The sequence below is a fragment of the Pseudomonas reinekei genome (genome assembly GCF_001945365.1).
In the GTDB taxonomy this organism is placed as follows: Bacteria; Pseudomonadota; Gammaproteobacteria; order Pseudomonadales; family Pseudomonadaceae; genus Aquipseudomonas; species Aquipseudomonas reinekei.
On sequence record NZ_MSTQ01000014.1, the window covers coordinates 114,570 to 161,679 of the forward strand.

Genomic DNA, 47,110 nt, shown 5'->3' on the forward strand with positions numbered 1-47,110 from the left:
GGTCGGCCAATTCCGCATCTGACCAGCAACACCCCACTGCAGGAGCCGGCTTGCTGGCGATAGCGCCCTCGAGGACGCCATCGCCAGCAAGCCGGCTCCTACGGTCTATCCCAGTACGGCACCTCGCCAAAGCACTCGACAAAGTAGTCAATCACCGTCCTGACCTTCACCGACAAGCGTCGGCTGCCGGGCCAGAGCACGGCGATCTGCTGTGGCTCCAGGCTGTTGGAGACCTGATAGCTCCCCAGTACCGGTACCAGCGTGCCGTTGCGTACCGACTCACCAATCAACCATGACGGAAACATCACCAGACCCAACCCCTGTTCGGCGGCTTGCGTCAGGGTGTCAGCGTGGTTGCCGGTGAGCGGTCCTTTCACCGAATAGGGTACCCACGGCTGGGTGTCCTTGCGGAAAAACCAGCGCTGCAGGCCAGACACGCCTTTGTAGGCCAGGCACTGGTGCCTGGTGAGTTCGTCGGGATGTTCGGGCGTGCCGTGGCGTTTCAGGTAAGCCGGGCTCGCCGCGACCTGAAAGCGCTGCGGTGCCAGAACCCGCGCCTGCAGGCTGGAGTCGCGCAACGGGCCGATGCGAAACAGCAGGTCGGCGCCTTCCTGCAAAGGGGCGACGTAGCTGTCGGTCTGCTGGATATCCAGTTGCAACTTCGGATAACGCGCCCACAGTTGCCCCAGCCATGGTGTCAGGTGCCGCTGGCCGAAAACCACCGGCGCGTTGATACGCACCAGCCCGCTCGGCTCGCTTTGTTGTTCCAGTAACGCCTGCTCGGCTTCCTCCAGTTGCACCAGCACCCGTCGCGCGTGATCGCCCAGCACCCGGCCCGCTTCGGTGGGCGTAACGGCGCGGGTGTGGCGGTAGAGCAATTGCTGGCTGAGGGCCTGCTCCATCAATTGGATCTGCCGGGAAATCGAAGAGGGCGCCACCCCTTCGCGACGGGCGACCTCAGAAAAACTGCCGTGATCGAGTACCGAAACAAACAGCCGAAGCGCCTTGAATCCCAGTTCGTTGAAGCCGTGCATGGTCAATCCTGCTGTGCGAGTTTCGCAAAAGTGTTGTCCGGATCCTCCCATTTATCGCACAGCTATGCCAGACGATAATGCGCGCCATCGTTCCTTTACGCAGGTGTTGACTATGCAGGCTTCTGTTGATGATGTGAGTAGCGCAGCGGCGCCGGTCACCCGTTCCGGGCTACGGCTGTTGCTGCTGCCATTGGTGATTCTGGCCGGTATGGGCCTTTCGGTGGAGGCCGGTCTGCTCGGGCCTTTGGGCGTTCAGGTGGGTCACTTGTGGGCGACCTTGAGCATTTTTGGCGTGGGCTCGGCGATTCTGTTTTTCCTGCTCTTGCTCAGCGGCCCGCGAAAGGGCCCGGCCTTTAGTGAGCTGCCGCGCTGGCAATTGATCGGTGGTTTTCTCGGGCCGATCTATGTGGTGGTGCTGACGCTGGCCACCCCGCACATCGGTATCGCGATGACCATGATCGCGATTCTGTCCGGGCAGGTCGGCAAGAGTGTCTTGATCGACCATTTCGGCTGGTTCGGCGCCACACGCAAAAAGGTGAACGGTGAACGTTGGCTGGCCTTGCTGCTGATTGTCGCGGCACTTGTCCTGATTGCTCGGGGGTAATGATGAGTCTGATTATTTTGTTGGCGGTGGTGGTGGCTGCCGGTGCGGTGTTGAGTGTGCAGGCGGCGATCAATGGGCGCCTGGGTGAAACGGTGGGTGTGCTGCGCAGCAGTTTGCTGACCTTCGTGGTGGGCACGGTGTTGACCGGGTTGCTGATTGTGTTTTTTGAGCCGGCGCAGGCGATGAGTCTGCTGGATGTGCCGAAGTGGCAACTCAGCGGAGCGCTGTTTGGGGTCGTCTACATGATGGTCATGGTTGGCGCGGTGCCGCGAGTGGGGGCTGCGGTGGCGACGGTAGCGGTGATTGTCGGTCAGTTGGGGATGGGAATGTTGATCGATAATTTTGGCTGGTTGGGGAATCCAGCGATTGAGTTGTCCTGGAGTCGGGTGGTGGCGATGGTGCTTTTGGGGTTGGCTTTGGTGTTCATGTATCGCAGCAATAGTCGATCGGTTGGTTGATGTTATGGTCGGTTGGTCCGACAGATGCGCCGACCCGCACACAGGTCCGGCCGCAACTCCTACACTGTTTGAACGGGTGCTTCCTCAAGCCCCGACGACCACTGCCAAGGAGTCAGCGCCATGACCGATGAACGTACCTGCGACTGTCCGAAATGCAACTGCAAGCTTGGCGAGCATCCGATCGTGCGTCACGGCAAGCACTATTGCTGTGAGGCCTGCGCCAAGCACCACGAACACGGCGAAGCATGCAGCCATAAAGGCTGCAAGTGCGCTCACTGACAACGGCTGACCGCGCCCCGGAACGTGGAGCCTAGTCGCGCTCCACTTCCAGTTTCAGGCTATCATCGCCCAGCCGCTCACTGTGGCGAACGGTGCCGGTCAGGCGGCGTCCTTCGACCCTCAGCACCACGGTTTTCGCCTGATCCAGGTCTTCGGGCAACGGTGCCGGAATGCGCACGGCGAATCGGCTCAGGTCATGTTCGAGTTGTTCCAGGCCGACCCGGCATTCAGCGCTCTTGGTGATGCGGCCGAACAGCGTATCCAGTCCATAGTCCAGATGCGCAGGTTGGCTGATGGTTGTGCTTGCCATGTTCTGTCCCCCGTACCCGCCGAATTTCAGTTCGCCGGCCGCCATTTGACGTTCTCCACCCCGAATTTCTCCGCCATCGGCTTGCTGGTCTTCTGCACTTTTTCGCGGCCAAAGCGCGGGATTCGTCCGACGCCTGCGTCGCAGCTCGCCCAATGCCAGGCCTCGGCGTTGTCCATCTTATCCAGACGGATAATGAACGACTTGGGGGCGCCATGAAGGGTGTATTCGATGACGAAAAGTTTTGCGTTGTTCATAAAGCCTTAGATCCTCCCTGTGTACTTAGAGGGATCGCGCGCCACTCGGAAAATTCATTCGAATTGTCGGACGGTGACGATCGCTGGCGGTGAGTGGGTGGCCTCGTTACCATGAAGCCTTCGCCAACCCCAATGATCATTGACCATGGCCCTCGCTGCCCCGCCAGACCTGACCGATACCGATGTGCCGGTGCAACCGCTGGCGCGTTCTTATCCGCGCGGGTTGTTCATCGAGCCCCATGAGCATGCCTGGGGGCAGTTGCTGTATGCGATGAGCGGGGTGATGTGGGTGGAAACGCCCCATGAAGCATTGGTCGTGCCGCCGCAGCGGGCGGTGTGGTTGCCGCCTGGGATACCCCACGGGATTCGGGTGGTGTCGGACCTGCAAATGCGCAACATCTACCTGCGACCATCCCTGGCGGCAACGCTGGATGACCGTGTGCAGGTGATTGAAGTCGGTGGTTTGCTGCGCGAACTGATCGTTGGCCTGGTGGAGCAGGGCGATGATGGCGCCCCCGAATATTACGAGGCCCTGGTGGGACTGGCGCTGCTGGAGCTGAAGCGGGCGAGGCGCTCGTTGTTGAAAATCCCCCTGCCGGACGATTCCGACCGGCGTCTGATGAACCTGTGCCAGGCGGTGATGGCTGCGCCTTCGCTGGATATTTCGTTTGAACAACACGCGCAAAGCGCCGGTGCCAGCGTGCGCACGCTGGCACGGTTGTTCAAGGACGGTTTGGGCATGGGCTTTGCCGAATGGCGGCGACAGGTGCAATTGGCCACGGCGGTGGCCGAGTTGATTCAGGGCGTGCCCGTCAGTGCCATTGCGCGGCAATTGGGTTATTCGCCGAGCAGTTTCAGCGACATGTTTCGTCGGGCGCTGGGGGTTGCGCCGTCACAGTTTTCGGCGAGCCAGTCTCGGGACCCGTCCTGACGAAAATCCTGTAGCCGCGCGTTTTGGCAGAAATTCAGAAGCGCTTGGCCGATGCGGGTCGACGCTGCTCTTTAGACTTTGGCCATACCTCAACGGCCCACGGAGTCTGCCATGAGCTACCTCATTTCACTGGTTATCGGTCTGGGTGTCGGCCTGCTTTACGGCGCTCTGGATTTTCGTTCGCCCGCGCCGCCGGCCATCGCGCTGGTCGGATTGCTCGGCATGCTGGCCGGCGAAAAGATCTGGCCGATGGGCCGACAGCTGGTGGCTGGCTGGATCTCCTGAAAACGCTTCGCCTATTTGATGGATACCTTCATGAAAGCATTACAGTTCGACAAAACCGGTGACCTTTCGGCCCTGCGCTATGTTGAGGTTGCGACCCCTGTTCCGGGTGCCGATGAGGTGTTGGTGGAGATCAAGGCTGCCGGCCTCAATCCCTCCGATGTAAAGAACGTGCTGGGGCGCTTTCCCTACACGACGCTGCCGCGGATTCCCGGTCGTGATTTCGCCGGGATCGTCGTTGAAGGCCCGCAGGCGCTGCTCGGTCAGCAGGTCTGGGGCACCGGGCGGGAGCTGGGTTTCTTTGCCGATGGCTCCCATGCGCAGTTCGTCAAACTGCCGGCCAATGGTGTGGCACTCAAACCGACTCACTTGAGTTTCGCACAGGCCGCCAGTCTCGGCGTGCCGTACACCACCGCGTGGGATGCACTGGAGCGCAGCCTGGTGACCGCGCAAACCCGCTTGCTGGTGATCGGTGGCGGGGCGGTGGGCAGTGCAGCGCTGGCGTTGGCCAAGGTGCGGGGTGCCCAGGTGCTGGCGGCGGCGCGGCGACCGGAGCAGGTCAAGGAATTGCAGGCCCAGGGTTATCAAACCCTGCAACTGGACAAGCCCGAGGATCTGGGCGCGCAGGTGAATGCTGTATTCACCGGTGGCGCCGACGTGATTTTCGACACCACCGGTTTCTGGCTGCCGGCATCGGTGGCGGCGTTGGCCACGTTCGGGCGGATCGCAATCATCGCCGCACCGGTGGATGGCATGGTGCAGTTGCCGGCATTGGCGCTTTATCGCAAGGGTGGCTCGGTGGTGGGTATCAATTCGTTGCTGTATGGCGTGCAGGCTTGTGCGGCGATGCTTGATCAGTTCGGCAAATTTTTTGATGAGGATTTGTTGCCGCTGCCTTCGGGGTTGTTTGAATCGCCGCTGTCCGAGGGGCTTGAACGATATGCAGAGGTGAATCAGGGGGCTGGGGACAAGGTGATTTTGTTGCCTTGATGGCAGCCTGTCCGTTTCCTCGGTAACGCCGAGTCCTGTTGGCAAACGCCTGGCGATGCTGATGTGCCAGGCGTGGCGCTGCTGACCGAACAGACTACGCACCCCCGTATTGCTGCCCGCGCCCCGTCAGCCAGCCAACATTCCGTAAATGCATCCACCTCCCAAAACCTGCACGAAACCAGCACGTTCCCCCCCACCTATCACCAAAGAACTAGCACTATTTGATAGGTAGCTCATTACCGACCTTCGACTACTGTGTCTCAGGAGTGAAACGGTTCCTGGGTACTTGCAGTTCTGACAGCACATAACGGTTCAACCGTCTTTGCTGCTTGCCCTTCATGGATTGAAGTGGTTTGGCCACGAAAGGAGTACCCCGTGGAAGCAAGGTTTGGTGTCGCCCTCATTTCGCGTTTTTCCCCACTTTCCCTTGCTGTGCAACTGAGCGTCGCCGGGCTGCTATTCGGCGGAGTGAGCACACCCGCGCTGGCGACCTGCTCTACGGTGGGTTCCACCGTGACCTGCACCGGCGTGCCGTCGCTGCCGCTGTTTCTCAATAATTTCTCCAGTGCCACTAACGGCTTGACGGTCAACGTCAACTCCGGGGCGCAGATGAACGCGACCCTCGGCGGCCATGTCATGGACCTGACCGGGGTGAATATCTCCCTGAACAACTCCGGCACCCTCGACCCGGCGTTGCTCGGCCTGGTGTCGGTGTTGAGCGGTGGCGCGTTCATTGGCACCGGTGCCACCAGTACCGTCAGCATTCTCAATAACGCCAGCGGGATTATTCGCGGTATCGGGATGCTGCTCGGGCTCAACCTGACCAGCATCGGCGGTCTGGCGATTGGCGTGAACAACGCCGCTGCGGGCACCACCAGTATCACCAACAACGGCACCATCACCTCGACCGGGCTTTCGGTCGGTGGCATCACCTTGGCTGACACCCCGGTAATCGGGGTTTACGGCGGCTCGCAGGTCAACATGAGCAACAGCAGCACCGGCGTCATCAACGGCCGGATCGCGTTCGAGACGTCGGCGGCGGGCAACACCTTCACCAACGCCGGCGCCATCACGGGCGGGGTGTCGATGGGCGCAAACAGTACCAACACCTTCACCGCCGTGACGGGATCCTCCGTGCAAGTCGGTGACGGTATTCAGGTGTCGGTGGGCCTGGGCGGCCTGATCGGCATCAACCTGACCTTCGCCCCGACCGGTACAGTCGACGGCGGCGCGGGCGGCACCAACAGCCTGATCCTGCAAAACCCGATCGGTGTCGGCGGCGGCACCAGCGGGACTGGAACGGCGTCGAGCGCCACCTACGTCAACTTCAACAACCTGACCCTCAACAGCGGCACCTGGACGTTACAGGGGCCACTGGTCAGCGGCTCGACCACGCTGAACGGGGGTATCGCCCGCTTCAATAACAACGCCACGTTCGGCAGCGGAGTGATCACCTCCAACGGAGGTGTTCTCGAGGCAAGCAACGCCGGGCTGAACATCAGTAACCTGATTTCGCTCGGTGCCGGCGGTCTCACGGTGCAAGGCACCAACGCCACCACGCTGAGCGGGGTGATTTCCGGCAGCGGTGGGCTGACCAAGATTGGTTCCAGTCAGTTGAACCTCAGTGCAGCCAACACCTATCTGGGCAATACCACGCTCAATGGAGGCACGGTACAGGTCAGCAACAATCAGGCCTTCAGTACCGGCACCCTCAACGTGACGGGCGCAACCACCCTGAGCGCACCGGGCACCATCAGCCTGAACAATGCGATCAGCCTCGGCGGGACCTTGACGGCTGGCGGTACGGGAGCACTGACCCTCGGCGGCTTGATCAGCGGCAGCAGTGGCCTTACCAAAACCGGCACCGGCAGCCTGACCCTCAGTGGCGCCAACAGCGGTTACACCGGTACCACAACCTTGAGCGCCGGCAGCTTGCTGGTGACCAACAACGACTCGCTTGGCAGCGGCGCGCTGACCACTGCCGCGGGCACCAGTCTGGACAGCACCGCCAATGTGACGCTGGCCAATAACATTGGCATGACCGGCGCGCTCAATGTGCTCGGCAGCAATGCCCTGACCCTCGGTGGCGTGCTGTCGGGCACGGGCGGGATCACCAAATCCGGCAGCGCGAGCCTCACGCTGACCGGCAACAACACCAACAGCGGTAACACGTTGCTCAATGCCGGCAGCCTGTTCGTCGGCAGCAACACTGCGCTCGGCACAGGCGCGTTGAGCGCGGCAGCGGGCACCACGCTGGATGCGACCGCCGCCGTGACGTTGGCCAACGCCGTCGCGCTGGCGGGCGGGCTGACGATCGGCGGCACCCAGGCGCTTGGACTGAGCGGCATCGTCAGTGGCGCCGGCAATCTGATCAAGAACGGCACGGCGGACCTGACACTCAGCGGCAACAATACCTTCGCCGGTGGCACCGCGCTCAATGCCGGCACGCTGATTGTCGGCTCCAATACGGCGTTGGGTAGCGGTGCCTTGACCACCGCGGCGGGCACCAGACTCGACGCCAGCACCGCAGTCGCACTGACCAACGCCGTTTCCCTCGGCGGTGATCTGGAAGTCCGTGGCGGCGCTGATCTGACCCTCGGCGGTGTGATCAGCGGCAGCGGCGGGCTGACCAAGCGCGGTTTCGCCAACCTGACTCTCAACGGCGCCAGCACCTACCTCGGCGGCACCACGCTGGCCGCCGGGACGCTGACTGTGGGCAACGCTGCAGCGTTGGGCAGCGGTGCATTGAACGTCATCGATGTATCAGCATTGGACAGCAACACCGCCGTCAACCTGAGCAACACCATCAACCTCAACAGCAGTGCCCTGACAATCGGCGGCAGCAGCGGCCTGACCCTTTCCGGTGTGATCAACGGCGCCGGTCAGCTGATCAAGAACGGCGCGGCCAACCTGACCCTTGGCGGCGCTAACACGTTCACTGGCGGTACCACGCTGAACGCCGGTAGCCTCACCGTCGGCAACGGCGCGGCGCTGGGCACAGGGGCACTGACCGTGGCAGGGGCGGGCACCCTCAACAGCAGCTCGGCCGTGACCCTGAACAACAACGTCAATCTCGGTGCCAATCTCACCGCCGGTGGCGCCAACGCGCTGACCCTTGGCGGCGTGATCAGCGGCGGCAACGGCTTGATCAAGACCGGCGCATCGAGCCTGACCCTCAACGGCAATAACACCTACACCGGCACCACGGCATTGACCGCCGGTTCGCTGATCGTCGGCTCCAACACTGCACTCGGCACCGGTGCACTGAACGCGTCCAACGGCACCACACTGGATGCCAACACCGCGGCAACCCTGGCCAACAACGTCAACCTCGGCGGCACGCTGACCCTGGGGGGCACCAATGCGCTGACTCTGGGCGGGGTGGTCGCGGGTATCGGTGGGCTGGTCAAAAACGGCGCCGCCGATTTGACGCTTAACGGCGCCAACACCTATTTCGGCAATACCGCGCTGAACACCGGCAAACTGACCATTGGTAGCAATACCGCGCTGGGCGCCGGCACATTGAACGCGGCGGCAGGCACCACGCTGGATGCCAACACGGCTGTCAGCCTGAACAACGCGGTGGCGTTGGCCGGGGCATTGAACATCGGCGGCACGGCGGACCTGACCCTGACCGGTCTGGTCAGCGGCGCCGGCAGCCTGGTAAAAAATGGCGCAGCCAATCTGATTCTCAACGCGGCCAACAACTACCTCGGCGGCACCACCCTGAATGCTGGCACCCTGACCGTTGGCAACAGTTCTGCATTGGGCTCCGGCGTACTGACCGTCGCTGGCGCGGCGACACTGGACAGCAATTCGCCGCTGGTCAGCCTCAACAACGGTGTAGCCCTGAATGCCGCGCTGACCGTCGGTGGCACGCAAAACCTGACCCTCGGCGGCGTGACCAGTGGCACCGGCCAGTTGATCAAGAACGGCGCCGCCAACTTGACCCTGAACGGCAGCAACACCTTCAGCGGCGGCACCACACTTAACGCCGGTACGCTCACCTTGGGCAATGCCAACGGCCTGGGCAGCGGCGGATTGATCGTCGGCGGTGCGGCGACGCTCGACAACAGCGCCTCGTTCGGCATCGGCAACGCCATTACGCTTAATGCCGGACTGACCGTCGCCGGCAACAACGATTTGAGCTTGAACGGCATCATCGACGGTGCCGGAAGCCTGACCAAAAATGGTCTGTCGGACCTGACCCTCGCTGGCAACAACACCTTTACCGGCGCGCTGAATATTGTGTCCGGCAGCGTCACCACGTTGAACGCCAATGCGCTGGGCAACACCTCTGGCGTCAACATCAGCGCGGGCGCCGGGCTGAATCTGGGCAGCGACGCCAGCCTCGGCGCGCTGACCGGCAGCGGCAGTGTGCAGCTCACCGGCAGCAACACGTTGACGGTCGGCGGCGGCAACGTCACCAGCACTTTTGACGGTGACCTCAGCGGCAGCGGCGGCCTCAGCAAAATCGGCACGGGTACGCTGAATCTGACCGGCATCAACGGCGTCACCGGCAATACCACGATCGATGGCGGCACCCTGAACCTCAGTGGTTCGCTGGGTAGTGCACAACTCATCGTCAATACCGGCGGCACCCTGACCGGTACCGGCTCGGCGCTCGGCTCGGTGAACATCAACAACGGCGGCCATCTGGCGTTGTCGTCAGGCAACACCTTGTCGGCAAGTGCTCTGACCCTCGCGGCCGGCAGCAATGTTGATGTGGCACTGGGCACACCGTCGACCTCGTCGCTGATGAACGTCGGCGGCAACCTCACCCTCGACGGCAATCTCAATGTCACCGATGCCGGTGGTTTCGGCGTGGGTGTGTATCGCCTGTTCAACTACACCGGCGCCCTGACCAACCTCGGTCTGGATGTGGCCAGCGTACCGGTCGGTTACGGCCTCGGCGATCTGCTGGTGCAAACCGGCGTAGCCAATCAGATCAACATTCAAGTCTCGGCGCCGAACGTCAACATCCGTTACTGGGACGGCAGCCAGACCATCGCCAACGGCGTGGTCGATGGCGGCAGCGGCACATGGAATGCGGTCGGCACCAACTGGACCGATGCCAACGGTCTGGTCAACCAGCCGTGGGCCGGCGACTTCGCGGTGTTCCAGGGCAGTGCCGGCACGGTGACGGTGAACGGCGCGCAAGCGTTCACTGGCCTGCAGTTCGTCACTGATGGCTACAACCTGGTCAACGGTGCGGCGGGGCAACTGACCGCGGTCAACGGCACTGGCGGCACCACGGCGGTGCGTGTCGATCCGGGCGTGACCGGGACCATCGGGGTCAACATCGATGGCAGCGGCATTCTCAACAAACTCGACGCCGGCACTTTGGTACTCAACGGTGCCAATACCTACAGCGGCGGCACGCAACTGGACGGCGGCAAGATTATTGTCGGCAGCAACACTGCGCTGGGCAGCGGTACGCTGACCGCCAACGCCGGTACGCAACTGGACAGCAACACGGCGGTAACCCTCGGCAACGCCGCAACGCTCAACGGCAACCTCACGGTAGTCGGCAGCCATGCGCTGACCCTCAACGGCGTGATCGGCGGCACGGGTGGCCTGATCAAAAATGGCGCGGCCGAACTGACGCTGGGCGGCAACAACGCCTTCCTCGGGCCCGTCGCGCTGAACGCAGGCGGACTGATTCTGGCGTCCAACTCCGCGCTGGGCTCCGGCACCCTGAACGCGGCGGGCGGTACCACGCTGGATGCGGCCACCGGGGTTTCGGTGAACAACGCTGTAAACCTGGCCGGCAATCTCGGCATCGGCGGCACGGCGGATCTGACGCTGGCCGGCACGATCAACGGCGCCGGCAGCCTGAGCAAAAACGGCGCAGCCAACCTGACCCTGGGCGGCAATAACAACTTCCTCGGCGGCATCAACCTCAACGCGGGCACCCTGACCGCCGGCAGCAACTCGGCGCTGGGCCTGGGCAACCTCACCGTGGCCGGCGCTTCGGCGCTGGACAGCAACAGCGCGCTGAGCCTGGGCAACAACGTGGTGCTCAACGCCAACCTGAGCAACACCGGCACCCACAATCTGACCCTGGCGGGCGTCGTCAGCGGCGCTGGCGGACTGATCAAGAACGGCGCGTCGAACCTGACGCTCAACGGCATCAACACCTTCAGCGGCGGCACCACACTGAACGCCGGTACACTGATCCTTGGCACTGGCGGCTCTCTGGGCAGCGGCGCGCTGACCGTGCCCGGTGCTTCGACCCTCGATAACTCAGCACCCCTGGTGTTGGCCAACAACGTCAACGTCAATGCGAATCTGGCGCTGGCGGGCAATAACAATCTGACCCTCGGCGGCGTCATCGCCGGTGCCGGCACGCTGACCAAAAATGGTCTGGCCGACGTGACCCTGAGTGGCAACAACACCTTCAGCGGCACGTTCGATGTGCTATCCGGCAGCCTGACCACGCTGAGTGGTGCGGCGCTGGGCAACAACGCCACGGTCAATCTCGCTGGCGGCGCGGCGCTGAATCTCGGTGCATCGGGCAGCCTCGCCAGTCTCACAGGCAGCGGTACTGCACTGATCGGTACCGGCAACACCCTGAGCCTCGCAGGCAACAACGTCAGCAGTACCTTCGCCGGCATCCTCAGCGGTGACGGTGGCCTGAGCAAACTCGGCACGGGTACGCTCATCCTCAGCGGCATCAGCGACCTGACCGGCGATACCAACGTCAATGCCGGCACCCTGCAGGTCAACGGATCGCTGGCCAGCGGCAATGTGCTGGTGAACAGCGGCGGCACCCTCGGCGGCAGCGGCACGCTTGGCGGCGCGGTGACGGTGGCCGATGGCGGCCATCTGGCGGGTGTGACCGGCAGCACATTGTCCGTCGGTTCGCTGGTGTTCAACGGCAACTCCAGCTTCGACGTCGGCCTCGGCACACCGGTGTCCGGTGGCGGCAATGCGCTGGTGAATGTCGGCGGCAACCTGACCCTCGACGGTACGCTCAACGTCAGCGACATCGGTGGTTTCGGCAGCGGCGTGTATCGCCTGATCAACTACACCGGTGGCCTGACCGACAACGGCATGCTGATCGGCACGCTGCCAGGCAGCGTCACGCCGGGTGACCTGCAACTGCAAACCGCGCTGGCCAATCAGATCAATCTGCTGGTCACCGCTCCGGGTGTCACGGTGCAGTTCTGGGACGGCAACCAACTGGTCGCCAACGGTTCGGTGGACGGTGGCAGCGGTACCTGGGGCACCGGCACTACCAACTGGACCGATGTCAACGGCACCACCAACCAAGGCTGGGCCAATAACTTCGCGGTGTTCCAGGGCGCGGCAGGTACCGTCACTGTCAACGGCGCGCAAACCATCACCGGCATGCAGTTCGTCACTGATGGCTACAGCCTGCAAAACGGCACGGCGGGTTCGCTGAACCTGGTCAACGGTTCGATGGGCAACGCCTCGGTGCGTGTCGATCCGAACGCGACGGCGACCATCGGCGTCGCGCTCAACGGTGCCGGCACCCTCGGCAAGTACGACACCGGCACCCTGGTGCTCAATGCCGCCAACGGCTACACCGGCGGCACCGCGCTCAACGGCGGCAAGATCGTGGTCGGCAACAACGCGGCGCTCGGCACCGGCGTTTTGACGGCGGCCAACGGCACGGCGCTGGACAGCAACGCTGCCGTCAGCCTTGGCAACGACGTGGTGCTCAACGGTGGCCTGAACATTGACGGCTCCAACGCCTTGACCCTCGGCGGCGTGGTCAGCGGCAGCGGCAGTCTGATCAAGACGGGGGCTTCGAGCCTGACCCTCAACGGCAGCAACACCTACAGCGGCGGCACCCAGCTCAATGACGGCACGCTGATCCTCGGCAACAACAGCGCCATCAGCAGCGGTGCATTGAGTGTGTTGGGTAACGGCACACTCGACAGTACTTCGGCGTTGCAACTGGCCAATGCCATCAACCTCGGCGCTGCGCTGACTCTGGCGGGTAACCAGAACACCTCGCTCATCGGGGCGATAACCGGCAGCGGTAGCCTGGTGAAAAACGGCGCGGGTGACTTGCTGCTAAGCGGCGCCAACACCTACAGCGGTGGTACCACGCTCAACGCTGGCAGCACCCGCGGTGACACCAGCAGCCTGCAAGGTGCAATCGTCAACAACGCAGCGCTGACCTTTGAGCAAAACGCCGACGGCACCTACACCGGCAACCTCACCGGCACCGGTACGCTGAACAAAACCGGCAGCGGTCAATTGCTCCTGACCGGCAACAATACCTTCACCGGCAACACCTCGGTGCAGGCCGGCGACTTGATCGTCAACGGCGTGCTCAACAGCGCCAACGTCAACGTCGACAGCGGTGCGAGTATCGGCGGCAGTGGCCAACTCGGCGGCGCCGTGCAACTGGCCAGCGGCGCGACCCTGACGGGCGGCAGTGGGGCGACGCCGTTGTCGGTCGGTTCACTGGCCTTGTCCTCGGCGACCAACCTGGACTTCAGCCTCGGCTCGGCCACCAGTTCGACGACGGTGGTCAACGTCGCTGGCAACCTCACCCTCGACGGCACCCTGAATATCAGCAATGCCGGTGGCTTCGGCACCGGCGTCTATCAACTGTTCAGCTACGGCGGCAGCTTGACCGACAACGGCCTGGTCTACGGCAGCCTGCCGGTATCGGTGGCGAACCTGACTCTGCAAACGGCCATTGCCAATCAAATCAACCTGTTGGTGCAAGGCACGCCGGGTGAAGTGCAGTTCTGGAACGGCGGCAAAACCAACCCGGACGGTAGCATCAGTGGCGGCAGCGGTGTGTGGGGGCCGAACACCAACTGGACCGATCCGACCGGTACCCAGGCGCTGGGCGCCAACGGCCAGTTCGCGGTGTTCGGCGGGCAGGGCGGCACCGTCACGGTGCAAGGCAACCAAAATTTCACGGGCTTGCAGTTCCTCGGCAGCGGTTACAGCCTGGCGCCCGGTGCTGGCGGCTCGCTGACACCGGTCAACGGCGCGGGTGGCAGTCTCGCGCCGGTGCGGGTCAACGCAGGGGCGACCACGGAAATTTCCGCGCCGTTGGTGGGCATTGGCGGTATCGAAAAACTGGACTCCGGTACCCTGCTGCTCAGTGCGGCCAACACCTACAGCGGCGGCACCACCGTCAGCGGCGGTACGCTGATCGGCAACAGCACCAGCCTGCAAGGCAACATCCTCAACAATGCACAACTGGTGTTCCAGCAGAACGTCGCCGGCCAGTTCTCTGGCACGCTCAGCGGCACTGGACGACTGGCCAAACGCGGTGCCGGGCGTTTGTTGCTGACCGGTAATCAGCCGTTCAACGGCAGCGTTTCGGTGGATCAGGGCGTGTTGCAAGTCGGTAGCCTTGCGGCCCGCGCGTCGCTGGGCGGGCAGATCACCGTCGCCAATGGCGCCGGCCTGAGCGGTAATGGCAGCGTCGGCGCGGTGGACAACCATGGCGTCGTGGCATCCGGCGGGGCCGATGGCACCTTGAGTGTGAGCGGTAACCTGACCAACGCCGCCGATGGTGTGTTGGCACTCACGGTCAGCTCGCCAACCGCCACCCCGCTGGCCATCGGCGGCACCGCAGTTCTCGGTGGCGGCCTGCAAGTCACGAGCCTCGCACCGTTCACCGGCAACACCCTCTATTCACTGATCAGTGCTGGCGGTGGCGTGTCGGGGACATTCAGCACTACCGATCTGCCGCAATACGCGTTCCTCAACACCGTGCTGATTTACGAGGCGAACGCGGTGAACCTGGCGGTCAGCCGCAACGGCAACTCGTTCGCCGACGTGGCCGCCACCGGCAACCAGTTCAACACCGCCACAGCGTTGACCAACAACGGGCCGGCCGGGGCGACGTTGCAGAGCGAAATCCTCAACCTCAGCGTCGCTCAGGCACGCAACGCCTTCGACAGCCTGTCCGGGGAAATCCATGCGAGTACGGCCAGCGCGATTCTGGAGGATTCCCGCTACGTACGCGACGCGGTCAACGACCGCATGCGCCAGCCGTCGTGCAGCGCAGCGGACGATCCGCGCAACGCCCTGGCGCCCAGCGACAATCAGTTGAGCAGCAACGGTTGTCATGGCGAGATGGTCGGTTGGGTACGTGCCCTGGGGGCGTGGGGTGAGTCCGATGGCGACAGCAACAGTGCGAAACTGGATCGAAACCTCAGCGGTTTCCTGCTCGGAACCGACAAGCAGCTCGATGACCAGTGGCGTGTCGGGATGGCCGCCGGCTACACCCGCAGCGACATTGACGCCCATGACCGGCGTTCGGACGCCACGGTGGAGAGCTACCACCTGGCGGCGTACCTGAACTCGCAGTTCGATGCACTGGCCGTGCGCCTTGGCGCGGCGTACAGCTGGCATGACATCGAGAGCAAGCGCGACGTCAGCGTCGGCGCCTACAACGATCGGTTGGAGGCCAACTACGACGCACGCAGCGCCCAGGTGTTCGGCGAAGTCGGTTACACCGTCGAGGCGGCCGGCATTGCCCTTGAGCCGTTCGCCGGCCTGGCCTACGTCAACTACGACACCGACAAAGCCAAGGAGAAAGGCGGGGTGGGGCGGCTGTCGGCTGAATCCGACCAGGACATCACGTTCTCCACCCTCGGCCTGCGTGCCGGCAAGCGCATCACCCTGGCCAACGGTGGACAGTTCACCCCGCGTGCCGCCATTGGCTGGCGTCACGCCTTCGGTGACACCAAACCCGACGCGGACATGAGCTTCATCGACGGTGGTGCCTCGTACACCGTGCAGGGGGTGCCGATTGCCGAGGACAGCGCCGTGCTTGAAGCCGGGGTGGATTTCCAGATCAGCCCGACCGGCAAACTCGGCATCGGTTATTCGGGGCAGGTCTCCGGCGATAGCAACGACCATGCGATGACCATCAGTTTCAGCCTCGGGTTCTGATTCGCTTCTGCAATGCTTGACCGCCCGTGAGGGCGGTTTTTTTGTCTCGGGTTCAGCCATGCTTCGCTCTGTTAGAATCGGCGCCATTGACCCAACGAGGTGCCCCTGATGAGCGAGCCGATCCGCCTGACCCAGTACAGCCATGGCGCTGGGTGCGGTTGCAAGATTTCCCCACAAGTACTGGAAGTGATTCTGGCCGGCAGCGGTGCGCAGAATCTGGACCCCAAGCTGTGGGTCGGCAACGCCTCACGCGATGACGCCGCGGTCTACTCCATCGATGAAGAGCGCGGCGTGGTATCGACCACTGACTTTTTCATGCCGATCGTCGATGATCCGTTCGATTTCGGCCGCATTGCCGCCACCAATGCCATCAGCGATATCTACGCCATGGGCGGCGATCCGTTGATGGCCATCGCGATCCTCGGCTGGCCGGTCAACGTGCTGGCGCCGGAAATTGCCCGTGAAGTCATTCGTGGTGGGCGCTCGGTGTGCGATCAGGCCGGCATTCCACTGGCCGGTGGTCACTCCATCGATGCGCCGGAACCGATCTTTGGCCTGGCCGTCACCGGACTGGTGGAAAAGCGCCACATGAAGCGCAACGACACCGCCACCGCCGGTTGCTTGCTGTACCTGACCAAACCGCTGGGCATCGGCATCCTTACCACGGCGGAAAAAAAGGGCAAGTTGCGCAGTGCCGACGTTGGCCTGGCCCGCGACTGGATGTGCACCCTGAACAAACCCGGCAGCCGCTTTGGCAAACTCGAAGGCGTGACCGCCATGACCGACGTCACCGGTTTCGGCCTGCTCGGGCATCTGGTGGAAATGGCCGATGGCAGCCAGTTGACCGCGCGTATCGAATACGACCGGGTGCCGCGTTTGCCGGGCGTCGAGTATTACCTCGAACAAGGCTGTGTGCCCGGCGGCACTTTGCGCAATTTCGATAGCTACGCCAGCAAACTCGGGCGCCTGCAGGAGCTGCACAAGCGCGTGCTGTGCGATCCGCAGACCAGCGGTGGCCTGTTGATCGCCGTCACGCCTGAGGGCAATGCCCAATTCCTCAACGTCGCCGCCGAGCTGGGTCTTGATCTGGCGCCGATCGGCGAACTGGTCGAGCGACAGATTCACGCGGTCGAGGTGTCTTGATGTCTGTCGACTGCACCGATTACCGCGACATCTTTCTCAACGACCGCCCAATGATGGACGCCCGTGCGCCGATCGAATTTTCCAAAGGGGCGTTTCCCGGTGTGGTCAACCTGCCGCTGATGAACGATCACGAGCGGCAGCGCATCGGCACCTGCTACAAGCAACAGGGCCAACAGGCTGCCATCGAAATGGGTCATCAACTGGTGTCCGGGGCGGTCAAGACCGAACGGATCCAGGCCTGGGCGGATTTCGCCCGGGCGCATCCCGATGGTCTTTTGTATTGTTTTCGCGGCGGCCTGCGTTCGCAGATCGTTCAGCAATGGCTCAAGGACGAGGCGGGCATCGACTATCCGCGGGTCGGTGGTGGCTACAAGGCCATGCGCACCTTCCTGCTGGAGACGGTCGACGAAGCGGTGGCCCAGTGTGATTTCGTATTGCTGGGCGGCATGACCGGCACCGGCAAAACCGAAGTCCTGACGCAATTGAGCAACGGCCTGGACCTTGAGGGCTATGCCAATCATCGCGGTTCCAGTTTCGGCAAACGCGCCACGGGCCAGCCGTCAAACATCGACTTCGAGAATCGCCTGGCGGTGGATGTGCTGAAAAAGCGTGCCCGTGGTCTCGAACAATTCGTGCTCGAAGACGAGAGCCGGGCGGTCGGCAGTTGTGCGCTGCCACTGCCGCTGTACCAGGGCATGCAACAGTTTCCGATGGTCTGGCTCGAAGACAGCCTGCAGGGGCGGGTCGAGCGGATCTTGCGCGATTATGTGGTGGACCTGTGTGCCGAGTTCATGACCGTGCATGGCGACCAGGGTTTTACGCTGTTTTCCGAGCGGTTGCTGGAAAGCCTGAATAACGTGCAAAAGCGCCTGGGTGGCGAGCGCCATCGGCGGATGCTGATATTGATGGAACAAGCGTTGATCGAGCAGGGCCGCAGCGGCGCGGTGGATTTACACCGGGGCTGGATCGAAGGGTTACTGGTTGAGTACTACGATCCGATGTACGCCTTTCAGCGGGAGAAGAAGGGCGCGCGGATCGAGTTTGCGGGAGAGCGGGGGGCGGTATTGGAGTATTTGCGGGAGCGGGTGAATCAACGGGGTTGAGGGTGGATTCAACGGCCCCATCGCTGGCAAGCCAGCTCCCACAATGTTCTTGGTTAGCCCGGATTTTGTGGTCACACAAGATCCCTGTGGGCGCTGGCTTGCCAGCGATGAGGCCCGCCCAGGCAATGCAAGACTCAGGTCGGGCAAGTCTCCCGCCCGTTATCCAGCCCTTGCTTGTAGATATCGCTCTGCAGGCTGGCCTTGCCGTTGTGCCAGGTCAGTGTCAGGACATACAGCGAATCGAAGTCGCTGGATTCCCAATCCTCGGTGATCTTCTGCTTCTTGCCGACCGCTTCCCCGGCGACCTTGTTGATCAACTCCGGCAGATAGCCGTGGGACCATGCCGTGTAAATGACCGAGTTGTGATACTTGTCGTGCAGCAGTTCATCGGCCAGGTCACTGGTATCGTTGGCCGAGAAGTTGATGTTCACCGGCAGGCCGAGCTTGATCGCGCTGGGGCTGATGGTCATCAATGGGCGAATGTAGCTGTAGGAATTGTCCAGCTCGCCTTCCTCGACATTGCGCGTCGGGTTGGCGGCAAACACGTAGTCGGCCTTACCGAATTTTTCCGGCAGCAGGGTCGCCAGGTCGATCGCACGGTTCAATCCTTGGCAATTGAGCTGGCCCAAGCCGCCGGCAGGTTTTTCCGCGTGACGCAGGAACACCAGCGTCTGGGTACCGTCGGCTGGCTGAGCGCGGCTCTCACTGGATTCCAGCGACAAAAACAAAGCACTGGTTGCCAGCAGGGCGGGCAAGAACAGGTAGGCACGATGTTTAAAGCGATTGGCAAATTTCAGTGGATTGATCATGGAATAAAGGGTTCTTCAGCGCATTGGGTTTAAGGCTGACAAACCTTTACACCGCGACTTTCCAGCGTCGGGTGTTTTCCATGTCGTGAAGCCGGTCCGTTTCAAAGGGGCAGTGCTCAGAGTCCTCTGAAGCCCATTGGTTCGATTCCGGCCGAGAGCGCCGCAATGTACCGGTAACCTTCAATGGGCTGCAGCGAAGGTTATCGACATGATGTTGCGGATTTATGGCCACCCTACACCCAAGGCTTGCAATCACGCTGTGATCTGCATTGATCTCGACCATCAGCGTTATTGATGGCTTGGACGGTCTCAACCCGCGTGATCTCCTTTATGATCGGCCTTCTCAATTTTTTCGTGGATCCAGCCCATGACCGATTTGTCTGCATTCCCCATCACTGAAAAATGGCCGGCCCAATATCCGGAGTGGATTCAGCTGTACTCCTTGCCGACCCCCAACGGCGTCAAGGTCTCGATCATGCTGGAAGAGATTGGCCTGCCGTATGAGCCACACCGCGTTGGGTTCGAAAGCAACGATCAGATGTCCCCCGAGTTCCTGTCGTTGAACCCCAACAACAAGATCCCGGCGATCCTCGACCCCCACGGGCCTGGCGGTCAGCCGCTGCCGTTGTTCGAATCCGGCGCGATCCTGATTTATCTGGCTGACAAGAGCGGGCAACTGCTGGCGCAGGAAGGGGCTAGCCGTTACGAAACCCTTCAGTGGTTGATGTTTCAGATGGGCGGCATCGGTCCGATGTTTGGCCAACTGGGCTTTTTCAACAAGTTTGCCGGCAAAGACTACGAAGACAAACGTCCCCGTGACCGCTATGTGGAAGAGAGCAAACGCCTGCTGGGTGTTCTCGATAAACGCCTGCAAGGTCGGGAGTGGATCATGGGCGAACGCTACACCATCGCCGACATCGCCACCTTCCCGTGGATCCGCAACCTGATCGGTTTCTATGAAGCCGGCGATCTGGTCGGCATCCAGAACTTCCCGAACGTCACCCGCGTGCTGGAAAAATTCCTCGCACGGCCGGCAGTGAAGCGCGGTCTGGAAATCCCGAAACCCATCACCAACTGAAACCCCACGACCGCTGTAGGAGCAAGCTTGCTCCTACACATTTCCCCGTTTGTCAGGAATACCCATGCCCAGTCAGTTCCTCGAAGCACGTCCACGCCGTCCCGATCAAAAGCATGCCCGGCGTAATGCGCATTCCAGAGTCGAAACTGGCGCAGACCTGATCTTCACCTGCTTCGCAATGGACCTGGCACTGGCCGGGATCTAAACGACACCACCGCTGCGACCATGGATTTTTCAAATCAGGGATTGTTGAAAAACGGCCGGATCCGGTGATGATTGAAATACCGCTCAATCACCTTCGGATCGGAACACGTCTCGGCAATCGCCACATAGGTATCGGGCCGTAACAGGTAAAAGCCGTTGCGGCCCAACCCTGCTTCTTCAAACGCCGGCCGCCAATCGAACACCTGCAACGGCAGATGGTGCTCAAGGCACCAGGCGATCATCTCGTCGCTGGTGTCGCCGTACACATGCACTTGCCACGTCAGGCATTTCAGCGTTTCGAAATTGTCCCCCTCACCATCGTGCGCCCAGGGCAAGCGGTCGCCGCCGTGCACGTGCCCGGCAACGCCGTTGCTCAGGGGCATGCCGCGGTAGTTCAGGGTGATCTGCGATATCGTGCGAAAGAGGAATTCACGGGAGGCTTCAAACGAGGCCATTTTTGGAATCAGAAATGGCGCCAGGCGTGTACGCAATACATCGGCCATGGGGCCTTCGGCGGTGACGAACGTGAACACCCGGTCGGTGGTGGCCACCAACTTGCGGGCGAAGGCGATGCGTTCGGTTTCATAGGTGTCGAGCAATCCGGCCTCGGCTCCGCCACTCAGCACCGCCGCGAGTTTCCAGGCGAGGTTGATCGCGTCGCCGATGCCGGTGTTCATGCCTTGGCCACCGGCGGGGCTGTGCACATGGGCGGCGTCGCCCAGTAAAAAAGCCCGGCCGGTGCGGAAGTGGTCTGCCACCCGATGATGCACGCGGTAGGTCGAGAACCCGTTCAATTGTTCGATCTTGACCTGCATGTGCTCGATGGCCCGGCGGCTGACGTCTTCGAATCGCAGGGTTTCGGCCTGCTCGGCTCGTTCATCGCGCACGGTGCCGATCAATCGCGCACGGCCTTCAGCGGCCAGCGGGAACACCGCGAGAAAGTCCGCTTCATCAAGATCCATGTGCAGTTCGCCGTTGAACGTCGGACCGCTGGCCAGCACGTCGGCGACGTAGAAAATCTGTTGATAGGTGCCGCCGGGAAATCCGGTGTCCAGGGTTTTGCGCACGAGTGAGCGGGCGCCGTCGCAGCCGGCCAGATAGCAGGCCTGGCAGGTTTCCTGTTGACCGTCGGCCAGGCGCAAGGTGGCGGTGATGCCATCGCCGGTTTCCTCGAAGCCCAGCAGCTCGGTGTCGCGCTCGACGCGGATGCCGAAGGTTTCCAGGCGCTCGATCAGCAGCCGTTCATGTTCATCCTGCGGGAAAATTTCGAGAAACGCGTAGGGCGTCAGACCCTCGCCTACACGGCTCAGCGGCAAGCTCGCCACGGGCTCGCCCTTGACCCAGAAATTGGCCGCCGCCACGCGATGGCCGCGCTGGACGATGGCATCCGCCAGGCCGAGCTGGCGATACAGCTCCAGCGTCCGCGCCTGCACGGCCAGCGCCCGCGACGTGGTGCCGGGGGCTGACGTCTTGTCGATGATCCGCACGCGGATCCCCAGTTTGCTCAGCCACAAGGCCAGCACCAGCCCGGTCGGGCCGGCGCCGATGATCAAGACGTCGCTGCGGTGCATGAACCCGTCCTCTTCGCCGTGTGGTTCAAGTATGGTCCACAGGCGTAGGGCGGCCAGGCTGACTGCTCAACGGAAAAAAACGGGCGTTGACGATTAGAAGTCGATGGTGCCCGACAGCTTCGCCATCCGGGGGTCGCCCTGGGTCAGATAGCCGCCCTGGGCCGATTCCCAATACTTCTTGTTGGCCACGTTCTCGACGCCGAAGCGCAGGGTCACGTCTTTCTCCTGGACCTTGAAGGCGTAGCGAGCGCCGGCGTCGAAGCGGTTCCAGGTCGGCAGGCTGAGGTTGTTTGCGGCATCGGCGTACTGGCCGCCGGTGCGCAACATCCGGCCATTGAGTGCTACGCCTTGCAGGCCGGGTACATCCCAATCGACGCTGGCGTTGAACTGAAAGGTCGGGACACCGATGGCGTGGTTGCCGTCGTTGAGGCCGCCCTGGGTTTTCTTCAATTCGGTGTCCATCACCGTGACGCCGCTGAGCAGACGCAAACCGTCGATGGGCTCGCCGAATACGTTGAGTTCGACGCCTTTATTGACTTGCTCGCCGTCGTTCACGAAGCGTGCGGTGGTGTCGTCGATGACTTCGGTATAACCATCCGCCGGCTGCTCGATGCGATAAACACCGAGGGTGGCGCCATAGGTGCCCATGTCGACTTTCACACCGGCTTCGATCTGCTTCGAGCGCGCCGGGGCGAACGCTTCATTGCCATTGACCACGACTCGCGAACCCGACGTCGTCGGCGAGGTCGGCCCCTGCGCCAGACCCTCGATGCGGTTGGCGTAGAACGACACGTGTTCCCACGGCTTGAACACGATGCCGTACACCGGCGTGGTGATCGATTCGTCATAGTTGGACGTGCGGGTGCCGGTGCCGTAGGCATAGCCCTGAACGACCATCTGCTGGCGCCGCACACCGACGGTCACCAGCAGGCGATCATCGAAGATCCCCAGGGTGTCGGACACCGCGCCGCTGCGCACGAAGGTCTTGCCGGTGATGCCCGGATCGTGCAGGTCTCCGCCGGAGAAGCCGCCCTGTGGTGCCGGAACGTCAACCGGGTGATAGATGTTGTTCGGGTAACGGGTCAGGTCGAAATCGTAGGCGTTGCGCTGTTGCGTCCAGATGCCGGCCAGGCCGAAGTTGAGTTGGTGGCTGACCGGGCCAGTGGCGAATTTGCCGTTGAGGCCGGCCATGGTGCTGGTGTTGTCCTCGTCGTGGGGAATGAACGAGCCGGTCGTGGTGGAGCTGCCATTGTTTCCGACCAGAGTCGTGCTGTTGTAGTTGCCGACTTCGCGGGTGTGTTTGGCACCGGCGGCCGCGTAAGCGGTCCAGCTCTCGTTCAGGTCGTACTCGGCGCGCAGCATGCCGAAGGTGTCTTCAATCTGAGTGAAGCCCCACTTCTGTGCGTAGTTGGTGTCGGCCGATGGCGCATCCGGGATGTGCGTGGCGGTGCCGAGGTTCACCGAACTGCGGCCACCGTTGATGCGTTCCTTCGAGTAGACGAAATCACCGGAAATGCGCAAGGCATCGCCACGATAGTCGAGGCCGATGGCGAACAGTTTGGAGCGCTGGTTTTCATCGTCGATGGCGGTGTCGCCTTCGCGTTGCGACAGGTTGATGCGCGCACCGAAGCGGTTGTCCTCGCCGAAGCGTTGGCCGACATCCAGATGCTCACCGATGCGCCCGTCGTCACTGATGTCGGTGCTGAAGCGACGCAGCGGCACGTCACCGGCACGTTTGGGTTGCAAGTTGACGCCGCCACCGATGCCGGAGCCGGTGGGGGTCACGCCGTTGATGAAGGCATTCGGGCCTTTGAAGACTTCCACACGCTCCAGCGCGTCGGTGGAAATGATCTGCCGCGGCAGGATGCCGTAGAGACCGTTATAGGAAATATCGTCACCGTTGAGGGGCAGGCCACGGATCATGAAGGTCTGGGCCTGGTTGGAAAACCCGGAAGCCTGACGCACCGAAGAGTCGTTGAGCAAAACGTCGCCAACGGTTTCGGCCTGCTGGTCGCGGATCAGTTGTTCGGTGTAGGCCGTCACGCTGAACGGCACGTCCATCGCGTCCTGATTGCCCAGTACGCCCAGTTGGCCGCCCCGCGCTACCTGACCGCCGGCGTACACCGGTGGCAGCTCGGACGGTGACGGGGCCTGGGCGTTGACGTTGACGTCGTCCAGCACCAGCGCTTTGCCATCGCCTTGCGGCGCGGGCGCGGGGGTTGCGGCATGGGCGGTGAAGGTTAATGAGCAAAGCAGGGCGATCAGCGTCGGGCGAAAGGGCGCGCCGGTGCGGACTGGAGTAATCATGTTTCGTTCCTGGGCGGTGAGCGCCGGTAGAAAAGGAAATGACGGCGCAAAACTCCATGCGCAAATGAGACTCCAGATACAAATGATAGGAGTTCCCAGTCGCGTCGCGCAATCATTTTGTCATTACGGTCTGCAGGTAAAGATTTGAGGGGGTTGGAATTCCCATCACTCCGGGCGGAGATTCGGGATGCTGGAGGAACAGCAGTTCAGCGTTGCAGTGATAGCCTGCGCAATGCCATTGGTCGTATGGTTAACCCGGTTCAACGGACTCCCAGGAGCAACATGCAAGCCCAACGATTGATCATGAGCGTCGCCGCGTTGCTGGTGTTGGCCGGTTGCAGCAGCCAACGGACCCAGGAACCACCGGTGCGCAAACCTGCCGAGGTCAAGGCGCAAATCGTGCGTTTGCTGCCGGCCAAAACGGTCGACCGTGAGGGGTGGGCCACGGATATCTATGCCGCGTTCGCCGCGCAGAATATTGCACCGACCACGCAAAACCTGTGCGCCGTGCTGGCGGTGACCGAGCAGGAATCAACTTTCCAGGTCGACCCGACCGTGCCGGGGCTGGGCAAGATCGCCCGCGAGGAAATCGATCGCCGGGCGACCAAGGCACACATTCCCGGACTGCTGGTCAGCGGGGCTTTGCGGGTGAGTTCGCCCAATGGCAAAACCTACAGCGACCGGCTGAATGCAGCGCGCAGTGAGAAAGAACTGAGTGCGATCTTCGATGATTTCATCGGCATGGCCCCCATGGGCCAGACCCTGTTCGCCGGTTTCAACCCGGTACACACCGGAGGGCCGATGCAGGTCAGCATCGACTTTGCCGAGCAACAGGCCAAGGGTTATCCCTACCCGGTGGAGGGCTCGATTCGTCGTGAAGTCTTTACCCGCCGCGGCGGCATGTATTTCGGCATCGCCCATTTGCTGGGTTACCCGGTGAGTTACGAACAGCCGCTGTATCGCTTTGCCGATTTCAATGCCGGCTGGTACGCCAGCCGCAATGCCGCGTTCCAGAACGCCGTCAGTAGTGCCTCGGGCATCCCGCTGGCGCTGGATGGCGACCTGGTCCGCTACGGCTCGATCATGCCCGGCAGTACGGAGATGGCGGTGCGCACCCTTGGCAAGCAGTTGGGTATGCGCAATCCGACGATCAGGGACCAACTGGAGGAGGGCAGCAGCCTGGAGTTCGAGAACAGCGAGCTCTATCAGCGGGTCTTTGCTTTGGCCGAACAGGCCGAAGGGCGAGCGCTGCCCCGTGCGGTGTTGCCGGGGATTGTCCTGCAAAGCCCGAAAATCACTCGAAAACTCACCACGGCGTGGTTCGCCAAACGGGTTGATGAGCGATATCAGCGTTGCATGGCGCGTCATTGAGCATGAAAAAACGCAGGCATGAAAAAGCCCGGCTGATCAGGCCGGGCTTTTTGCTGGGGACTGCGGTGGGGCGGTTCAGTTACGCAACGGTGTTGCCTTTCAGGCGGTCAGAGCCGTCAGCGGCAACGGTGTTGCCTTTCAGGCGGTCAGAGCCGTCAGCGGCAACGGTGTTGCCTTTCAGGCGGTCAGAGCCGTCAGCGGCAACGGTGTTGCCTTTCAGGCGGTCGGAGCCGTCAGCGGCAACGGTGTTGCCTTTCAGGCGGTCGGAGCCGTCAGCGGCAACGGTGTTGCCTTTCAGGCGGTCAGAACCATCGGCAGCGACGCGTTTTTCGATCAATCGATCCGAACCGCCTTCAGCCACACGATTCTGGATCAAACGATCCGAACCCCCTTCAGCCACACGGCTTTCAATCAATCGGTCCGAGCCGCCTTCAGCGACTACGGGTTGAGCAGAGGTCGCGGCAAACGCGTTAACTGCGAAGATCGAGAATGCGATGCTGAGGAGGGTTTGGCGTTTCATGATCGTGTGCTCCGGGGTGTTTGGTTGGTATGGAGCCAATGTTACGCCGCACAATTTTTAAGAGAACTTCATTGAAGTGATGTTGAACATCGACAGGATTGATGTTGCCAGCAACCTACCTGTGGTGGGATTGATGTTGCAACTCAAAGCACCTTCACCGCGCGACCGATGAATTGAATCGGCCCGGTTGGCTTGCCGATAGGCGAGCCATTGGAGTTTTCCAGGGTCAGCTCAAACAGTTGGTTGGGCTCCAACGGCGGGAGTTTGTCCAACGGCACCGAAAGCGTTTGCCCCGGCTTCACCAGACCGAGGGACACCGGCCCTTGCCAGCCTTCGGCCTTGGTCCAGAACTCCAGTGCCTTGTCTGCCGGAACCTCGACGACACCCAGCGGGATCAGCTGGATTTCCCTGGGGTTGCTGGCCTGAATGACCCAGCCCGGCGCCTTGTCCTGCGGAGCGACGAGCACCACCAGATACGTCGGTTTGACCGTGGTTTGCGTCAGCAGCATCGCGCCGAGCAATAAGCTTGCAGCCAGCCCGGCACCGGTAAGCCCTCGCCACAGAGACAGGCGATTCCACCAGGTGGCCGGCGTGATCGTACGCGTTGTCGATGATGGGCGATTCAGGGCATTCACGCTGCGTTCGATGCGCTGCCACAGGTGCGCCGATGGGGTCTGTGGTTCCGCCAGTTTGGTCAGGCCCAGCAAACGGCGCTCCCAGTTGTCGACGGCGTTGCGCAGCGCGATATCGCTGCGCAGACGTTGCTGAACTTCGGCTCGCTGTTCGGCGGACAGTGTTCCCAGCACGTACTCACTGGCCAGTTCATCGAGCGCTTCCGGGGTTTCGTCGGTCGGTCTGTTGATCATCCCATGCACTCCCGCAATGCCGTCAGGCTCCGCTTGATCCACGCTTTGACGGTGCCCAGCGGGGTGCCGAGTTTGTGTGAGATCTGTGCGTGGGAATAGCCATCGACATAGGCGTGCACAATGCAAGTGCGCCGCGCCGGTTCGAGCTGTTCCAGGCACAAGTGGATGCGAGCCGAATATTCCTGGACATCAAAGGTGTCCTCGCTGTCCGGCAGGTCGACATCGCCTTGAATTTCGCGATGGTGATCACGCAGGTAATTGAGTGCCAGATGCCGGGTCACGCTGAACATCCAGCCCCGGGCCGAACCCCGCGCCGGGTCAAAACGCCCGGCGCCGGTCCAGATCTTCAGAAATGCATCGTGGACGATGTCCTCGGCCAGCGCCGTATCCCGCACCAGACGCTTGGCCACCCCCAACAGCCGCGGGCTCTCCTGCACATACAACTCGCGCAGGGCCTGACGCTCGCCGCGAGCGCAGGCAGCCAAGTGGTGTTCGTAATCGAAAAGGGGTTCGGGCAAGGACACGGTTCTCGGCCGGCAGTGGATTGATTCGTCGAGTGCAATCTAGCAAACAATCGGCGTTCCTGTGGGCGCACTTTGCTCCCACAGGTTGATCACGTCAGATCCCGGGCCTTAACTGGCCGCCCAGAAAATATAATCCGCCTGATACTTCACCACTTCCTGCTTGCCCTTGTTGGCGGTCGTGCATTCGCTGCTTGGCGCGACACCGCCCTTGAGGGCGACCCGCTGGATGTAGCTGACGCCGCTCATGGCGCCTTTGCCTTCTGCCGGGTTGGCTTTGACCAATTGGTAAGGCAGGTTGCCAGGGCTCGATGGGGCTACGGCGAGTTGCGTGCCGGTGACTTTCGATCCGTCCTTGGCCTGCCAGGTGGCCGGTGGTCCGAAATAAGTGCCGACCTGCTTGCCGCTGCGATCATTGAGCACGGCCTTGGGGCCGACGAAGGTCCACTCGGTCTGGCCGGCCGCATTGGCTTTATCCCGGCATTCGTAGGTGATTTCGCCGACCCCGGTGGTCTCCATCGCCACCTTGTGTCCGTCCGGTACCTTGATGCTGTCGGGCAAGCCGGTCTGGGCGTAGACCGCAGGAACGGTGGCGAACAAACCGATAAGGCAAATAAGCTGTTTGGCGTTCATCAATAGCTCTCCGAAAGTGGGTAATGCACTGGGCAGCAACAGGGGCTGCTACAGGTACTACCCTTGGCAAGGCATTCTGGATGCAGTGCATCGAAGAAATTTTTCAGCGCGGCGAGAGTCAGCTGCTGGAGAGCATCCCAAGGAGGTGTGTATGTATCAGCTCTATGGTCACCAGAACTCGGGCGCGGCAGCGGTCGAGGCCGCGCTGGAGCTGTGTGAGATTCCTTATCGTTTCATTGATGTCGAGTCGTCTGCGGAGGCCGCGCGGGCGTTGGAGAAACTCAATCCGCTCAAGCAGATTCCGACACTGCAACTGCCCGACGGCAGCATCCTGACCGAGAGTGCGGCGATCCTGATTCATCTGGCGCTGACGTTTCCCTCGTCGAAGCTGTTGCCGGATAACCCCGCCGACCGCGATCAGGCCATTCGCGGTCTGGCCTTTATTGTCAGCAATTGTTACTCGGCAATCGGCATCATCGATTACCCGGAACGCTGGCTGGCCACGACCGATGAGGCGTCGCGGCAAAACCTGATAGCCGGTACCCGTGCGCGACTGCACTGGAGTTGGGAAGTGTTTGCCGATCAGTTCTCGGGGGAGCTTTATCTGGGCGAGGAAACGCCCGGCGCGCTGGACGTGCTGGCGGCGGTGATCACTCAGTGGTCGGGGAGCCGGGAGCATCTACGCCGCACGCGACCCGGTTTTTATGCCTGGCTGGAGCGGATTGACCGGCATCCGACCTTGGCGCCGGTGTTTGCCCGTCATTGGCCCGCCTGAACAACAACCCCTTGCAGGAGCGAACCTGCTCGCTCCTGCAAGGGGTTGCGGTGGGGGGCGCTATTCGCCGCGAATATACTGCTCCAACTGCCGGATCAGTTCAGCCTGCTCAGCGATGGCTTCCTTGACCAGGTCGCCAATCGACAGCAAACCGATCAGCCGGCCGTTTTCCACCACGGGCAAATGACGCAGACGTTTTTCGGACATGATGCCCAGGCAGGTATCGACCGTCTGGTGCGTGTCCACGGTGATCACCGGCGACACCATGATGTCGCGCACCGGCGTACCCACCGAAGAACGGCCATGCAGCACCAGTTTGCGCGCGTAATCACGTTCACTGATGATGCCCAGCACTTCATCGTTCTCCACCACCAGCAAGGCGCCGACATTCTTCTCGGCCATCTTCATCAGCGCTTCCAGCACCATGTGATCCGGTTTGATCTGGTGCACTTCCTGATTTTTCTGATCTTTCAACTTGAGCAGTTGCGCGACGGTTTTCATGGCGGTTTCCCGGGTGTTGTCGTTGTCCTTGAAGAATCGTAGACACAAGCGTTCAGGGCAAGGGCGAAAACGGCAGATAACCCTCAAAAAACGTCATTTGCCGGTTTTTCTTTGCAAACCTCAAGAGGCGATGACGCGTAGAATTGCCCCCCTGAATCAACTCCGAGGTTTGCAGTGGTGGATTTACCCCAGGGCTTCGTCCTGACCCGGCATTGGCGCGATACCCCGGCGGGTACGGAAGTCGAGTTCTGGCTGGCGACTGACAGCGGTCCCCGGCGCATCCGCCTGCCGCATCAGCCGTCGGTGGCGTTTTTGCCGGCCAGTCAGCACGAGCAGGCCGAAGCGCTGCTGCACGACGAAAAAAACGTCGAACTCAAACCGCTGTCCCTGCTGGATTTCGAGCACCGCCCGGTGCTCGGCCTGTATTGCCGCCAGCACGGGCAGTTGATGCGCCTCGAAACCGCGTTGCGCCGGGCGGACGTCGAAGTCTACGAAGCCGACGTGCGCCCGCCGGAACGCTACATGATGGAGCGCTTCATCACCGCGCCCGTACGCTTTGGCGGTACGCCGGGCGAGGGTGGCCTGCTGCTCGATGCGCAGATGAAGCCCGATCCTGACTATCGACCCAGCTTGAAACTGGTGTCGCTGGACATCGAAACCACTGCTCAGGGCGATTTGTACTCCATCGCCCTGGAAGGCTGTGGCGAGCGTCAGGTGTACATGCTCGGCCCGCCCAACGGCGACGACAGCGCGGTGGACTTCCAGCTCGAATATTGCGAGTCACGCACGCTGCTGCTGAAAAAGCTCAACGACTGGTTCGCCCGACATGACCCCGATGCGATCATCGGCTGGAACGTCGTGCAGTTCGACATGCGGGTGCTGCACGAACACGCCCGACGCCTGGGCGTACCGCTCAAGCTGGGGCGTGGCGGCGAGGACATGCAATGGCGCGAACACGGCAGCGGCAATCATTACTTCGCGTCCGCTGCCGGGCGACTGATCATCGATGGCATCGAAGCCCTGCGTTCGGCGACCTGGAGCTTCCCCTCGTTCAGCCTGGAAAACGTCGCGCAAACCCTGCTCGGCGAAGGCAAGGCCATCGACACCCCGTACCAGCGCATGGACGAGATCAATCGCATGTTCGCCGAGGACAAACCGGCGCTGGCCAAATACAACCTCAAGGACTGCGAGCTGGTCACGCGGATTTTCGCCAAGACCGAGTTGCTGACTTTCCTGTTGGAACGGGCCAGCGTCACCGGCTTGCCGGTCGATCGTATGGGCGGATCGGTGGCAGCGTTCACCCATCTCTACATGCCGTTGATGCACCGTCAGGGCTTTGTCGCGCCAAACCTCGGTGCTAAACCGCCACAGGCCAGCCCTGGCGGGTTTGTCATGGATTCACAGCCGGGGCTCTACGAGTCAGTGTTGGTGTTCGATTACAAGAGCCTTTACCCGTCGATCATTCGCACGTTCCTGATTGACCCGGTGGGGCTGATCGAAGGCCTCAAGCACCCCGACGACGTCGACTCGGTGCCGGGCTTTCGCGGTGCGCGTTTTTCCCGTACCCGTCATTGCTTGCCGTCCATCGTCGCGCGGGTAGCCGAAGGCCGGGAAACCGCCAAGCGCGAACACAATGCGCCGCTGTCCCAAGCGCTGAAAATCATCATGAACGCGTTCTATGGCGTGCTCGGTTCCAGCGGTTGCCGCTTCTTCGATACGCGCCTGGCGTCTTCCATCACCTTGCGCGGCCACGAAATCATGCTGCGCACCCGCCAGTTGATCGAAGCCCAGGGGCATACGGTGATTTATGGCGACACCGACTCGACCTTCGTCTGGCTGCGCCGAGCCCACGGCCAGCAGGAAGCCGCGCAGATCGGGCGTGCGTTGGTCGATCACGTCAATCAATGGTGGCGTGAGCACGTGCGGCAGGAGTACGGGCTGGAGAGCGCGCTTGAGTTGCAGTTCGAAACCCACTACAAGCGCTTCCTGATGCCGACCATTCGCGGGGCGGAGGAGGGCAGCAAGAAGCGTTACGCGGGTCTGGTCACCCGCGCCGACGGCACCGACGAGATGGTCTACAAAGGCCTGGAAACCGTGCGCACCGACTGGTCGCTGCTGGCCCGGCAGTTCCAGCAAGAGCTGTATTCAATGATTTTCCACCGCAAGCCGTATCAGGAGTACGTACGCGATTACGTGCGCAAAACCCTGGCCGGTGAATTCGATGATCGCCTGATCTACCGCAAACGCCTGCGCCGGACCCTCGACGACTACCAGCGCAACGTGCCGCCGCATGTGCGGGCGGCGCGCATTGCCGACGATTACAACGACCAGCAGGGTCGCCCGCGGCAATACCAGAACGGTGGCTGGATCAGCTACGTGATCACCGTTGCCGGCCCCGAGCCGTTGGAGATCCGCAGCGCACCGATCGATTACGATCACTACGTCAGCAAGCAACTGCAACCGGTGGCGGACGCGATCCTGCCGTTTGTCGACGATGACTTCTCAACCCTGATTGGGGGGCAACTGGGCCTGTTTTGAGTCCATCAACGACAGGGTCCAGTCATCCAGAATGCCGTGGAAGTATTGGTTCAAGGCCTGGTGAAACGGGCTGCCATCGGCGCAGACCTGGGCGAACAGGGTCATTGATGAGTGGAACTTCAAGTCGTCGGGGTGGCCGAAAATCGCTGCCACCGAGCGCTGCTGGATGTTCAGCACTTCCTGGGTGCAGATGCGCAGCCGGGCACCCAACAACGGGTGCTCAAGGTAAGCCTGCGCTTCTTCCCGGGAGCGGATCGCGAAGTGTCGGGACATTTCACTGCCGCCCAGCCCGGCGAACTGCGGAAAGACGAACCACATCCAGTGACTGCGTTTGTGGCCGGCACTCAGTTCGGCCTGAACCCGGTCGAACACCGGGTCTTGCGCCTGGATAAAGCGCTGCAGGTTGAAATCGTCCGGCTGATCGGTGCTTCTCATACAGAAGCCCTCTGACTGCGCGTTGGCTCAGACCATTGCCAGCCGCTGCTTGCGTTTGGGCGCGTGAAACGCTTGGTCCAGCGCCTCCAGATCCCCTGCCTCAAGTTGCAACTGCGCGGCTTGCGCATTGAGTCGAACGTGTTCGGGGCGGACCGCCTTGGGGATAGCGATCACGCCATCCTGGCGCAGCAGCCACGCCAGCGACACTTGTGCAGGCGTCACGCCATGGCGGGCGGCCACTTGTTTGAGCGTGGCATTGGCGAGCATTTTTCCGCCCTGGCCGATCGGGCAGTAGGCCATCACCGGCATTATGTGCCGTTGGCACCAGGGTAGTAGATCAAATTCTATGCCGCGTTGCTCCAGGTTGTAGAGCACCTGATTGGTGGCGCAGGCCGGGGCGTTGAGTTCCAGCAGGTCATCGACGTCGAAATTGGAAACGCCCCAACGGCCGATCTTGCCCGATTCGCGCAGGCGTTCGAAGGCTTCGACAGTTTCTTCCAGGGGGAATTGGCCGCGCCAGTGCAGCAGATACAGATCGATATGATCGGTCTTGAGCCTGTGCAGGCTGCGCTCGCACGCTTCGGGGATGCCTTTATGGCTGGCGTTGTGCGGGTAGACCTTGCTGACCAGGAAAACCTTGTCGCGCTGGCCGGCGATGGCTTCGCCCACCACGCGTTCGGCGCCACCTTCGGCGTACATTTCGGCGGTGTCGATGAGGGTCATACCCAGGTCGATGCCTTGGCGCAGGGCGGCGACCTCTTCTTTGTGGCGGGTGGAGGCTTCGCCCATCTGCCAGGTGCCTTGGCCGATAATGGGTACGTGGGTGTTGGCCAATTGTAGCGTGCGCATGTCCGTTTCCTTTTTCGCTGCGTTACTGTGGTGGGCATCAGGATCGTCGCAGGGTTCCTTTGGTCGAGTGCCCTATCCTTTGCTTATGTATCTCGTTGCAGTCGACAGCTTCTACAGGGGCGAGCAGCCGGACTGCCGGTTATCGATTGCTTACCCCCAACACTGCACTTTTTTGACTTGACCGGCTCTATCCATAGCCGTTGCGGCGAATCCCGCCGCACAGGAATGTGCCAGCCCAATCCCTTATGGTTCGAGTGTTGCCCTTTAACCTTATCCGCGTTCGCCTGCTCGCTGGTCTGTTGCTGCTTTGCGCCAGCGGCTGCAGCCATCAGCCCGGCAATGACCTTTTCACCCAGATTCGCGACGGGAAACCCCAGGAATTCCTGCAAACCAGCGTCGATCGCATGGCCACGCTGACGATGCGTGACAACCTCGACAGCCTTTACCTGTTGATGAGCAAGTTGTACCTGCGCAACCCCGACGAGTTGAAAAAATCCGGCTTTCTCGACGCCCGCACCGCTGGCAAGCAAGTACGCATGGCCATCGAACAGCAGCAGCCGCTTCCCACCCTGGGCGGTAAAAAAGACCTGGCGGCGTTGCGCTTTGCCATGAGCCCGGAGTTTCTAGGTGACCGGGTCGGCGCGTTCATCTATGCCATTGGCAGCATGCTGGTCACCGCCCACGGCAATCGCCTGGAGTTCTACATGACCGACGCGATCAACCCGACCTTCGTCAGCAACGCCGCGCGCAATATCGAAATCGCCACCTGGATCTTGAGCCAGCGCCAGAACAAGGATGGCCAGCCCATGCTGTTCTCCAACGAAATCTCGGAGGAGGGCAGTAACCTGAGTTTTGCCGTGGAGTTCGGCAAGATCGTCGCGCGCCTGGATCTGCTGACCCAGATGCTAGACGAGCGCTACCGGCGCATCGGTCTGAATTATGCGCAGAGCCTGTTGTTTCTGAATTTCCTGCCCGTCCAGTGAGTACACCACGCCATTGCATATGGCATAAAGATAGATCGCATCGATATAACTGGTTATAAGAAATATCGCTATGCTGCGGGCCAGATTTCCCCGCGGTCTATGTGGACGTATCAATGGATTTAGTGAACATCGGGTTGGTCGTGGCCGGGCTGGTCGTCGGCTTCATCGTCGGCATGACTGGCGTGGGGGGCGGGTCGTTGATGACGCCGATCCTGCTATGGTTCGGAATCAACCCGGCAACCGCCGTCGGCACTGACCTGCTGTACGCGGCCATCACCAAATCCAGTGGCGTGATTGTTCATAAAAAGAACAACAACATCGACTGGAAGATCACCGGTTGGCTGACCCTCGGCAGCGTGCCGGCCGTCATCTTGACGTTGTGGTTCCTCAGCACGTTGCATTCCAGCCCTGACGCGATGAACGCGATCATCAAGCAAGCCCTGGGCTTTGTGCTGTTCGCCACGGCGCTGGCGATTCTGTTCAAGAAACGCCTGCTCGATTTCGCCCACAAGCGCGCCGGTGGCAGCTACAACCCAAGCGGGCCGCGTCTTAATGTCCTGACCGTGATCACCGGCCTCGTCCTCGGCGCCATGGTCGCGCTGACGTCCATCGGCGCCGGCGCGTTGGGCACCGTGGCGTTGTTCATCCTTTATCCTCTGCTGCCGACCCGCCGCCTGGTGGGCACGGAAATCGCGCATGCCGTACCGCTGACGCTGGTCGCCGGCCTTGGCCATGCGAGCATGGGCAACATGGATTGGCACGTGCTCGGTTATTTGCTGGTCGGTTCGTTGCCGGGGATTTACCTGGGTAGCCACTTGACCGGACGTATCTCCGACGAATTGCTGCGCCCATGCCTGGCGACGATGCTAATGCTGATCGGTTACAAGCTGGCGTTCTGATACAACCCGACACGCCAGATTTTGTAACGGTTTCCTGGGGGCCCTGCCTGTTGCGCAATGTCCGCCCTGACCTAAGCTTTGGACAAGGCAAAGCGTATTTGCCATGCGTCACCCGGAACGAACGCCGCGATGCGCAATCATTAGAGCGTGGATATCAAAAGGAGATGCGCATGCTCATCAGGTCTCTGACCCTGGCTACCTTGCTGGCTGTCGCCAGCCCCCTGTTCGCCGCTGATGGCGATTCACCGCTGGATATTGATAAGGGCAGAGCCCGGCCATTGATCGTGATCACGCGCAGTACCGTTGATCCCGTCTGGGTAAACCTGAAAAAGTCCCTGGAGGATCCAGCCAACAAGCAGGGTGTCGCCGACCGCAACATCAGGGTGTACAGCGTGCTGAACATGTCCGGTCAACTCAACGGCAAGGATCTCGGTCAGCAGGACACCATGGCGTTGATCCGTGCGCTGAAACTGGGAGCCGGGGCTTTGCCGAAAGTGATTCTGGTGGGCAAGGATGGCGAAAAGAAGCTTGAAAGTTCCGGGGAAGAATCGAAATCGGTGGATCTTAAGAAAATCTTCGACACCATTGACGCCATGCCAATGGCTGAGAAAGAAGCGGCTGCACTGATACCGACACCGCCCGCGGTGACCGCCGAGCCGGCGCCGGCCAAGGGGGCTAAAAACGCCAAACCGGCAACGCCAGCCAAGCCCCCTCAAATGCCGGACGACTGATTTAGCGTTGCCACATCTCGAGCACGCTCACTCCAGCTACCCGGTTGGAAACCGCAAAAAAGATCGCAGCCTTCGGCCGTTCCACCGATCCGCGGAGATGCCGAAGGCTGCGATTTTTTGATCCTGATGCTTACGCCATCAATCGTTCAAAGCGCTCAGCACCTGGTGCGCAATCCTCACCCGATCCGCAATCGGATAATTCTTGTTCGCCAGAATCACGAGACCGATGTCCTTCGACGGTACGAACGCGACATAAGCCCCAAATCCACCGGTCGAACCGGTCTTGTTGATCAGCAAGTCTTGCGCTGGCGCTTGTGGCGGATTCAGCCACTGGACTTTGTGCGCTTCCATTGCCATCGGCGTCGAGTTGCCCGCCAGCAATTGATCAAGGGTAACCGGATAGCGATACAACTCCCAACCCAAGCCCTGGGTCATGTTGTCGACCGTGTAGTAACCGGTGTGAGTCAACGCGATGGCCTGCTGCAGCGGTTTTTCCAGGCTCGAGGGTTTCAGATTCACTTCAACGTACGCCAGCAAATCCGCGGCACTGGTCTTAACGCCGTATGCCTCGGAATCCAGGGCCCCCGGCCCGACTCGCACCGGTTTGCCGTCCTTGTTGTAGCCTTGGGCATACAGACCCATCTGGTCCTGCGGCACTTTCAGGAAGGTGTGTTTCAGGCCGAGCTTCGGCAACAGGGTGTTTGCCATCACCTCATCAAACGGCTGACCCAGGCTTTGCGCGGCGAGGTAGCCGAACAAGCCGATGCTGGGGTTCGAATACAGTCGGTGGCTGCCGGGGGCGTAGTCCGGTTTCCATTGTTGGTAGTAGCCGAGCATTTTGTCGGGCGAATCGAATTCAGCTGGGAATTGCAGGGGTAAGCCGCCGGCGCTGTAAGTGCCCAGTTGCAACACGCTGATGTTGTCGAAGGCGCTGCCGCTCAGGGCAGGCAGGATCTGACTGACCTTGTCGCTCAGGGACAATTTGCCATTGGCTACGGCATAGGCGGCGAGGGTGGCGGTGTAGGTCTTGCTGACCGAGCCGATCTCGAACAGGGTGTTTTCGCTGACCGGTGTGGCGGTTTCTTTCGATGCCACGCCGTAATTGAAGAAGTGCTGCTTGCCGTTGACGGTGACAGCGACGGCCATTCCGGTAATGTCCTGGCTCTTCATCACCGGGCGCACCGCCTCGCTGACCCGCTTCTCGAGAGCCGGTTGTGCCAGGCTTTGGCCTGATACAAAAAGGCCGGCGCCCGTGATCAAAGTTGCCAGCACGGCGTGGTTGAGGGTGCGCGTCATCATGTCGATTCCATCAAAAAACAATGGGAGCGAGCCTGCCCGCGATGCGGTTGCCGAGTCAACCTTTTGCGCTGACGGACAGGGTGTATTCGCGCGCAGGTTCGCTCCCACAGTGATGCTTTGTGATGTTCTCGCTGGCTTAACGTACCAGACACGGCCGCTTGTTATCGAACGTCCAGCCCGGAATCAAAAACTGCATCGCCATGCTGTCGTCTCTCGCCCCCAGGCCCATGCCTTTGTACAGTTCATGGGCCTTGTTCACCTGATCCATATCCAGCTCGATGCCCAATCCGGGTTTCTGCGGTACCTGCACGCAACCGTCGACGATTTGCAGCGGCGCCTTGGTCAGACGTTGACCGTCCTGCCAGATCCAATGGGTGTCGATGGCGGTGATTTCACCCGGTGCCGCAGCTGCGACGTGGGTGAACATCGCCAGGGAAATGTCGAAGTGGTTGTTGGAGTGCGAGCCCCAGGTCAGCCCCCATTCGTGGCACATCTGCGCCACGCGTACCGAACCCTGCAGGGTCCAGAAGTGCGGGTCGGCCAGGGGGATGTCGACCGATTGCAGCTGGATCGCGTGGCCCATTTCACGCCAGTCGGTGGCGATCATGTTGGTCGCGGTTTTCAGGCCCGTGGCACGACGGAATTCGGCCATCACCTCACGACCCGAATAGCCGTTCTCCGCGCCACACGGGTCTTCGGCGTAAGCCAGAACGTTGTGCTGATCGCGGCACAAACGGATCGCTTCCTTCAGCGACCAGGCGCCATTCGGGTCGAGGGTGATGCGGGCATCGGGAAAGCGCTCGGCGAGGGCTGTGACCGCTTCGATTTCGGCATCGCCGCTGAGCACACCGCCCTTGAGCTTGAAGTCCTTGAAACCGTATTTTCCATGGGCGGCGACCGCCAGTTGCACCACCGCATCGGCGGTCATGGCTTTCTCATGGCGTATGCGGAACCAGTCGTTGTCGGCCTCCGGTTCGCTGCGGTAGGCGAGGTCGGTTTCGTTGCGATCACCGACGTAAAACAGGTAACCGAGCATCTTCACTTCATCGCGCTGCTGACCTTCACCGAGCAGGGCGGCCACGGGCACATCAAGGTGTTGGCCGAGCAAATCGAGCAGTGCCGCTTCGAGACCGGTGACTGCGTGAATGGTGATGCGCAGGTCGAAGGTCTGCAAACCGCGGCCCCCGGCATCGCGGTCGGCGAACGTCTGGCGCACCTGGTTGAGGAGCTTCTGATAAGTGCCGATCGGGCTGCCGATCACCAGGTTGCGGGCGTCTTCGAGGGTCTGGCGAATGCGCTCGCCACCGGGCACTTCGCCGACGCCGGTGTGACCGGCGTTGTCCTTGAGGATCACGATGTTGCGGGTGAAAAACGGGCCGTGGGCGCCGCTCAGGTTGAGCAGCATGCCGTCGTGGCCGGCCACGGGAACGATCTGCATGCTGGTGATGATCGGGGCTTTGGCGATGTCTTGTTCGATCATTTTCTTGTCCTTTCAGGCGTGACGTGGCGCGGTATCGGCCGATGCAATGGCGGGCGCGGATTTAGGTTTGTTGCGAGCGGCGAAGACGATGATTGCAGCGATGATCGAGGTGGCGGCCAGGCCATACAGACCGCCCTGAATCGAACCGGTACGCGCTTCGAGCAGGCCGAAGGTGGTCGGCGCGACAAAGCCGCCGAGGTTGCCCACCGAGTTGATCAACGCGATGACGCCCGCCGCAATGCGTGCATCCAGATAGGCCTGGGGAATCGGCCAGAACAACGACGACGCCGATTTGAACCCAAGCGCAGCAAAGCAGATCGCCACGAACGCGAAGATCGGCCCGCCGGTGGTGGACATGAACATCCCCGCAGCAGCAATCAGCAGCGCGGCGGCAACCCAGGCTTGCTGGTGCTTCCATTTGGCCGACAGCGAAGCGAAGGCATACATGCCGATGATCGACAGCAACCATGGTATCGAGTTGAACATGCCGACCTGGAAGTCACTGAGGTCGCCCATCTTCTTGATGATGCTCGGCAGCCAGAAGGTCGCGGCATAGATGGTCAGCTGGATGAAGAAGTAGATCACGCAGAACAGGATGATCTGCCGGTCCTTGAGCAGTTTGCCCAATGACGGCTTGATCGGCGTCGTGGCTTCGCGGGCCAGTTGTTCATCGTCGATGGCTTTGACCAGCGCGTCTTGTTCCTCACGGGTCAGCCATTTGGCGTCGTGGGGTTTGGAGTCCAGCCAGAACCAGACGAAGGCGCACAAGCCCACCGAGAACATGCCCTCGATGAAGTACATCCATTGCCAGCCGTGCATACCCAGGCCGTTGATTTGCAGGAGTAGCCCGGACAGCGGGCCGGAGATCAGCGAGGCAATCGCCGAGCCGCTGAGGAAAATCGCTATCGCCTTGCCGCGCTCCACGCCGGGCAACCAGCGGGTGAAGTAGTAGATCACCCCGGGAAAGAACCCGGCTTCAGCCACACCCAGCAAGAATCGCAGGATATAGAAGTGGGTTTCGTTCTGGATGAACGCCATGCCCGCAGCGACGAGGCCCCAGGTCAGCATGATGCGGGTCAGCCAGATTCGTGCGCCGACTTTTTGCAGGAGGATGTTGGAGGGTACTTCGAACAGCGCGTAGCCAATGAAGAACAGGCCGGCCCCGAGGCCGTAGGCAGCCGCGCCGATGCCCAGATCGTGTTCCATGTGCGCGCGGACGAAGCCGATGTTCACCCGGTCAATGTAATTGACGATAAACATGATGACGAACAGTGGCAGGACGTGACGTTTGACTTTGGAAATGGCGGACTTCAGCACGGAATCGGCGTCGTCGTGTATCCCGGAGATGGATGTATTCACTGCGTTTTCTCCCACTCGTTATTTTTATGCGGGGTGTGGCGGTGTTGCTTTGTTGATAGACATCATACAACTACATTTTTTTGCCTTGCAACTGGTTTTGCCCAACAAAATAGCGATTATTTAGCGGCTTTTCGGTTGCTTTGTGCTCGACATAACGGTCGTGGTTGATGACAAAAGCCTGTTTTGTTGAGTGTTGTCATACAAGTTGGTGCATTTTTCTGACGATTCCCGCAAAGCGCAGTGCTACGATTCGTCAGCCAAGTTTTTCGGACGCCCCCATGCAAGACGACCTCGACGCACCTGCCCGCAAACGCAGCCACAACCTGGCCCACGACCTGGTGGCCAAGTTGACCCAGAGCATCCTGCTCGGGCAAATGCTGCCCGGCGACAAGCTGCCGTCGGAGAACGCGATCGTTCAGGAACACGGGGTCAGTCGAACGGTGGTGCGCGAGGCCATCTCGAAATTGCAGGCGTCGGGGCTGGTGGAAACCCGTCACGGCATCGGCACCTTCGTGTTGGAGCGCGCGCCGGAGCAGGGTTTGCGGCTGAATGTCGATACCGCGTTGGGGGTGCGCAGCATCCTTGAATTGCGCATGGGGCTGGAAACTCAGGCAGCGGCGCTGGCGGCGACCCGTCGCAGCGATCAGCAACTGGCGCAGATGCGCGAAGCACTCGACGATTATCAAAACCTGTTGGCCAACAATGACAGTTGCGTCGAGGCCGACCGACGTTTTCATCTACTGATTGCCGAAGCCACCGGCAACGTCTGTTTCAGCGAAATCATGCAGCACCTGGGGAGCGCCATGATCCCGCGAACCCGGGTCAATGCGGCGGAGCGAGGGGCGGTGGATTTGAGCAAGCTCGGGCAGTTGGCCAACCTCGAACACGAGGCGATTCTCAACGCCATCAAGCGCCAGGACCCGGACGCGGCGCGAGCGGCGATGTGGTTGCACCTGACTAACAGCCGGGACCGGTTTTCGTCCGGTTGAAAGGCAGTGATACCGAGTCATCGTTCATCGCGGGCAAGCCCGCAATGGCGTCAGAGGCCTCAACTCAAACGGCTGATCAAACCCGCGCTACCTGAACCACCGCTCTGCGCTCCAGATTCAACGCCAGCACACTGATCAACACCACCACCGCACCCACGCCCACCATCAACGTCGGCCTTTCGCCCAGGGTGAAGGACGCAATGACCATCGCCATCGGCGGCACCAGATACAACGTCATCGTCGCCCGGCTCAGGTCCACGTGCGCCAGTACATAGGCCCACGCCAGATACGCCAGCGCACTCGGAAAAATCCCCAAGGCAAACACCGCGAGCTGTACCCGCAGTGGCGCATTCACCACCTGATCCGCCAGCCCGGGCAGGAACACCAACAGCAGCGCGGTCCCGGACCAGACCGTATAGCAAACCAGGGTCAGGCCGTCGTAGCGTCCGGTGTGATGCTTTTGCAGCGCGAAGTAAATACTCCACGACAACGCCGACAGCAGGATCAACAAGCCATGGGCGTCGATGCTGCCGAAGCCGTGATCGCCGGCCACCACGATCATCACGCCGACCAGTCCGAGGACCACGCATCCCCAGCGCCAGGCGCTCACCCGATCCTTGAAGACGAAGCGTGCCAGCAGGGTGCTGAACAGCGGCGTCGTCTGCGCCAACACACTCGATGCGCCGGCGCTGACGCCCTGTTGGCCGAAATTGATCGCCACGTGATGCAGGCTCACCGCAAAGAAACCCAACCCGAACAGCAGCGGCAGATCCCGGAGTTTCGGCGGGTGAATGCCCCTCGATACCGCGACCACGGCCATGAAGACCGAGGCGATCAGAAAACGCAGCAACGCCAGATGCACGGGGTCATAAGCCACCAACCCGATGTGAATGCCGCTCGGGGAATATCCCCAGCAAGCTACGACAAACGCCATGGCCAGGATGATTTTCAGGGGGGAGGGGGTAAGTCGATTCATGGTCGTGCACCGATGGGAGATGCACTGAGTATCAGAAGCCTGATCGTTCGCCACAACTGACTTATACTGCGCTAACTATTCACTTTGGGTGATGTATGGAGCTGGCGCAGATTCGCATGTTCAAGACCGTGGCCGAGGTGGGCAGCATTGCCCGTGCCGCCGAGTTGCTGCATTGCGTGCCATCGAATATCACGGCGCGCATCAAGTCGCTGGAAGCCGAGCTGGGAGTGGCGCTGTTCCTGCGGGAGGGGCGTGGTCTGCGCATCAGCCCGTCGGGCCAGACCTTTCTGGCCTACGCCTCAAAAATTCTGGCCCTCACCGCCGAGGCCAAACGCGCGGTGGATCCTTCGGCCGATCCGTCCGGACCGTTGCGCATCGGTGCCATCGAGTCGTCTGCCACCGGGCGCTTGCCGCGTTTGCTGGCGAAATTCCACAAGCGCTTCCCGCAGGTGGCGCTGGAGCTGACCACTGGCACGTGGGCCCAGTTGCTCGACGACACGTTCAATCACAAGCTCGACGGTGCGATCGTCGCGGTCGACGTCGAGCGCTCGCAGCTCAAGCGCACGCCGATGTACCGCGAAGAGCTGCTGTTAATCGCCTCATCCTCCCTCGGACCGCTGCGTGACGTGGCGGACCTGCACGACAAGACCATGTTCCTTTGGCCGCAAGGCTGCCCCTACCGCGCAGCGATGGAGCATTGGTTATTGCGCAACGGGTTGTCGTTGCCGATTGTCAGCCTGGCCAGCTATGGCGCGATTGTCGGTTGCGTCAGTGCCGGGGCCGGCGTGGCGCTGGTGACTAAAGGGGTTTTCGATCAATACGCCAAGGGTGCCGGGTGCGTGGCGTTCGAGTTTCCTGAACTGACGGCCATCGAGAGCCTGTTCTACTGGCATGAAAACGCCGGCGTGCACCCGGCGCGCGAGGCATTTGTGGCGATGTTGCGCGAAGAGTTCACCTGACGCTTCCTCCGAAGACGTATTGATCTGGATCCAGGCTTTATTCACAAACCTACGGCACTCGTGCGAATCGTGGCGGCCTAAGCAACAGGACGTACTTTTGCGTTCAGGCAAACTGGCATGGATCGGACATGAACAAAGAAAACCTTAAAGACAGATCGCTGACTATTCTGCTGGCGCTGGTGAGCATCGCTTTCGTCTGGATTCTGCTGCCGTTTTACGGTGCCGTATTCTGGGCGGTGATCCTCGGGATCCTGTTTGCCCCCCTGCAACGACGGCTGCAATTGAAGTTCGGCTGGCAGCGCAACTTTACATCGCTGCTTACCTTGAGCATCTGTCTGTTGATCGCGATCCTGCCGGTGATCGTCCTGAGCATCTTACTGGTCCAGGAAGGGACAGCGGTCTACAGGAGCATCGAAAGTGGCGAGCTGGACATTGCCGCCTATGTGACGCAGTTCAAGCACAGTCTTCCACCATTCTTCCAGCACTTGCTCGACCGTTTCGGCATGGGCGAATTGAACGGGCTGCGGGAGAAAATCATCAAGAGCGCGATGACCGGCAACGAGTTCTTTGCTACACAGGCATTCAGTTTTGGTCAGGGAACGTTCCAGTTCATCGTCAGCTTTTTCATCATGCTGTACCTGCTGTTTTTCTTCCTGCGCGACGGTGCGGAACTTGCGCGAAAAGTACGCACGGCCGTGCCGCTGGAGGAAAACCAGAAGCGTCGTTTGCAACTCAAGTTCAACCGTGTGGTGCGGGCCACCGTGAAGGGTAATCTGGTGGTCGCCATCACGCAGGGTGCATTGGGTGGTTTGATTTTTTGGTTTCTGGATATCCCCAGTGCCTTGATCTGGGCGGTGTTGATGGCATTTCTATCGTTATTGCCAGCGGTGGGGGCGGGGATTATCTGGGCACCGGTGGCGGCATTTTTCCTGTTCACCGGGGCGATCTGGCAAGGGGTGACGCTGGCCTTGTTCGGCGTGTTCGTGATTGGCCTGGTGGATAACGTGCTGCGACCGATCCTGGTAGGCAAGGACACGAAAATGCCCGACTACATGATCCTGATTTCGACCCTGGGTGGCCTGGCGATTTTCGGCTTGAATGGCTTTGTCATCGGTCCACTGATTGCCGCGCTGTTCATGTCGAGCTGGGCCATTTTCATCGAAACCAAGCCGCGGGTTCAGTTACCTTAGGCGTTGAGTTGGCCGTGCCGGCCGGCACTGATTTGCTGCGACAACGCTTGGGCATCGGGCAGTGACGTGAGTGGGCCGCTGATTTGTTCGCCGTCCTGGACAAGATACCAGCAGGCAAGCATGCCTAACGCCCTGAGCGGTGCTGGGACGGCGCTGCCGATAACGGACATGATCTGAACCTGAGACATCATAAGTACCTCCATCAATCTATGGAGCTACCTTACTGTCCGCCGCTTTTTACGGACAATCACCGTTTTCGATAGTGGTCATTGATGCCAGTGAGGGCAGTCGACCGGCTGTCGGTCAGTCGACCACCTGATCAAGCATATTCACCACTTCCTGCTCGTTGAGCAGCCCCTTGCGCACGAGGCTTTGCGTCAGCAGCGAAAGGAACTTGGCGCTGCGATGTCCTTCCAGGTGCTTGAGTTCAGTCAGTACGCTGTACACCTTGCTGGAGGTACACAGGCCGACAATGCGGTGCGGATTTTGTGTTGGCATGAGGTCGTCCTTGTTGTTATCAAGCTGTTGTGGGCGGACAGGCCCAAGCTTGCGGACCTGACGTGACATAAATATGACCGATGGCTGCCACGGGGCAGAAGCGGTGTCGGGACAATCTTGCCCATTTGTGCGCCGCCTGCTGTCCTCATAGCGACCTCGACGAGATTTATTCAGACCAGGGCAGGCATCCAGCCCTGCGCAATCCGATGATCGGCGGGGGCGTCCCCAGGCGAACAGAATGGCTCATGGTTTGGGAGCTCCGCCGCTGGGGGAGCCGAACTTGAACGGGTCGGCACCACGGTTCGCGCGGTTCTTCTCTTTACGCGCCGCGTCCGGAGGGCGGATCATTTGTACCGTCAGGCTGCCGTCTGCACCGGCGTAAACCACCGCACTGGTTCCACCGTCCAGATAGCTCGCGATGGTGGCCAGGTTGATCTCCACCAGCGCGCTACTCACCCCTGTGTTGCCCAGGCGCCGCCCGATGTTGTATCCCTCGTCGACATTGCCCAGTTCAAGGCCGTGGCCGTCGGTATTCAGGCCGTGCAAGGCAAGGGTCAGGGCGATTTCAGCTTCTTGATTGTCGGTGGTGTCGTAGAACACGCGCACGGGCTTATGCCATTCGGGCAGGGTATCCAGCGCCTGCAGCCAGCCAGCCTGCAGGGCCCTGGCCTGCAACGCCGGTTTGAGCCGCTTGCCGTGTTCATCCTGCATCGAGACCTTGATCGGGCGATGCAGGTAACCCAGCACCGGTGCGGCGTCGAACTCTTTGACCTGATGCTGGGCCCAGCGGATGGGTAACCATGGGGAAGGTTCGAACTCTCCGGGGCCGCGGTTGCTGATGGTTTGCCAGAGGGTGGGGAGTTGGGATTGCCAGTAGGCGGTGGACATGGTGCCGGGGGCTAGGGGGTCTTCAGCGCCTTTGGCTCGCTCTGCCTCCTCATACGCCTTCCTGAACTTAGGCGCCTGCTGCCAGTAAAATGCCCATAGTTTGCCCAGATCGGTGTCTTTGTTCTGGTTATCTTCACGTTCATGAGTGGCATAACGGCGGATGTACCGATCCACCCGATCCGAGCGGGTGACCAGCAGCCCGGTCATGCTTTCGTAGACGGTGGGGACGACGTGGCCGTTCTGCAATCCAAGGGTTCCTGCAACCCGCAATCCGTCTCGCGTGACGTCGCCATCCTCGCTCACGATCAAGGCCTGGGGCACTTCGGGGTTGTCATCGAAGAACTGGAACAATCGCTCGATCATACCCTGGGCATGGGTTGTGTTTTCTGCGTCTTGCCACAAAAACAACGTGACTCCGAGCGTGGCGGCGTTGCGACCATTGTGAATGTTACTCGCGGCCCCTGTATCTGACGGCTGCTTGGGCGGCGCGATGGAAAACACCGGGATTGGCCAGTACGCCACTGACTCGCCTGCCGAATGTTTGAAGGCAACGCGGATTTTGATATCTCTGGAGTTTTGTCTGGATCTTAGTGACGCCTTATAGTCCTTGGGGTCACGAGAGTAAATTGAAGCAAAGTTGTCGTTTTTCTTTTTGATGAACTGCCAGATTTCAGATTGATGATCCTGATAAATCCCCAGCCCCACGCCCCGTATTTCTAGCGCGTAAGTCCGCGCTTGCGTGGCTTGCTGCTCAGCGATTTGTGCGGTGACTTTGGCTTTGTAAGCAGCGAGCCCCGCTTTTTCACTGGCCACGGCGTTGCCCCACCAGTGAACGCTGAAGATCAGCAATATCGGGCCCACAATAGCGGCGATTCCCCAGCGCAGTACCGGGTTCATGTCAGCGGTTCTCCAACAAGCCCTAGACAGGACGGGATCCCCAGGCATGACGTGATGGCTCATGAATTGGGAGCTCCGCCGCTGGGGGAGCCGAACTTGAACGGGTCGGCACCACGGTTCGCGCGGTTCTTCTCTTTACGCGCCGCGTCCGGAGGGCGGATCATTTGTACCGTCAGGCTGCCATCTGCACCGGCGTAAACCACCGCACTGGTTCCACCGTCCAGATAGCTGGCGATGGTCGCCAGGTTGATCTCCACCAGCGCACTGCTGACCCCGGTATTCCCCAGGCGCCGCCCGATGTTGTATCCCTCGTCGACATTGCCCAACTCGATGCCATGGCCGTCGGTATTCAGGCCGTGCAAGGTAAGGGTCAGGGCGATTTCAGCCTCTTGATTGTCGGTGGTGTCGTAGAACACGCGCACCGGCTTATGCCCTTCGGGCAGAGTATCCAGCGCCTGTAACCAGCCGGCTTGCAGCGCCTTGGCCTGCAACGCCGGTTTGAGTCGCTTGCCGTTTTCGTCCTGCATCGAGACCTTGATCGGGCGATGCAGGTAACCCAGCACCGGCGCGGCGTCGAATTCTTTGACCTGATGCTGGGCCCAGCGGATGGGTAGCCATGGCGAAGGTTCGAACTCTCCGGGGCCGCGGTTGTTGATGGTTTGCCAGAGGGTGGGGAGTTGGGATTGCCAGTAGG

General features: G+C 61.1%; 41 protein-coding genes and 1 pseudogene (1 of these 42 running past the window's edge). 21 read left to right on the plus strand and 21 right to left on the minus strand.

All coding sequences use genetic code 11. From position 1 onward, the window contains the following. Window positions 1-22, plus strand: the 3' portion of a protein-coding gene (locus BVK86_RS30610) for a methyl-accepting chemotaxis protein (RefSeq protein WP_408002994.1). Its footprint begins 734 nt before the window's first position; the window shows 22 of its 756 coding nt (coding positions 735-756); its start codon lies off the left edge, out of view; its stop codon occupies window positions 20-22. Window positions 23-98: 76 nt separating this feature from the next. On the opposite strand, the gene BVK86_RS21165 is transcribed toward BVK86_RS30610, so the two are convergent. Then, the gene (locus tag BVK86_RS21165; protein WP_075948270.1) at window positions 99-1,034 is read right to left on the minus strand and encodes a LysR family transcriptional regulator; all 936 of its coding nucleotides are present in this window, start codon (window positions 1,032-1,034) and stop codon (window positions 99-101) included. Window positions 1,035-1,146: 112 nt separating this feature from the next. Here BVK86_RS21165 and BVK86_RS21170 point away from each other — a divergent pair, with 112 nt between their 5' ends. The 3 genes from BVK86_RS21170 (at window position 1,147) to BVK86_RS21180 (ending at window position 2,375) form a co-directional block, all read left to right on the plus strand. Further along, window positions 1,147-1,638 carry a DMT family transporter gene (locus tag BVK86_RS21170; protein ID WP_075948271.1) on the plus strand — a complete coding sequence of 164 codons (492 nt, stop codon included), beginning with the start codon at window positions 1,147-1,149 and terminating at the stop codon, window positions 1,636-1,638. After that, complete coding sequence (locus tag BVK86_RS21175) at window positions 1,638-2,096, plus strand: DMT family transporter (protein WP_075948272.1); 459 nt, start codon at window positions 1,638-1,640, stop codon at window positions 2,094-2,096. The genes BVK86_RS21170 and BVK86_RS21175 overlap by 1 nt, the downstream gene beginning before the upstream one ends. 120 nt (window positions 2,097-2,216) lie before the next feature. Further along, on the plus strand, window positions 2,217-2,375 hold the full coding sequence (locus BVK86_RS21180) for a metallothionein (RefSeq protein WP_075948273.1): 159 nt from the start codon (window positions 2,217-2,219) through the stop codon (window positions 2,373-2,375). A gap of 31 nt (window positions 2,376-2,406) precedes the next feature. Here BVK86_RS21180 and BVK86_RS21185 read toward each other — a convergent pair whose 3' ends face one another. Next, complete coding sequence (locus BVK86_RS21185; protein WP_075948308.1) at window positions 2,407-2,685, minus strand: hypothetical protein; 279 nt, start codon at window positions 2,683-2,685, stop codon at window positions 2,407-2,409. Window positions 2,686-2,711: 26 nt separating this feature from the next. Then, on the minus strand, window positions 2,712-2,939 hold the full coding sequence (locus tag BVK86_RS21190; RefSeq protein WP_008152143.1) for a DUF6555 family protein: 228 nt from the start codon (window positions 2,937-2,939) through the stop codon (window positions 2,712-2,714). Window positions 2,940-3,084: 145 nt separating this feature from the next. On the opposite strand from BVK86_RS21190, the gene BVK86_RS21195 reads away from it, so the two are divergent. The 6 genes from BVK86_RS21195 to mnmH all read left to right on the plus strand — a co-directional run bounded on the left by BVK86_RS21195 (window position 3,085) and on the right by mnmH (window position 18,290). Further along, the gene (locus BVK86_RS21195) at window positions 3,085-3,870 is read left to right on the plus strand and encodes an AraC family transcriptional regulator (protein ID WP_075948274.1); all 786 of its coding nucleotides are present in this window, start codon (window positions 3,085-3,087) and stop codon (window positions 3,868-3,870) included. A gap of 111 nt (window positions 3,871-3,981) precedes the next feature. Further along, complete coding sequence (locus BVK86_RS21200) at window positions 3,982-4,155, plus strand: DUF1427 family protein (RefSeq protein ID WP_075948275.1); 174 nt, start codon at window positions 3,982-3,984, stop codon at window positions 4,153-4,155. Window positions 4,156-4,185: 30 nt separating this feature from the next. Next, window positions 4,186-5,142: a quinone oxidoreductase family protein gene (locus BVK86_RS21205; RefSeq protein WP_075948276.1), complete on the plus strand. Its 957-nt coding sequence runs from the start codon at window positions 4,186-4,188 to the stop codon at window positions 5,140-5,142. Between the two features lie 375 nt (window positions 5,143-5,517). Next, a complete protein-coding gene (locus BVK86_RS21210; protein ID WP_075948277.1) occupies window positions 5,518-16,044 on the plus strand; it encodes an autotransporter-associated beta strand repeat-containing protein in 10,527 nt (3,508 codons plus the stop codon). A gap of 108 nt (window positions 16,045-16,152) precedes the next feature. Continuing rightward, window positions 16,153-17,187: a selenide, water dikinase SelD gene (selD, locus tag BVK86_RS21215; protein ID WP_075948278.1), complete on the plus strand. Its 1,035-nt coding sequence runs from the start codon at window positions 16,153-16,155 to the stop codon at window positions 17,185-17,187. Beyond that, on the plus strand, window positions 17,187-18,290 hold the full coding sequence (mnmH, locus tag BVK86_RS21220) for a tRNA 2-selenouridine(34) synthase MnmH (RefSeq protein ID WP_075948279.1): 1,104 nt from the start codon (window positions 17,187-17,189) through the stop codon (window positions 18,288-18,290). The genes selD and mnmH overlap by 1 nt, the downstream gene beginning before the upstream one ends. A gap of 134 nt (window positions 18,291-18,424) precedes the next feature. On the opposite strand, the gene BVK86_RS21225 is transcribed toward mnmH, so the two are convergent. After that, entirely contained in the window at window positions 18,425-19,099 is a 675-nt protein-coding gene (locus BVK86_RS21225) for a histidine phosphatase family protein (RefSeq protein ID WP_075948280.1), read from the minus strand. A 367-nt stretch (window positions 19,100-19,466) separates the two neighbouring features. Between BVK86_RS21225 and BVK86_RS21230 the strand changes: the two genes are divergently transcribed. Together BVK86_RS21230 and BVK86_RS29855 are read left to right on the plus strand one after the other, a co-directional pair. Beyond that, the gene (locus BVK86_RS21230; protein ID WP_075948281.1) at window positions 19,467-20,177 is read left to right on the plus strand and encodes a glutathione binding-like protein; all 711 of its coding nucleotides are present in this window, start codon (window positions 19,467-19,469) and stop codon (window positions 20,175-20,177) included. A gap of 64 nt (window positions 20,178-20,241) precedes the next feature. Further along, the gene (locus BVK86_RS29855; RefSeq protein WP_157720455.1) at window positions 20,242-20,382 is read left to right on the plus strand and encodes a hypothetical protein; all 141 of its coding nucleotides are present in this window, start codon (window positions 20,242-20,244) and stop codon (window positions 20,380-20,382) included. Between the two features lie 34 nt (window positions 20,383-20,416). On the opposite strand, the gene BVK86_RS21235 is transcribed toward BVK86_RS29855, so the two are convergent. Together BVK86_RS21235 and BVK86_RS21240 are read right to left on the minus strand one after the other, a co-directional pair. Next, window positions 20,417-21,952: an FAD-dependent oxidoreductase gene (locus tag BVK86_RS21235; protein WP_075948282.1), complete on the minus strand. Its 1,536-nt coding sequence runs from the start codon at window positions 21,950-21,952 to the stop codon at window positions 20,417-20,419. Window positions 21,953-22,045: 93 nt separating this feature from the next. Further along, window positions 22,046-24,259, minus strand: coding sequence for a TonB-dependent receptor (locus tag BVK86_RS21240; protein WP_075948283.1), 2,214 nt, complete (start codon window positions 24,257-24,259; stop codon window positions 22,046-22,048). 282 nt (window positions 24,260-24,541) lie between these two features. Between BVK86_RS21240 and BVK86_RS21245 the strand changes: the two genes are divergently transcribed. Then, entirely contained in the window at window positions 24,542-25,630 is a 1,089-nt protein-coding gene (locus tag BVK86_RS21245) for a DUF1615 domain-containing protein (RefSeq protein ID WP_075948284.1), read from the plus strand. A 79-nt stretch (window positions 25,631-25,709) separates the two neighbouring features. On the opposite strand, the gene BVK86_RS21250 is transcribed toward BVK86_RS21245, so the two are convergent. The 4 genes from BVK86_RS21250 to BVK86_RS21265 form a co-directional block, all read right to left on the minus strand. Beyond that, complete coding sequence (locus BVK86_RS21250; RefSeq protein WP_075948285.1) at window positions 25,710-26,150, minus strand: hypothetical protein; 441 nt, start codon at window positions 26,148-26,150, stop codon at window positions 25,710-25,712. Window positions 26,151-26,293: 143 nt separating this feature from the next. Continuing rightward, window positions 26,294-27,016 (minus strand): anti-sigma factor, encoded by a 723-nt coding sequence (locus tag BVK86_RS21255; protein WP_075948286.1) that lies wholly within the window; start codon window positions 27,014-27,016, stop codon window positions 26,294-26,296. Beyond that, window positions 27,013-27,540, minus strand: coding sequence for a sigma-70 family RNA polymerase sigma factor (locus tag BVK86_RS21260; protein ID WP_075948287.1), 528 nt, complete (start codon window positions 27,538-27,540; stop codon window positions 27,013-27,015). Before BVK86_RS21260 ends, BVK86_RS21255 begins: the two co-directional genes overlap by 4 nt. Window positions 27,541-27,648: 108 nt before the next feature. Beyond that, window positions 27,649-28,170, minus strand: coding sequence for a DUF3455 domain-containing protein (locus BVK86_RS21265; protein WP_075948288.1), 522 nt, complete (start codon window positions 28,168-28,170; stop codon window positions 27,649-27,651). A gap of 151 nt (window positions 28,171-28,321) precedes the next feature. Here BVK86_RS21265 and BVK86_RS21270 point away from each other — a divergent pair, with 151 nt between their 5' ends. Then, window positions 28,322-28,945 (plus strand): glutathione S-transferase, encoded by a 624-nt coding sequence (locus tag BVK86_RS21270; protein ID WP_075948289.1) that lies wholly within the window; start codon window positions 28,322-28,324, stop codon window positions 28,943-28,945. Window positions 28,946-29,005: 60 nt separating this feature from the next. Here the strand turns inward: BVK86_RS21270 and BVK86_RS21275 are convergent, their stop codons facing one another. Further along, window positions 29,006-29,446: a CBS domain-containing protein gene (locus BVK86_RS21275; protein ID WP_075948290.1), complete on the minus strand. Its 441-nt coding sequence runs from the start codon at window positions 29,444-29,446 to the stop codon at window positions 29,006-29,008. A gap of 177 nt (window positions 29,447-29,623) precedes the next feature. Here BVK86_RS21275 and BVK86_RS21280 point away from each other — a divergent pair, with 177 nt between their 5' ends. After that, window positions 29,624-31,984 (plus strand): DNA polymerase II, encoded by a 2,361-nt coding sequence (locus BVK86_RS21280; RefSeq protein ID WP_162279053.1) that lies wholly within the window; start codon window positions 29,624-29,626, stop codon window positions 31,982-31,984. On the opposite strand, the gene BVK86_RS21285 is transcribed toward BVK86_RS21280, so the two are convergent. Both BVK86_RS21285 and BVK86_RS21290 read right to left on the minus strand, forming a co-directional pair. Further along, complete coding sequence (locus tag BVK86_RS21285; RefSeq protein WP_075948292.1) at window positions 31,949-32,419, minus strand: DUF1810 domain-containing protein; 471 nt, start codon at window positions 32,417-32,419, stop codon at window positions 31,949-31,951. The genes BVK86_RS21280 and BVK86_RS21285 overlap by 36 nt on opposite strands. A 27-nt stretch (window positions 32,420-32,446) precedes the next feature. Then, window positions 32,447-33,268, minus strand: coding sequence for an aldo/keto reductase (locus BVK86_RS21290; protein WP_075948293.1), 822 nt, complete (start codon window positions 33,266-33,268; stop codon window positions 32,447-32,449). A gap of 245 nt (window positions 33,269-33,513) precedes the next feature. Here BVK86_RS21290 and BVK86_RS21295 point away from each other — a divergent pair, with 245 nt between their 5' ends. From BVK86_RS21295 to BVK86_RS21305, 3 genes are all read left to right on the plus strand, one after another. Further along, window positions 33,514-34,251 (plus strand): hypothetical protein, encoded by a 738-nt coding sequence (locus tag BVK86_RS21295; protein WP_075948294.1) that lies wholly within the window; start codon window positions 33,514-33,516, stop codon window positions 34,249-34,251. A 113-nt stretch (window positions 34,252-34,364) separates the two neighbouring features. After that, window positions 34,365-35,150 (plus strand): sulfite exporter TauE/SafE family protein, encoded by a 786-nt coding sequence (locus BVK86_RS21300; RefSeq protein WP_075948295.1) that lies wholly within the window; start codon window positions 34,365-34,367, stop codon window positions 35,148-35,150. A gap of 170 nt (window positions 35,151-35,320) precedes the next feature. Further along, window positions 35,321-35,881, plus strand: coding sequence for a DUF4174 domain-containing protein (locus BVK86_RS21305; protein WP_075948296.1), 561 nt, complete (start codon window positions 35,321-35,323; stop codon window positions 35,879-35,881). A 138-nt stretch (window positions 35,882-36,019) separates the two neighbouring features. Here BVK86_RS21305 and ampC read toward each other — a convergent pair whose 3' ends face one another. From ampC to BVK86_RS21320, 3 genes are all read right to left on the minus strand, one after another. After that, window positions 36,020-37,180, minus strand: a complete 1,161-nt coding sequence (gene ampC, locus BVK86_RS21310) for a class C beta-lactamase (protein ID WP_231977858.1) — start codon at window positions 37,178-37,180, stop codon at window positions 36,020-36,022. A gap of 136 nt (window positions 37,181-37,316) precedes the next feature. Further along, window positions 37,317-38,660 carry a glucarate dehydratase gene (gene gudD / locus BVK86_RS21315; protein ID WP_075948297.1) on the minus strand — a complete coding sequence of 448 codons (1,344 nt, stop codon included), beginning with the start codon at window positions 38,658-38,660 and terminating at the stop codon, window positions 37,317-37,319. A 12-nt stretch (window positions 38,661-38,672) separates the two neighbouring features. Continuing rightward, on the minus strand, window positions 38,673-40,019 hold the full coding sequence (locus BVK86_RS21320; protein ID WP_075948298.1) for an MFS transporter: 1,347 nt from the start codon (window positions 40,017-40,019) through the stop codon (window positions 38,673-38,675). A gap of 278 nt (window positions 40,020-40,297) precedes the next feature. On the opposite strand from BVK86_RS21320, the gene BVK86_RS21325 reads away from it, so the two are divergent. Continuing rightward, window positions 40,298-41,008, plus strand: coding sequence for a FadR/GntR family transcriptional regulator (locus BVK86_RS21325; RefSeq protein ID WP_075948299.1), 711 nt, complete (start codon window positions 40,298-40,300; stop codon window positions 41,006-41,008). A 76-nt stretch (window positions 41,009-41,084) separates the two neighbouring features. Here the strand turns inward: BVK86_RS21325 and BVK86_RS21330 are convergent, their stop codons facing one another. After that, on the minus strand, window positions 41,085-41,984 hold the full coding sequence (locus BVK86_RS21330; protein WP_075948300.1) for a DMT family transporter: 900 nt from the start codon (window positions 41,982-41,984) through the stop codon (window positions 41,085-41,087). Between the two features lie 95 nt (window positions 41,985-42,079). Between BVK86_RS21330 and BVK86_RS21335 the strand changes: the two genes are divergently transcribed. Both BVK86_RS21335 and BVK86_RS21340 read left to right on the plus strand, forming a co-directional pair. Next, the gene (locus BVK86_RS21335) at window positions 42,080-42,943 is read left to right on the plus strand and encodes a LysR family transcriptional regulator (protein WP_075948301.1); all 864 of its coding nucleotides are present in this window, start codon (window positions 42,080-42,082) and stop codon (window positions 42,941-42,943) included. A 128-nt stretch (window positions 42,944-43,071) separates the two neighbouring features. Then, window positions 43,072-44,133, plus strand: a complete 1,062-nt coding sequence (locus tag BVK86_RS21340) for an AI-2E family transporter (RefSeq protein ID WP_075948302.1) — start codon at window positions 43,072-43,074, stop codon at window positions 44,131-44,133. On the opposite strand, the gene BVK86_RS21345 is transcribed toward BVK86_RS21340, so the two are convergent. The 4 genes and pseudogenes from BVK86_RS21345 to BVK86_RS21360 form a co-directional block, all read right to left on the minus strand. Next, entirely contained in the window at window positions 44,130-44,321 is a 192-nt protein-coding gene (locus BVK86_RS21345) for a hypothetical protein (RefSeq protein ID WP_075948310.1), read from the minus strand. The two genes, BVK86_RS21340 and BVK86_RS21345, sit on opposite strands and share 4 nt — an antisense overlap. Before the next feature lie 115 nt (window positions 44,322-44,436). Next, complete coding sequence (locus tag BVK86_RS21350; RefSeq protein WP_075948303.1) at window positions 44,437-44,631, minus strand: hypothetical protein; 195 nt, start codon at window positions 44,629-44,631, stop codon at window positions 44,437-44,439. A 243-nt stretch (window positions 44,632-44,874) separates the two neighbouring features. Then, window positions 44,875-46,416 (minus strand): type VI lipase adapter Tla3 domain-containing protein, encoded by a 1,542-nt coding sequence (locus BVK86_RS21355; protein ID WP_408002947.1) that lies wholly within the window; start codon window positions 46,414-46,416, stop codon window positions 44,875-44,877. Window positions 46,417-46,475: 59 nt separating this feature from the next. Beyond that, window positions 46,476-47,110: pseudogene (locus BVK86_RS21360) on the minus strand (DUF2875 family protein); the annotation flags it as partial.

Coding starts and splice junctions, on each gene's coding strand:
- BVK86_RS21290 (WP_075948293.1), bottom strand. CDS start 33,268: ATGCGCACGCTACAATTGGCCAACACCCACGTACCCATTATCGGCCAA.
- BVK86_RS21230 (WP_075948281.1), top strand. CDS start 19,467: ATGACCGATTTGTCTGCATTCCCCATCACTGAAAAATGGCCGGCCCAA.
- ampC (WP_231977858.1), bottom strand. CDS start 37,180: ATGATGACGCGCACCCTCAACCACGCCGTGCTGGCAACTTTGATCACG.
- BVK86_RS21325 (WP_075948299.1), top strand. CDS start 40,298: ATGCAAGACGACCTCGACGCACCTGCCCGCAAACGCAGCCACAACCTG.
- BVK86_RS21200 (WP_075948275.1), top strand. CDS start 3,982: ATGAGCTACCTCATTTCACTGGTTATCGGTCTGGGTGTCGGCCTGCTT.
- BVK86_RS21255 (WP_075948286.1), bottom strand. CDS start 27,016: ATGATCAACAGACCGACCGACGAAACCCCGGAAGCGCTCGATGAACTG.
- BVK86_RS21175 (WP_075948272.1), top strand. CDS start 1,638: ATGATGAGTCTGATTATTTTGTTGGCGGTGGTGGTGGCTGCCGGTGCG.
- BVK86_RS21330 (WP_075948300.1), bottom strand. CDS start 41,984: ATGAATCGACTTACCCCCTCCCCCCTGAAAATCATCCTGGCCATGGCG.
- selD (WP_075948278.1), top strand. CDS start 16,153: ATGAGCGAGCCGATCCGCCTGACCCAGTACAGCCATGGCGCTGGGTGC.
- BVK86_RS21270 (WP_075948289.1), top strand. CDS start 28,322: ATGTATCAGCTCTATGGTCACCAGAACTCGGGCGCGGCAGCGGTCGAG.
- BVK86_RS21245 (WP_075948284.1), top strand. CDS start 24,542: ATGCAAGCCCAACGATTGATCATGAGCGTCGCCGCGTTGCTGGTGTTG.
- BVK86_RS21265 (WP_075948288.1), bottom strand. CDS start 28,170: ATGAACGCCAAACAGCTTATTTGCCTTATCGGTTTGTTCGCCACCGTT.
- BVK86_RS21305 (WP_075948296.1), top strand. CDS start 35,321: ATGCTCATCAGGTCTCTGACCCTGGCTACCTTGCTGGCTGTCGCCAGC.
- BVK86_RS21235 (WP_075948282.1), bottom strand. CDS start 21,952: ATGCACCGCAGCGACGTCTTGATCATCGGCGCCGGCCCGACCGGGCTG.
- BVK86_RS21180 (WP_075948273.1), top strand. CDS start 2,217: ATGACCGATGAACGTACCTGCGACTGTCCGAAATGCAACTGCAAGCTT.
- BVK86_RS21295 (WP_075948294.1), top strand. CDS start 33,514: ATGGTTCGAGTGTTGCCCTTTAACCTTATCCGCGTTCGCCTGCTCGCT.
- BVK86_RS21165 (WP_075948270.1), bottom strand. CDS start 1,034: ATGCACGGCTTCAACGAACTGGGATTCAAGGCGCTTCGGCTGTTTGTT.
- BVK86_RS21350 (WP_075948303.1), bottom strand. CDS start 44,631: ATGCCAACACAAAATCCGCACCGCATTGTCGGCCTGTGTACCTCCAGC.
- BVK86_RS21275 (WP_075948290.1), bottom strand. CDS start 29,446: ATGAAAACCGTCGCGCAACTGCTCAAGTTGAAAGATCAGAAAAATCAG.
- BVK86_RS21195 (WP_075948274.1), top strand. CDS start 3,085: ATGGCCCTCGCTGCCCCGCCAGACCTGACCGATACCGATGTGCCGGTG.
- BVK86_RS21205 (WP_075948276.1), top strand. CDS start 4,186: ATGAAAGCATTACAGTTCGACAAAACCGGTGACCTTTCGGCCCTGCGC.
- BVK86_RS21250 (WP_075948285.1), bottom strand. CDS start 26,150: ATGAAACGCCAAACCCTCCTCAGCATCGCATTCTCGATCTTCGCAGTT.
- BVK86_RS29855 (WP_157720455.1), top strand. CDS start 20,242: ATGCCCAGTCAGTTCCTCGAAGCACGTCCACGCCGTCCCGATCAAAAG.
- BVK86_RS21225 (WP_075948280.1), bottom strand. CDS start 19,099: ATGATCAATCCACTGAAATTTGCCAATCGCTTTAAACATCGTGCCTAC.
- BVK86_RS21300 (WP_075948295.1), top strand. CDS start 34,365: ATGGATTTAGTGAACATCGGGTTGGTCGTGGCCGGGCTGGTCGTCGGC.
- mnmH (WP_075948279.1), top strand. CDS start 17,187: ATGTCTGTCGACTGCACCGATTACCGCGACATCTTTCTCAACGACCGC.
- BVK86_RS21185 (WP_075948308.1), bottom strand. CDS start 2,685: ATGGCAAGCACAACCATCAGCCAACCTGCGCATCTGGACTATGGACTG.
- BVK86_RS21355 (WP_408002947.1), bottom strand. CDS start 46,416: ATGAACCCGGTACTGCGCTGGGGAATCGCCGCTATTGTGGGCCCGATA.
- BVK86_RS21190 (WP_008152143.1), bottom strand. CDS start 2,939: ATGAACAACGCAAAACTTTTCGTCATCGAATACACCCTTCATGGCGCC.
- gudD (WP_075948297.1), bottom strand. CDS start 38,660: ATGATCGAACAAGACATCGCCAAAGCCCCGATCATCACCAGCATGCAG.
- BVK86_RS21335 (WP_075948301.1), top strand. CDS start 42,080: ATGGAGCTGGCGCAGATTCGCATGTTCAAGACCGTGGCCGAGGTGGGC.
- BVK86_RS21345 (WP_075948310.1), bottom strand. CDS start 44,321: ATGTCTCAGGTTCAGATCATGTCCGTTATCGGCAGCGCCGTCCCAGCA.
- BVK86_RS21240 (WP_075948283.1), bottom strand. CDS start 24,259: ATGATTACTCCAGTCCGCACCGGCGCGCCCTTTCGCCCGACGCTGATC.
- BVK86_RS21340 (WP_075948302.1), top strand. CDS start 43,072: ATGAACAAAGAAAACCTTAAAGACAGATCGCTGACTATTCTGCTGGCG.
- BVK86_RS21170 (WP_075948271.1), top strand. CDS start 1,147: ATGCAGGCTTCTGTTGATGATGTGAGTAGCGCAGCGGCGCCGGTCACC.
- BVK86_RS21285 (WP_075948292.1), bottom strand. CDS start 32,419: ATGAGAAGCACCGATCAGCCGGACGATTTCAACCTGCAGCGCTTTATC.